Origin of the sequence: Streptomyces sp. NPDC001270, assembly GCF_042896695.1 — a bacterium.
GTDB lineage: Bacteria > Actinomycetota > Actinomycetes > Streptomycetales > Streptomycetaceae > Streptomyces.
This window is the reverse complement of sequence record NZ_JBIAXM010000034.1, coordinates 1-57,671: the sequence shown is the minus strand read 5'-3', so window position 1 is coordinate 57,671 and position 57,671 is coordinate 1. Positions and strand designations below refer to the sequence as shown.

Annotated in this window: 42 protein-coding genes and 7 pseudogenes; 26 read left to right on the top strand and 23 right to left on the bottom strand. The window is 69.8% G+C overall.

Going from position 1 to position 57,671, the window contains the following annotated elements; translation table 11 throughout:
* Positions 1-46: 46 nt before the first annotated feature.
* The 4 genes from ACFY2B_RS37705 (at position 47) to ACFY2B_RS37690 (ending at position 3,161) form a co-directional block, all read left to right on the top strand.
* Positions 47-748 carry a type 1 glutamine amidotransferase domain-containing protein gene (locus ACFY2B_RS37705; protein ID WP_390767561.1) on the top strand — a complete coding sequence of 234 codons (702 nt, stop codon included), beginning with the start codon at positions 47-49 and terminating at the stop codon, positions 746-748.
* Between the two features lie 95 nt (positions 749-843).
* Positions 844-1,050 (top strand): hypothetical protein, encoded by a 207-nt coding sequence (locus ACFY2B_RS37700; protein WP_390767560.1) that lies wholly within the window; start codon positions 844-846, stop codon positions 1,048-1,050.
* Between the two features lie 108 nt (positions 1,051-1,158).
* Entirely contained in the window at positions 1,159-2,064 is a 906-nt protein-coding gene (locus tag ACFY2B_RS37695; protein WP_390767559.1) for a LysR family transcriptional regulator, read from the top strand.
* A gap of 272 nt (positions 2,065-2,336) precedes the next feature.
* The gene (locus tag ACFY2B_RS37690; RefSeq protein ID WP_390767558.1) at positions 2,337-3,161 is read left to right on the top strand and encodes a phosphotransferase; all 825 of its coding nucleotides are present in this window, start codon (positions 2,337-2,339) and stop codon (positions 3,159-3,161) included.
* Between the two features lie 145 nt (positions 3,162-3,306).
* Here ACFY2B_RS37690 and ACFY2B_RS37685 read toward each other — a convergent pair whose 3' ends face one another.
* Together ACFY2B_RS37685 and ACFY2B_RS37680 are read right to left on the bottom strand one after the other, a co-directional pair.
* On the bottom strand, positions 3,307-4,539 hold the full coding sequence (locus ACFY2B_RS37685; protein WP_390767557.1) for an MFS transporter: 1,233 nt from the start codon (positions 4,537-4,539) through the stop codon (positions 3,307-3,309).
* Positions 4,539-5,903, bottom strand: a complete 1,365-nt coding sequence (locus ACFY2B_RS37680) for a peptide ligase PGM1-related protein (protein WP_390767556.1) — start codon at positions 5,901-5,903, stop codon at positions 4,539-4,541. The genes ACFY2B_RS37685 and ACFY2B_RS37680 overlap by 1 nt, the downstream gene beginning before the upstream one ends.
* A 224-nt stretch (positions 5,904-6,127) precedes the next feature.
* Between ACFY2B_RS37680 and ACFY2B_RS37675 the strand changes: the two genes are divergently transcribed.
* The 3 genes from ACFY2B_RS37675 to ACFY2B_RS37665 all read left to right on the top strand — a co-directional run bounded on the left by ACFY2B_RS37675 (position 6,128) and on the right by ACFY2B_RS37665 (position 10,358).
* Entirely contained in the window at positions 6,128-7,363 is a 1,236-nt protein-coding gene (locus ACFY2B_RS37675; RefSeq protein ID WP_390767555.1) for an NADP-dependent malic enzyme, read from the top strand.
* A gap of 35 nt (positions 7,364-7,398) precedes the next feature.
* Positions 7,399-7,647 carry a hypothetical protein gene (locus ACFY2B_RS37670; RefSeq protein ID WP_390767554.1) on the top strand — a complete coding sequence of 83 codons (249 nt, stop codon included), beginning with the start codon at positions 7,399-7,401 and terminating at the stop codon, positions 7,645-7,647.
* A 176-nt stretch (positions 7,648-7,823) separates the two neighbouring features.
* Positions 7,824-10,358: a LuxR C-terminal-related transcriptional regulator gene (locus ACFY2B_RS37665; RefSeq protein ID WP_390767553.1), complete on the top strand. Its 2,535-nt coding sequence runs from the start codon at positions 7,824-7,826 to the stop codon at positions 10,356-10,358.
* A gap of 56 nt (positions 10,359-10,414) precedes the next feature.
* Here ACFY2B_RS37665 and ACFY2B_RS37660 read toward each other — a convergent pair whose 3' ends face one another.
* Genes ACFY2B_RS37660 through ACFY2B_RS37645 form a run of 4 tightly spaced genes read right to left on the bottom strand, consistent with a single transcriptional unit; the run spans position 10,415 to position 14,168 of the window.
* Positions 10,415-11,083 (bottom strand): response regulator, encoded by a 669-nt coding sequence (locus ACFY2B_RS37660; protein ID WP_390767552.1) that lies wholly within the window; start codon positions 11,081-11,083, stop codon positions 10,415-10,417.
* Positions 11,080-12,375 carry a sensor histidine kinase gene (locus tag ACFY2B_RS37655; RefSeq protein WP_390767551.1) on the bottom strand — a complete coding sequence of 432 codons (1,296 nt, stop codon included), beginning with the start codon at positions 12,373-12,375 and terminating at the stop codon, positions 11,080-11,082. Before ACFY2B_RS37655 ends, ACFY2B_RS37660 begins: the two co-directional genes overlap by 4 nt.
* An 18-nt stretch (positions 12,376-12,393) precedes the next feature.
* Complete coding sequence (locus tag ACFY2B_RS37650; RefSeq protein ID WP_390767550.1) at positions 12,394-13,233, bottom strand: ABC transporter permease; 840 nt, start codon at positions 13,231-13,233, stop codon at positions 12,394-12,396.
* Positions 13,230-14,168 (bottom strand): ATP-binding cassette domain-containing protein, encoded by a 939-nt coding sequence (locus tag ACFY2B_RS37645; RefSeq protein WP_390767549.1) that lies wholly within the window; start codon positions 14,166-14,168, stop codon positions 13,230-13,232. Before ACFY2B_RS37645 ends, ACFY2B_RS37650 begins: the two co-directional genes overlap by 4 nt.
* Before the next feature lie 455 nt (positions 14,169-14,623).
* Here ACFY2B_RS37645 and ACFY2B_RS37640 point away from each other — a divergent pair, with 455 nt between their 5' ends.
* From ACFY2B_RS37640 to ACFY2B_RS37630, 3 genes are read left to right on the top strand one after another with little or no spacing between them, the layout of a single operon-like run.
* The gene (locus tag ACFY2B_RS37640) at positions 14,624-15,667 is read left to right on the top strand and encodes an ABC transporter substrate-binding protein (protein ID WP_390767548.1); all 1,044 of its coding nucleotides are present in this window, start codon (positions 14,624-14,626) and stop codon (positions 15,665-15,667) included.
* Between the two features lie 56 nt (positions 15,668-15,723).
* Positions 15,724-16,689 (top strand): FecCD family ABC transporter permease, encoded by a 966-nt coding sequence (locus ACFY2B_RS37635; protein WP_390767547.1) that lies wholly within the window; start codon positions 15,724-15,726, stop codon positions 16,687-16,689.
* A 3-nt stretch (positions 16,690-16,692) separates the two neighbouring features.
* Positions 16,693-17,529: an ABC transporter ATP-binding protein gene (locus ACFY2B_RS37630; protein WP_390767546.1), complete on the top strand. Its 837-nt coding sequence runs from the start codon at positions 16,693-16,695 to the stop codon at positions 17,527-17,529.
* A 44-nt stretch (positions 17,530-17,573) separates the two neighbouring features.
* On the opposite strand, the gene ureG is transcribed toward ACFY2B_RS37630, so the two are convergent.
* The 5 genes and pseudogenes from ureG to ACFY2B_RS37605 all read right to left on the bottom strand — a co-directional run bounded on the left by ureG (position 17,574) and on the right by ACFY2B_RS37605 (position 21,835).
* Positions 17,574-18,269 (bottom strand): urease accessory protein UreG, encoded by a 696-nt coding sequence (gene ureG / locus ACFY2B_RS37625; protein WP_390767545.1) that lies wholly within the window; start codon positions 18,267-18,269, stop codon positions 17,574-17,576.
* A gap of 29 nt (positions 18,270-18,298) precedes the next feature.
* A pseudogene (locus tag ACFY2B_RS37620) lies at positions 18,299-18,739 on the bottom strand (urease accessory protein UreF); the annotation flags it as partial.
* 3 nt (positions 18,740-18,742) lie between these two features.
* On the bottom strand, positions 18,743-19,168 hold the full coding sequence (locus tag ACFY2B_RS37615) for a hypothetical protein (protein WP_390767577.1): 426 nt from the start codon (positions 19,166-19,168) through the stop codon (positions 18,743-18,745).
* Positions 19,169-19,395: 227 nt separating this feature from the next.
* Positions 19,396-19,692: pseudogene (locus ACFY2B_RS37610) on the bottom strand (urease subunit gamma); the annotation flags it as partial.
* 340 nt (positions 19,693-20,032) lie between these two features.
* Complete coding sequence (locus tag ACFY2B_RS37605; protein WP_390767544.1) at positions 20,033-21,835, bottom strand: CocE/NonD family hydrolase C-terminal non-catalytic domain-containing protein; 1,803 nt, start codon at positions 21,833-21,835, stop codon at positions 20,033-20,035.
* Between the two features lie 345 nt (positions 21,836-22,180).
* On the opposite strand from ACFY2B_RS37605, the pseudogene ACFY2B_RS37600 reads away from it, so the two are divergent.
* Both ACFY2B_RS37600 and ACFY2B_RS37595 read left to right on the top strand, forming a co-directional pair.
* Positions 22,181-22,345 (top strand): annotated as a pseudogene (locus tag ACFY2B_RS37600) (nuclear transport factor 2 family protein); the annotation flags it as partial.
* 481 nt (positions 22,346-22,826) lie between these two features.
* Positions 22,827-24,713: an alpha/beta fold hydrolase gene (locus ACFY2B_RS37595; protein ID WP_390767543.1), complete on the top strand. Its 1,887-nt coding sequence runs from the start codon at positions 22,827-22,829 to the stop codon at positions 24,711-24,713.
* 386 nt (positions 24,714-25,099) lie between these two features.
* Here the strand turns inward: ACFY2B_RS37595 and ACFY2B_RS37590 are convergent.
* A pseudogene (locus ACFY2B_RS37590) lies at positions 25,100-25,675 on the bottom strand (monooxygenase); the annotation flags it as partial.
* 21 nt (positions 25,676-25,696) lie between these two features.
* Here ACFY2B_RS37590 and ACFY2B_RS37585 point away from each other — a divergent pair.
* From ACFY2B_RS37585 to ACFY2B_RS37565, 5 genes and pseudogenes are all read left to right on the top strand, one after another.
* A complete protein-coding gene (locus tag ACFY2B_RS37585; protein WP_390767542.1) occupies positions 25,697-26,077 on the top strand; it encodes a TetR/AcrR family transcriptional regulator C-terminal domain-containing protein in 381 nt (126 codons plus the stop codon).
* 1,337 nt (positions 26,078-27,414) lie between these two features.
* Positions 27,415-28,404, top strand: a complete 990-nt coding sequence (locus ACFY2B_RS37580; protein ID WP_390767541.1) for a helix-turn-helix domain-containing protein — start codon at positions 27,415-27,417, stop codon at positions 28,402-28,404.
* A gap of 248 nt (positions 28,405-28,652) precedes the next feature.
* A pseudogene (locus ACFY2B_RS37575) lies at positions 28,653-29,411 on the top strand (ABC transporter ATP-binding protein); the annotation flags it as partial.
* A gap of 58 nt (positions 29,412-29,469) precedes the next feature.
* The gene (locus tag ACFY2B_RS37570; RefSeq protein ID WP_390767540.1) at positions 29,470-29,865 is read left to right on the top strand and encodes a hypothetical protein; all 396 of its coding nucleotides are present in this window, start codon (positions 29,470-29,472) and stop codon (positions 29,863-29,865) included.
* Positions 29,866-29,886: 21 nt separating this feature from the next.
* Positions 29,887-30,867 (top strand): salicylate synthase, encoded by a 981-nt coding sequence (locus ACFY2B_RS37565; RefSeq protein ID WP_390767539.1) that lies wholly within the window; start codon positions 29,887-29,889, stop codon positions 30,865-30,867.
* Here the strand turns inward: ACFY2B_RS37565 and ACFY2B_RS37560 are convergent.
* From ACFY2B_RS37560 to ACFY2B_RS37540, 5 genes are all read right to left on the bottom strand, one after another.
* On the bottom strand, positions 30,783-33,788 hold the full coding sequence (locus ACFY2B_RS37560) for a glycoside hydrolase family 2 TIM barrel-domain containing protein (protein WP_390767538.1): 3,006 nt from the start codon (positions 33,786-33,788) through the stop codon (positions 30,783-30,785). The genes ACFY2B_RS37565 and ACFY2B_RS37560 overlap by 85 nt on opposite strands.
* Positions 33,788-34,651, bottom strand: a complete 864-nt coding sequence (locus ACFY2B_RS37555; RefSeq protein WP_390767537.1) for a carbohydrate ABC transporter permease — start codon at positions 34,649-34,651, stop codon at positions 33,788-33,790. Before ACFY2B_RS37555 ends, ACFY2B_RS37560 begins: the two co-directional genes overlap by 1 nt.
* A 14-nt stretch (positions 34,652-34,665) precedes the next feature.
* Positions 34,666-35,628: a carbohydrate ABC transporter permease gene (locus ACFY2B_RS37550; protein ID WP_390767536.1), complete on the bottom strand. Its 963-nt coding sequence runs from the start codon at positions 35,626-35,628 to the stop codon at positions 34,666-34,668.
* Positions 35,628-36,914: an ABC transporter substrate-binding protein gene (locus ACFY2B_RS37545; protein ID WP_390767535.1), complete on the bottom strand. Its 1,287-nt coding sequence runs from the start codon at positions 36,912-36,914 to the stop codon at positions 35,628-35,630. The genes ACFY2B_RS37550 and ACFY2B_RS37545 overlap by 1 nt, the downstream gene beginning before the upstream one ends.
* A 61-nt stretch (positions 36,915-36,975) precedes the next feature.
* Complete coding sequence (locus ACFY2B_RS37540; protein ID WP_390767534.1) at positions 36,976-37,995, bottom strand: carbohydrate kinase family protein; 1,020 nt, start codon at positions 37,993-37,995, stop codon at positions 36,976-36,978.
* 128 nt (positions 37,996-38,123) lie between these two features.
* On the opposite strand from ACFY2B_RS37540, the gene ACFY2B_RS37535 reads away from it, so the two are divergent.
* From ACFY2B_RS37535 to ACFY2B_RS37520, 4 genes and pseudogenes are all read left to right on the top strand, one after another.
* Entirely contained in the window at positions 38,124-38,888 is a 765-nt protein-coding gene (locus ACFY2B_RS37535) for a DeoR/GlpR family DNA-binding transcription regulator (protein ID WP_390767576.1), read from the top strand.
* Positions 38,885-40,222 carry a 6-phospho-beta-glucosidase gene (locus ACFY2B_RS37530; protein WP_390767533.1) on the top strand — a complete coding sequence of 446 codons (1,338 nt, stop codon included), beginning with the start codon at positions 38,885-38,887 and terminating at the stop codon, positions 40,220-40,222. Before ACFY2B_RS37535 ends, ACFY2B_RS37530 begins: the two co-directional genes overlap by 4 nt.
* Before the next feature lie 30 nt (positions 40,223-40,252).
* Positions 40,253-43,309 (top strand): alpha-mannosidase, encoded by a 3,057-nt coding sequence (locus tag ACFY2B_RS37525; protein WP_390767532.1) that lies wholly within the window; start codon positions 40,253-40,255, stop codon positions 43,307-43,309.
* A gap of 489 nt (positions 43,310-43,798) precedes the next feature.
* Positions 43,799-44,068: pseudogene (locus tag ACFY2B_RS37520) on the top strand (SAM-dependent methyltransferase); the annotation flags it as partial.
* Here ACFY2B_RS37520 and ACFY2B_RS37515 read toward each other — a convergent pair.
* A complete protein-coding gene (locus ACFY2B_RS37515) occupies positions 44,061-45,278 on the bottom strand; it encodes an aminotransferase class V-fold PLP-dependent enzyme (RefSeq protein WP_390767531.1) in 1,218 nt (405 codons plus the stop codon). The pseudogene ACFY2B_RS37520 and the gene ACFY2B_RS37515 overlap by 8 nt on opposite strands.
* A gap of 211 nt (positions 45,279-45,489) precedes the next feature.
* Here ACFY2B_RS37515 and ACFY2B_RS37510 point away from each other — a divergent pair, with 211 nt between their 5' ends.
* Positions 45,490-46,197 carry a FadR/GntR family transcriptional regulator gene (locus tag ACFY2B_RS37510; RefSeq protein WP_390767530.1) on the top strand — a complete coding sequence of 236 codons (708 nt, stop codon included), beginning with the start codon at positions 45,490-45,492 and terminating at the stop codon, positions 46,195-46,197.
* Between the two features lie 603 nt (positions 46,198-46,800).
* Here the strand turns inward: ACFY2B_RS37510 and ACFY2B_RS37505 are convergent.
* From ACFY2B_RS37505 to ACFY2B_RS37495, 3 genes are read right to left on the bottom strand one after another with little or no spacing between them, the layout of a single operon-like run.
* Positions 46,801-48,306, bottom strand: coding sequence for an amino acid permease (locus ACFY2B_RS37505; protein WP_390767529.1), 1,506 nt, complete (start codon positions 48,304-48,306; stop codon positions 46,801-46,803).
* A gap of 34 nt (positions 48,307-48,340) precedes the next feature.
* A complete protein-coding gene (locus ACFY2B_RS37500; protein WP_390767528.1) occupies positions 48,341-48,790 on the bottom strand; it encodes a hypothetical protein in 450 nt (149 codons plus the stop codon).
* Complete coding sequence (locus ACFY2B_RS37495) at positions 48,787-51,816, bottom strand: glycoside hydrolase family 2 TIM barrel-domain containing protein (protein ID WP_390767527.1); 3,030 nt, start codon at positions 51,814-51,816, stop codon at positions 48,787-48,789. Before ACFY2B_RS37495 ends, ACFY2B_RS37500 begins: the two co-directional genes overlap by 4 nt.
* A gap of 176 nt (positions 51,817-51,992) precedes the next feature.
* Here ACFY2B_RS37495 and ACFY2B_RS37490 point away from each other — a divergent pair, with 176 nt between their 5' ends.
* The gene (locus ACFY2B_RS37490) at positions 51,993-53,018 is read left to right on the top strand and encodes a LacI family DNA-binding transcriptional regulator (protein ID WP_390767526.1); all 1,026 of its coding nucleotides are present in this window, start codon (positions 51,993-51,995) and stop codon (positions 53,016-53,018) included.
* Between the two features lie 74 nt (positions 53,019-53,092).
* A pseudogene (locus tag ACFY2B_RS37485) lies at positions 53,093-53,306 on the top strand (ISL3 family transposase); the annotation flags it as partial.
* 611 nt (positions 53,307-53,917) lie between these two features.
* On the opposite strand, the gene ACFY2B_RS37480 reads toward ACFY2B_RS37485, so the two are convergent.
* Positions 53,918-54,373, bottom strand: a complete 456-nt coding sequence (locus ACFY2B_RS37480) for a MarR family winged helix-turn-helix transcriptional regulator (RefSeq protein ID WP_390767525.1) — start codon at positions 54,371-54,373, stop codon at positions 53,918-53,920.
* Between the two features lie 103 nt (positions 54,374-54,476).
* Between ACFY2B_RS37480 and ACFY2B_RS37475 the strand changes: the two genes are divergently transcribed.
* Positions 54,477-54,623 carry a hypothetical protein gene (locus ACFY2B_RS37475; protein ID WP_390767524.1) on the top strand — a complete coding sequence of 49 codons (147 nt, stop codon included), beginning with the start codon at positions 54,477-54,479 and terminating at the stop codon, positions 54,621-54,623.
* 134 nt (positions 54,624-54,757) lie between these two features.
* The gene (locus ACFY2B_RS37470) at positions 54,758-55,879 is read left to right on the top strand and encodes a Gfo/Idh/MocA family protein (RefSeq protein ID WP_390767523.1); all 1,122 of its coding nucleotides are present in this window, start codon (positions 54,758-54,760) and stop codon (positions 55,877-55,879) included.
* A gap of 1,200 nt (positions 55,880-57,079) precedes the next feature.
* Here the strand turns inward: ACFY2B_RS37470 and ACFY2B_RS37465 are convergent.
* Positions 57,080-57,424: a hypothetical protein gene (locus tag ACFY2B_RS37465; RefSeq protein ID WP_390767522.1), complete on the bottom strand. Its 345-nt coding sequence runs from the start codon at positions 57,422-57,424 to the stop codon at positions 57,080-57,082.
* Positions 57,425-57,671 lie beyond the last annotated feature (247 nt).

Genomic DNA, 57,671 nt, shown 5'->3' with positions numbered 1-57,671 from the left:
GAACGCGTGATCCCCCGATTCACTACAGACAAGGCCAGGCATACCCATGTCGAAGATCTTGATGGTCGTCTCCGCCGCCACCAGCCTGAAGCTGGCCGACGGTTCCACCCACCCCACCGGTTACTGGGCGGAGGAAGTCGCCGCCTCGCACAAGGTCCTGAAGGAAGCCGGCGCTCAGGTGGACATCGCCACTCCCGGCGGCGTCCGCCCCACCGTCGACGCCCTCAGCCTCAGCGAGCAGGGTGGTGTCTCCAAGGACGACGCCAGGAAGTACCAGTCCTACCTCGATGAGATCGCCGGGGAGCTTGCCCAGCCGCTCGCGCTTTCCGACGTCAGCATCAGCGACTACGACGCGATCTACATCCCGGGCGGCCACGCGCCGATGACCGACCTCGTTCAGGACGCCGACCTCGGCCGTCTGCTGAACGAGGCCGACGCGCAGGCGAGGATCGTGGCCGCGCTGTGCCACGGCGTCGCCGGCCTGTTCAGTGCCGGCAAGGAAGACGGCACTTTCACCTTCGCCGGTCGGGCCCTGACGTCCTTCACCGACGAGGAGGAGCGCCAGGGCGGACTCGGAGACACCATGCCCTTCTTCGTCGAGACCCGCCTGCGGGACAAGGGCGCGGTGCTGCGGACCGGCGCGGCCTGGAGCGACACCGTCGTCGTCGACGGCAACCTCGTCACCGGCCAGAACCCGCAGTCGAGCGTCGCCACGGCCGAGACCGTCCTGAGGATCCTCGCCGCCTGACCTCACCCTCGTCGGCCGGGCCGGAGGGAGTCTCCGCCCTCGGCCCAGCCGACTGCCCGGCGTCCCGAGTACGCATCACGCAGGAGAAAACCCCTGTGATCATCCCGATCCCCGACCAAGGGCTCGACCACATCGCCATCCGCGTGTACGCCGCTTCCGTTGGTCAGGTGCCGATCACTGTCCGCACCACCCCCGATGGCGACCGCGCCGTCGTCGCCGACCTGCGCCTGGGCACGGTGCACGTCATCGGCCGACCCTCGGGAGCGGTGAGCACGGTCCGGCGCCCTTTCTCCATTTCTTGATCACGCCTCGCGACCGCCGACAGCACCATCGAACGGCGGACTTCGTACACTGGGCTGCCAAGCCTCACGGACCGGGCCGGCCGGGGCCATTGACGGAAGGAAGGCCGCGTGCCGAGCCTGAATCTGCTGGCCACCTTCATGGAGATCTACCGTGCCGGTTCCCTCTCCGCTGCCGCCCAGCGGATGGGGCTGACCCAGCCAGCCGTCACCGGACAGCTCGCCCGACTCGAAGAGCAGATCGGCGAGCTGCTGTTCGTCCGCTCGCGTCAGGGCGTCGCACCCACACCACGTGCCGCCGCCCTCGCCGCGCGGGTCAGCCTGCACTTGGATGCACTGCGGGACGTCCTCGGATCGACAGAGGCCGAACCTGCGCTGCGTGGCACGGTACGCATGGGTGGTGCGGCCGAGGCCATGACCATCAGAGTACTGCCCGCGCTCGCCTCACTCAGTGGCCGTGGCCTGTCCCTGCACATGACGCTCGGCCTGGCCCAGGACCTGCTCGGCGAGCTGGCCGAGGGCCGGCTCGACCTCGTCGTCTCCGCGATCCGACCCAAGCACCGGGCCATTCTCGCCGTCCCCCTTGTGGATGAGGAGTTCCTCCTCGTCGGCGCACCAGCCACCGCCCGCACCATCGACGCGGACAGACTCCGTACCGCCCCGGCAGACGCACTGGCCGCGCTGCCGCTCGTCGCCTATGCGGAGGAGTTGCCCATCGTGCGCCGCTACTGGCGCAGCGAATTCGGCCACCGCCCCACCAACCCTGTCGCCATCCTCGTCCCCGACCTGCGCGCGGTGCTGGCCGCGGTGGCAGCCGGCGCCGGCATCTCCGTGCTTCCGCGCTATCTCGCCGAACCGGCCCTCGCAGCCGGTGACGTCGTGCAGCTCCACCACCCCGAAGTCCCACCGCTCAACACGCTCTACCTTGCCACCCGCCGCGGTACCCCAGCCAACCCCGCCCTCACCGTAGTCCGCGACCGGCTCATCGACGCGGCAACCGAATGGGGCGGACTGTGATGTCGGCGGCCATGCTCGGCTCGCCCCCCCCTGTTCGGAATCTCGAAGTCTGCGGTCGATCGCATCATCAACCGCCTCGTACCCCTGGTCGCACTGCGGCCGCGCCGAAGCTGACCCCCTTCGGGGAGCAGGTGGCCGTGGCAGCAAAGGGGAACGAAATCAGAGAACGTGTTCCGACTGGGCTGACCGATGCGAGGCCGGCAGCGACAATCGCTCCAGTGACTTCTCCACAGCAGAGCTGGGCGCGTGCTGAGCGGCTCGACGCCGCCCGGATGATCGACGCCCTGCACAGGCAGACCGGTGTGCGTTTGACTCTCGACGGCCCCTGCCCAGGCGGCCAGGTCGGCGCGGCCTATGTGCGCTGGCCCGACGAGCACCGATCCGTCCTGAAATGGCGGCCGCACAGCCAGGCTGAAGGCATGCGAGCGGGACCACTCGCTGTTGCGGAGGCGCTACGGCTGGCGGGTTATCCGGCCCCGGCCACCGAGTTGGTCGCCCAAATCGGCCACGCGGTAGTCATGGTGCAAGAACTCCTGCCGGGCACGAAGATCGACCACCTCGACCACCGCGGCCTGGACCAAGCGCTCGAACTCAACCAGATGCAGGCCGATCAGCTTGCCGACCGCCCCGACATTCCGACGGTGGCACTTCACCTGCGGCAGGACGGGTCCGGCTACTGCCTGCACGGGCCCTTGCGCCAACACGACCGCCGCAGTGCCGCACTCGAACGCTGGATCGCTGCCGTCGGCAGCGACTGCCCTCCCGAGTCGGCCGGGCAGGACGCCGTGCATGCGGACTTCCAGCCCGGCAACATGCTCACCACCGACGGCTCGGTCACCGGCGTCGTCGACTGGGACGGTGCCGCCCGCGGCGATCGCCGATTCGACCTCGTCACCCTGCGCTTCGGTATCCACGCGGAGGAAACCGACCCAGGCGTGACACAACGTCTCGACGCTGTCCTCGACTCCCTCCCCGAAGACGTCCTTCGGCCGGCATGGGCTCACATGAGTCTCCGCATGGTCGACTGGGCCATCAGGCACTTCACCCCGGCCGAGGTGGAACACTGGCTGGACCTGGCCGAACAACGCGTGAGCTGACCTCCCCACCGAGGAAATGACACGGCGACGAGACAAACTCGTCCGGTCATGGCCTGGCCGTTCCGGGCCCGCGTGACCGGACCGCTTCCAGGACGACAGCCGGCGCTTCGCGAAGGCACTGTGGCGGTGCGCGGGGCCGCCGCTGTCAGGGCCCGTCGTCCGCGTCCGCAAGAGCGAGGGGCTCGGCGGTGGTGGGCGGGTGCCCGGAGCCGCGTTCGGCGATGGCGCTGACGACGGTGATGAGGAGGGTGATGGTGACACCACCGAGGATCGCGGCCGACGGGCTCGCCAGGTCCAGGGCCACCGCGGTCAGGGTCGCGGTCAGGCTGTAGCCCAGACCCTGGACGGCGTACATGACGGAGTACGCGGCGGCGTGGGCGGGCTCGGGGAGACGTTCCCGGAGGCTGAGGTTGCGGGTGACCATGACGCCGGACTGGAAGACACCCGCGAGGAGCAGGGCGACGGCGATGCCCGGCAGGCCCGGCAGGAGCGTGATCAGGCTGACGCATGTGGCGGTGACGGCGAGGAACACCAGGCTCTGGGTCCGTACCGAGCCGGGCCAGGTCCGCAGGCCGTAGCAGAACGCGCCGACCGCGCTGGCCAGTGCGAAGCCGGCGAGCAGCGGCCCCGACCAGCTGACGGAGAGCTGCCGGTCCTCCAGAAGCGCCGGGAGCACGAGTTCCGCGGTGGCCAGCATCGCCATGGCGGCCGCGCTGGTGAGATAGACGGGCCAGCCCGACAGCAGGGTGCGCGTCGTGGTCGCCGCCGCACGCTCGGTGGGTTCGCGGTGCTGTGGTTCCGGGAGCCTGAACACCAGGAGCGAGGCGGTGGCGGCGAGCAACGCGCCCAGCACCAACGGGGCTCCGGGGTGGACCTGGAGGGCCAGGAGGACCACCAGGCCGGGTGCCGCGGCCCAGACGATCTGGGTGAGGGTGGCCTCGGCGCTCAGCGCGCGGGGCACCATGTCGTCGGCCACCATGCGGGTCAGGACGGAGCGGATGCCGCCGGGGCAGGCGGCCGGGGCGGCGCCCGCCACGAAGGCGAGCACGAGCAGTACGGGGGCCGGGGCCGAGTGGGCGACGGGCAGGGCGCCGAAGGCGAGCGCACCCACCAGCAGCCCGGCGGACAGTTGGCCCCGCAGCCGGCCGCGGCTCAGACGGGTGCCGAGGAGGGGGGCGCCGACCACCTCCCCCAGAACGTACACGGACGCCAGGGTCGCGCCCAGCGTGTAGCCTCCCGGACTCTCCCGGCTGAGGAACACCAGGGCGAGCGGTGTCATGGCGACCGGTGCCTTGCTGGCCAGTGAGACCACGGCCCACAGCAGGAATTCACGGGTCAGCAGCCCCCGGTAACTACTCTTGGTGGCGGACAACACCATCAGCTCTTCGTGCTCAGGGGCGCGAGCAGTTCCGCGACGGCCTGCTCCAGTTCCCGGGCGTGCGCGGCGTCGCGTGCCACCACGCAGTACTCGCCGAAGCCGCCCGAGGCGCTGTTGTCGTCCACGGTGATCAGTACGCCGGTGCGGGATTCGGGGTCGTAGGCCAGGCCGTGGTCGGCGAGGGCCTGGACGGTGGTGGCGAACGGCGGGAAGGTGCAGCGGCGCAGCTCGACCAGGACCCGCTGCTCGAAGTAGTCGTCGCCGACGACGCGTTCGCCGATCCGGTGGATGTGGGTGGAGCCGCCGGTGCGGCAGTTGAACTCGTTGATGAGGATGTTCCGGTCGGGGGTGACGATCGCGTCGATGCTGACGATGCCGCGGTAGCCCATCGCGTGGATCGGTCGGCACAGTCGCCGCACCGCCTCCAGGAAGCCGGGGAAGGCGGGCAGTTCCGCCGACGGGGCGGGCACGATGAGTCCGTTGAGCACGGGCTTCATCCGCATCTCCCCGTGCCCGGTGAATTCAACGCCGTGTTCTTCGATCCGCACCTCGGCGTAGATCGGGGCGGATTCCGGTAGGTACTGCTCGATCACCACCTGGTTGCGCCCGCCGTCGGTGAGCCAGGGCCAGCGCTCCGTCAGATAGCCGCCGAGGTCCGCACGGCTTCCGGCGACCACGGCGCGCTGGGCTCCCAGCGGATCGATGCCGGCGTACGGGCTGACGATCTCGTTGCCGAATCCGGCGACGTGGAAGTCCTGCTTGAGGATGGCGGGCTGGCCCTGGGACAGCAGCCGCTCCCAGAGGAACGCCGCCGCCTCCTTCTGGGCGGAGAACACTCCGCCGGGCGGGACGGGCGCGCCGGTCCCGCCGGCCAAGGCGCGGAAGGTGCTCTTGCTGTTCAGCAGCCGGCCGCCGCCCTGGTCGAGGAAGCCGAAGCCGGGGGTCACCTTGTCCAGGCCGAGTGTGCGGGTGAGTTCGGCCAGTGAGCTGTCGAAGTGGAAGGGCAGGACGTCGTCGACGCCGTGCGCCTGTACGGCCGCCCGCAGCGCCTCGATGAATCCCCCGTCGGTGAGCCGGTCCTGGGACAGCACGCCTTCCCCCAGGCGGCCGGTCGGCGGCACCAGTACCCGCACCGAGTCACGGGGAATTCCCAAAGTGGCGGTGACATAACGCAGGTATTCCTCGTGCACGGGTACGGGAAGGACAAGTACATCGCCTTCCCGTAGGCACCAGGCCATGCGCTGCGCCTGATTTCCCACATAAAGCCGGTATTCCGGGTCCAGTAGTTCGAGGTCACCCACCATTTCCTCGGTCCGCTGATTACTGACGATCAGTGTTGCCATTTCGACGCTCGCTTTCTGCATGGTGTGGCCCTCGGCCCGCAGGCTTGTCAACCGCACCGCGCGGACGACCGGACCTGGACCATCCTTCCGGGCATGGCAGTTGGCAATGGTGTTTCCGTTCCTTCGGAAACGCCACTGCCTGTCCGAGTAGAAACGGCGGTACGGGGGACTACTCGGGCGAGTGGTGCGGCCGGTCCTCGCGTTCGGATAACGTCGTGGCGACTGCCTAGGAAAGGGATTCGACCATGACCGCTGTCGGGGTCAACAGCCCTGCGACGGAAGCCGAGGTGTTCGCTGCTCATGAAGGCGGAAAACTGAGCGTCGGGGTCACCACCGCATTCCATGATTCCCGAGCACTGTCCATCGCCTACACCCCGGGCGTGGCCATGGTCAGCAAGGCGATAGCGAAGGAGCCGGCCCTGGCCCAGCGCTACACCTGGGCCGGCCGGTTGGTCGTCGTGGTCACCGACGGCACCGCGGTGCTCGGCCTGGGGGACGTGGGGCCGACCGCGTCCCTGCCCGTCATGGAGGGCAAGGCCGCGCTGCTCAAGCAGTTCGCCGGACTGGACGCGATACCGCTGGTACTGGGCACCACGGACGTGGACGAGATCGTCGAGACCCTGGTGCGGCTGAGGCCGTCGTTCGGCGCGGTGAGTCTGGAGGATGTCGCCGCGCCACGGTGCTTCGAACTGGAGGACCGGCTGGTTCGGGCGCTGGACTGCCCGGTCATGCACGACGACCAGCACGGCACGGCCATCGCGGTGCTGGCGGCGCTGCGCGGCGCGTGCGCGGTGGTCGGCCGTCCCATGACACAGCAGCGCGTCGTCGTCCACGGCGCCGGCGCGGCCGGTGTCGCCTGCGCCCGCATTCTGCTCGCGGCGGGCCTCACCGACGTCGTCGTGCTCGACTCGCGTGGCATTCTCGTCCCGGGCCGCGCCGGAATGAACCCGGCGAAGGCTGCGCTGGCCGCGGTCACCAATCCGCGCGCGCTGCACGGCGGTCTCGCCCAGGCGCTGCCGGGCGCCGACGTCTTCGTCGGGGTGTCCAGCGCTACGGTGCCGGAGGAACTGATCGCCTCCATGGCGCCCGACGCGATCGTCTTCGCGCTCTCCAATCCGGTACCGGAGATCCATCCGGAGACCGCCGCACGGTACGCCGCGGTGGTGGGCACCGGAGGCAGCGACTTCCCCAACCAGGTCATCAACACCCTGGCCTCGCCGGGTATCTACCGAGGCGCGCTCGACGCGGGCGCCACGCGGATCACCGAGGGGATGAAGCTCGCCGCCGCCGAGGCGATCGCCGAGGTGGCCGCCGCCGACCTGGCCCCGGACCGGGTCGTACCGCATTCGCTGGATCCGAGGGTGATGCCCGCGGTCGCCGCCGCCGTGGCGCGGGCGGCGCTCGGGGACGGCGGCCCACGCGGCTGTGAGGACCGTTCCGGCGCGGACGCCGTGTCACCGGGGACCGCGACGACCGGCTGACGCCCCGCTGCGACGGCGTCCAGCGGGCGAGCGACTTGTTCGGGCGCAAGGAACGCGTCGGCTTCCACGACGCCTTCGCCGCCCGCGGCGGCCACGGCACGTTCGGCCACTCCCGGCCGGCCACCGTGGAGTTCCGCCGGGACAGCGACGCGGGCGGGATCCACGGTCTGCGCGGTCAGGGCTCCGCCTCTTTGCAGCTCCATCCCGAATCGGTACGCACGGAGGACGGCCTGAGCCGGGCCGGCGGACTCCTGACGGAGGTGCCGGCCACATGGGTGAGCTGACGGCGAGGCCATGCCTCCAGGACTGGCCACCGTAGCGCTTCAAGACAATCTGGCAGGGATGTGACGGGCATCACCGTGCCGGGCCGCTGTATGAGGAATGTTGATTCCTGGTTCAACGGCCTGGCCGAACCCCGGGCCGACGGCTCATGGGTCATGAACGTCACAACGAGGGAAGCATGCCCGAGGTCAGACTGCACGGACGTGAGGACGAACAACGGCACCTCGCGGGCTTCCTCGGCCGGGCCGGGCACGGCCCGCCCGGCACCCTGATCGTCAGTGGCCAGACCGGCATCGGCAAGACCAGGCTGTTGCGCGAAGCGGCACAGCACGCCCGGCAGCGCGGCCTGACAGTCCATCACCACTCCGCGGCGCATCTCAGGGCCCTGGTATCGACGGGCCCGGCGCGGGGTTCGCGCCCCCCCGGCGACCGCGCGCTGCTGGTCCTGGACGATGTGGAGGCGGTGACCGCCGCGGAGATCCACCATCTCATCCACACGGCCCGCCAGGTCTCTGCCCCGGCACCGGCACTGCTGCTCGCCCGCGCTGCCAAGGCGCCGGGCACACCGTTCGGACAGCCGGTCCGGGCGGCCCCCGGCGCTCCGGTGGACCGGCTGGAGCTGGCGCCGCTGACGAGCGTGGCGGTGCGCGACCTGGTCCGTGATCTGATCGGCGTACCGCCGAAGGCCGGGCTGCTGGACGTGGTGAACTGCGCCAACGGCAACCCCCGGCTGATCGTGGAGCTGGTCGAGGGCCTGGCCGAGGAGGGACGCATCGGGCCCGCCGGAGACCTGATCCGTCTCACGCCACGACAACTCCCGTTGCGGGTACGGGTCTTGACCGACGACCATCTGCGGCAGCTGTCCAAGGAGTCGGTCCAGCTGCTGCGCGTGGGCACGATCCTGGGCCGCACCTTCCCGCTGTCACAGGCCGCGGCCATGCTGAGCACCAGCACCGCCGTGCTGTTGACGGCCCTCGACGAAACCATGGCCACCGGGCTGCTGACCCTCGCCGACGACGAGGTGAGCTTTCAGCATCCGCTGATCTGGCGCGCCGTGTACGAGTCGATTCCCCAGGGGGTACGTGCCGCCCTGCACCGCGAGGCGCGGCAGCACGCGCGCGGGCCCGCGACTCCCGCTCATGATCCCGTCGCACCGGGACGCCGGGCGAGGACGCAAGAGCCGTACACCGGGACGCCGAGTGGAGTGAGCACGACCGGAGCGGTCCGCACGCTGCTGCGGACCGGCCATGTCGAGTCGGCCGTCCTCCTCGTCCGCGGCGCCCTCGACCGGCCGCGCCCGGCCCGCGAGGAGCTGATGCTCCGGCGCCTGCTGACCGACATCCTCCTGGCCGGCGGACACGCGGACGCCGTGTTCTCGGGTTCCGTGTTCGCGGCCGACGGGAAAACCGGGCCCCTCCCACCGGCCGACCCGGTCCCGCTCACGGACGCCTGGGCCGACACCGTGATCGACCAGCTGGCGCGGACCGGCGCCGAGTCCGCGCGGACAGCCGCGGTGGCCCTGTCCGGCCTGGAGTGGGCCGAAGGCCGAACGGCACAGGCCCTCCACTGGGGCCGCAGGGCCGTCGACCACCCCGAGACCCCCGACACACCGGCCGACCGCGCACACCCACGGCTGGCCCTGGCGGCCAAACTCGTCGCGCTGGGCGACCTCCAGGAGGCGGCGGATCTCCTCCGGCAGGCCCTGCCGGACCAGCCGGCCGAGGGTGACACCGTCCTGCGGTCCGCCGCGACCCTCGTCCACGCGACGGCACACCTGCGGGCGGGAGACACCGACGCCGCCCGGCAGCAGGCGCGGAGCGTGCTCTCGGCCGCGACGGGCGCCGCACTGCCCGTGCTCGCGGCCTGGGCGGCCGCCACCCTGTGCCGTACGGAAATACTCGCGGGCGACCTCGACGCGGCGGCCGGGCACCTGGCCCGCTGCCGGGAGCACGGGGGCACGCTCCGGACGGTTCCGTATCCGGCTCCCTGCCACCACTGGCTCGGCGTGGTGCTGCACGTCGCCCGGAACGACATCCCCGAGGCCGCCGCCCTGCTCGCTTCCTCTCCCGTTCCCCTGCCGTCGCTGCAATCGCTGCTGCTGGCCGAGCCGGGCGCGGCGGCCTGGTTCGTACGCCTCTCCCGTCGTATCACCGACACCCCGCTCGCCGATACGGCCCTCAGGGCCGTGGAGCGGCTGGCCGCCGACAACCCGGACGTCCCCGCTGTCCAACTGGCCGCCCAGCACGCCCGCAGCCTCTACGAATGCGACCCGGACGGAATCGCACGGGCCGCGGCGGAACACCGGGACGCATGGGCGCGGGCCTGCGCGGCCGAGGACCTGAAGGCACTGCTGAACGAACGGCAGGTGACCTCTCGGGCCGCACCCCGGACACCCGCATCCCGGCACCGCACATGGCCGACCCGGGACCACGTGGGCTGGATGGCTCTCGTCGACGCCGTACCCCATCACGGGCAGCCCACCCCCGAGCCGGCCACGGACCCGCTCAGGGACATCGAACGCACCATCGCCGCCCTCGTCGCAACGGGCCTGACCAACCGCCAGGTCGCCCAGCGCGTCCACCTGTCCCCGCACACCGTGAACTACTACCTCCGGCGCATCTACCGGAAGCTCGGCATCCGCTCCCGCATCGAACTCGCCCGCCGCATCGCGGACCAGGATCCCGGGTTCTGGTCCGGGCCGGTGGTGGAGTAGGCCACCGCTTGCGGTGGCCGGGCAGCCGGAGCACACCGCGACAGCCGCGCGTCGGCTCAGTCCGCGTTGGGGCGGGCAAGACCGTGGTCGTAGGCGAAGATCACGGCCTGGACGCGGTCACGGGCGCCGATCTTGGCCAGGACGCGGCCGACGTGGGTCTTGACGGTGGACTCGGACACGACGAATCGGGCGGCGATCTCACCGTTGCTCCAGCCCTTGCCGACGGCGACGAGGATCTCGCGCTCCCGGTCGGTGAGGGAGCCGAGTCTCGGGTCCTCGGCACGGTCTCCGCGGTGGGCGGGGACGTACCGGGTGAACTCTTCCAGGATGCGGCGGGTGGGAGCCGGAGCGATGACGGCGTCCCCGGCGGCGACGGCCCGGATGCCCGCGAGAAGTTCCTCGGCGCGTACGTCCTTGAGGAGGAAGCCGCTGGCGCCGGCGCGGAGAGCGGCGTGGACGTACTCGTCGAGGTCGAAGGTGGTGAGCACGAGGACACGCGAACGCTCGCCCGCGGCGACGATGCGGCGGGTGGCCTCGATGCCGTCCATGCCGGGCATGCGGACGTCCATCAGGACGACGTCCGGGCGTAGTTCGGCGGCCTTGCGGACGGCCTCGGCGCCGTGCGCGGCCTCGCCCACGACCTCGGTCTCCGGGACGGAGTCCAGCAGCATGCGGAAGCCGTAGCGCTGCAACGGCTGGTCGTCCGCGATGAGCACGGTGGTCATCCGGCACCGCCCCGGGGCGCGAGGTCGAGGACGGCCTCGACGCTCCAACCTCCGCCGCGCGCCGGACCCGCGCTGACCGTGCCGCCGTACAGAGCCGCTCGTTCCCTCATGCCCACCAGTCCGTGTCCTTCCTCGTTCGGCACTCCCGCCGGTGCGGCCCGGCCCGTGTCCTGGACCCGGATGGTCAGCCGGCCGTCCTCGACGAGGATCGCCAGGTGGACCCGGGTGTCGGTGTCCGTGCCGGCGTGCTTCAGTGTGTTGGTGAGCGCTTCCTGGACGATGCGGTACACGGTCAGTTGTACCCCGCCGTCCAGGGCGTCCACGTCGCCGGAGGTGCGGTAGACGACGTCCAGTCCGGCGGCCTGCACGTTCGCGCACAGCGCGTCGAGGTCCGCGATGCCGGGCTGTGGGCTGAGTTCGGGCCCGCCCGCGGAGCCGTCCGCCGTCTCCCGCAGCACGCCGAGCACGCGCCGCAGCTCGCCCAGGGCCTGTCGACCCGTGTCGCCGATGAGCCGCAGGGCCTCCTTGCCCCGTTCGGGGGCGATGTCGGTGGCGTAGGCGCCGGCGTCGGCGAGCGTGATGATCACGGAGAGGTTGTGGCCGACGATGTCGTGCATCTCGCGGGCGACCCGGGTGCGTTCGGTGGCTGCGGCCAGTCGGCTGCGCTGGTCGCGCTCGACCTCCAACTGGGCGGTCCGCTCCCGCAGCCCGGCGAGCTGGGCCCGGCGGATCCGTACCATCAGGCCGAGCGCGAGGGCCGCCGTGGCCGTGCTCAGCAGGAAGAACAGCGCGTCCCAGACCGACACGACCGGGGAGACGCGCACCGCCACCAGCGCCATGGCGCCCGCCATGACCCCACATGCCCACGGCAGCTTCCGCAACCGTCCGTGCAGGGTCAGGCTGTACAGGGTGACGAAGAGCGCGACGTCCGCACGCAGCGCCGCGCCCAAGGCCCACTGGACGACGAACACCGCGGCCACGACGCCGAAGGCCGCCTCGGGCCTGCGCCGCCGCCACAGCAGGGGCAGCACGAGGCCGGCCTGTACCGCCAGCATTCCCGCTACGGACAGCTGGGTGAAGGCGAACCGGAAGCGGAGCGGGCCGTCACCGTCGCCAGCACCGTGGTGGAACAGGTCGGGCAGGCAGAACATCAGGAAGACCAGGACCACGACGGCGGCGTCCAGTACCCACGGATGCCTCCGGTCGGCCTGCCGCAACCGCTGGCCGCCCCGGGAGAGCCGGGCGACCAGCGGTACCGTCCCGCTGATGTCATCTATGGTCACGAACGCCACACTGCCATGGTGCGGGTATCAGACGTCGCTGCGCACGAGCCGGTACGCCGCGCCGGCCAGCGCCAGCGCCGTCCAGCAGAGGAAGACCAGCAGTCCGGCGCCCGGCGACAGGGTCGTGGAGTCGTGGGTCAGGGCGAATATCGCCCCGCCCGCATTGGATGGCAAGTAGGGGCTGATGTTGTCCTGCCAGGAGCTGGGCAGCAGGGAGATCAGGCCCGGGATCAGCATCAGGGCCGCCACCAGTACCGAGATCCCGCCGGCCACCGACCGCAGCAGCGCGCCCAGGGCGACGCCGATCACCCCGACCAGGCCGAGGTAGAGCCCGGCGCCCAGCAGACCGCGCAGGACGCCCGGGTGGGAGAGGCCCATGGCCGCGGGCGTGCCGGAGACGATCCCGCTGCCGAACAGGAAGGCGACGAACGCGCCCAGCGTTCCCACCGCCAGCGCGACCAGCCCGAACACAGCCGCCTTGGACCACAGCACGGGCAGCCTGCGGGGCACCGCGGCGAGTGTCGAGCGGATCATGCCGGTCGAGTATTCCCCCGCCATGACCAGGACACCGAGCACACCCAGAGCCAGTTGGGCGAAGTTCGTGCCGAAGAGGGACAGGCTGACGGCCGTGGACGTGGCGAAGTCACGGTCCAGGTGTCCGGAGTCGATCCCCGACTTGTAGCGGCTCGCGGCAATCAGTCCGAAGGCCACCAGAAAGAGCAGCCCGAGGCCCAGGGTGATCCAGGTCGAGCGCAGGGACCACAGCTTGGCCCACTCCGAGGACAGCACCCGCCGCCCGGTCACCCGGTAGCCGGGACGGGCGGGGGCGGTCCGGGGTTCCTCGGCGGTTGCGGTGAGGGTGCTCATGCCGGCCTCCCGAGGGTCTCGATCCCGGTCGTGGAGCCGTGGTACTCCACGGCATCCCTGGTCAGGTCCATGAACGCCTCCTCCAGCGACACGGTCCGCGACGTCAGCTCGAACAGCGCGATGCCGTGCTCGGCCGCCTGCAACCCGATCTCGCGTGCGGTGAGCCCGGTCACCTGCAACTCCTCGGAGCCGATCCGGCCGGTGACGTCGACACCCGGCCCGGCCAGTACGTCCCGCAGCCGCGCCGGATCCTGCGTGACCACCGTCACCGTGTCCCCGCCCGCCTCGCGGATCAGGTCGCCCACGGTGGTGTCGGCCAGCAGCCGCCCACGGCCCACGATGATCAGGTGGTCTGCCACCAGGGCCATCTCGCTCATCAGGTGTGAGGAGACGAACACCGTCCGGCCCTCGTCGGCGAGCGCCTTGAGCAGGTTGCGGATCCAGAGCACGCCCTCCGGGTCCAGACCATTGACCGGCTCGTCCAGCATCACCGTCTGCGGATCACCCAGCAGCGCCGCCGCGATGCCCAGCCGCTGCCCCATTCCGAGGGAGAAGGCGCCGGCCCGCTTCCTCGCCACGCTCCCCAGCCCGGCCAGCTCGATGACCTCCTCGACCCGGCGGCGCGGAATGCCGTGGGTCAGCGCGAGGGCCCTGAGGTGGTTGTACGCCGAGCGGCCCGGGTGGATCGACTTCGCCTCCAGGAGAGCGCCGACCTCCTGGAGGGGCGCCTGGTGGCGGGCGTAGTGGCGGCCGTTCACGGTGACGGCGCCGCTCGTCGGGGCGTCAAGCCCGACGATCATGCGCATGGTCGTGGACTTTCCCGCGCCGTTGGGTCCGAGAAAGCCGGTCACGGTGCCCGGCTTGACGACGAAGTCCAGGCTGTCGACGGCCGTCTTCTCGCCGTACCTCTTGGTCAACTGCCGTGCGTCGATCATGCGTGTGTCTTTCTGTCGGCCTCGGGCGCCACTCGTCTCCGACGCCCCACAGCAACGCTAGGCACCGGATCACCCCGATCCCGTGGTACCGGGAGCCTGACCTACGCCGGGCGCGTGGTACCCCGGTACTACGCGTCCACCTGCGGCTCCTTCCGCTCCACAGCCGCAGCGGGCATCCGGCCGCCGCGGGGCATCCGGGCACGCGGGCGGCCGGGCACCCAGGAGGCCGGGAGGACGCGACGGCCGCGGGGCCGGTCTTCAACCGCGCCACCCTGCCCCGTGTACGGCTCGCGGACGTCTGTCGGCGTGCTGCCCGCCCCACCCGTCGGTCCGGGCCCCACCTCCGGCTGCCCGCGAAATAGGCGGCACCTTCCGGGAACTCACCACGTCTTCGGCCCGACTACTTGCATCAGAGCCTTCAATTCGTCAGCACACCCCGCACGCAAGGAGCCCGCATGCCGATGAATCGGCCGACCGCTACAGCCGCCCTGGCCGCAGCCCTCTGTCTGCTCACGGCTGCCTGCGGCGGCTCCTCGTCGGACGACAGGGCGAGCACGAGATCCACCGGGGACACAGCCGCCGGGGGCGACTACCCGGTGACCCTGGACAACTGTGGCCAGAAGCAGACCTTCGAGAAGGCCCCCAGCCGGGTCGTCGTCATGAACGGCGCGTCCGTCGCCGAGGTCTCCACGCTGCTTGCCCTCGGCCTGGGCGACAAGATCGTCGCCAACGAGCAGAGCTACGGCATGTCCGAGGTCCCGGGCCGCGCCGCGGCCATCAAGAAGCTGCCCACCGGCGGTGTCAAACTCAACGAGGCTTACGACATCCCGCGCGAGGCGATGTTCGGCCTGCGCCCCGATCTCGTCCTGTCCGTCACCACGTACGGCTTCGACCAGAAGAACGGCTTCGCCACCCGCGACCAGCTCAAGGAGGTCGGCGCCCGCACCTACGTCTCCCCGCAGGGCTGCGACGACGACCCTGCCAGGATGACCATCGCCGACAGCTACCGGCTGCTGCGCGACATGGGAAAGATCTTCGACGTCAGTGACAGGGCCGAGAAGCTGATCGCCGCCTCCGAGAAGAACATCGCGGCGGTCTCCAAGAAGGTCGAGGGGGAGAAGAAGCCGAAGGTCATGGTGGTCTTCTCCAACATGTCCATGGGCAGCAACGACTTCAGCTCGGTCCTCGCCCAGGGCATCGTCAACGACATCCTCGCCAAGGCCGGCGGCACCAACGCCTTCGAGAACACGGCCAAGACCACCTTCGCCGACCTGAGCAAGGAGAAGGTGGCCGCCACCGACGTCGACGCCCTCGTCGTCATCTCCTACAACGACCCGAACCCGGCGGCCTACGCCAGGAAACTACTCAAGGAGTTCCCCCAGTGGCCGGCCGCCAAGAACAACGCGTACGTGACGGTGTCCGACTCGATGTACCTCGGCCCCAGCAACGACCTGGCCGTGGAGAAGGTCGCGAAGATGCTGCACCCCGACGCGTTCTGAGCCGGATCAGGTTCCCGCTGGCATGCACGCTCCTCAGCGTTGCGCTGATCGTCGCCATGATCGTGGCGATCGGCATCGGCTCCGTCGACATCCCGGTCGGTGACGTGTGGGAAGTGGTCCTCCACCATGTCACCGGAGCGGGAACGGCGCCCTCCGACCCCGCGCTCGACCAGATCGTCTGGAACTTCCGCACCCCGCGGGTGGTCCTGGCCGCCCTGGTCGGCGCGGGCCTGGCCGTGACCGGCGCCGTCCTGCAGACCGTGGTGTCCAACCCACTGGCCGACCCCACCGTGCTGGGCTTCTCCTACGGCGCCACACTCGGCGCGGTCCTCGTCATCACGCTGGGCGGCGGCGCCGCGCTCGCCGGCCTCGGGGTGTCCGCCGCGGCCTTCCTCGGCGCGGTCGCCGCGGGCGCGCTGGTCTTCGCACTCGGTCAGCGGCGGGGACGGCTGGCCCCGGTACGGCTGGTGCTGGCAGGCGTCGCCATCGGCTACATCTTCCTCTCGGCGACCAGCTACATCCAGCTCCAGGCGACGCCGAACGAGTTGCGCACCGTCATGTTCTGGATGCTGGGCAGCGTCGCAGGAGCCGACTGGGACCAGATTCCCACGGTCACCGTGGTCGTCCTCGCCACCACCACGCTGCTCACCCTGTTCGGCCGGCGCCTCAACGTCCTGCTGGCCGGTGACGAGTCCGCCACCGCGCTCGGCGCCGACGTCAACCGGCTGCGCGCCGTCCTGCTGGTCCTCAGCGCGCTGCTGACCGGCACCGTCATCGCGGTCGCCGGCAGCATCGGCTTCGTCGGCCTGATGATCCCGCACCTGGTGCGGCTGACCAACGGCGCCGACCACCGCCGGCTGCTGCCTCTGACGGCCCTGCTGGGCGCCCTCTACCTGGTCCTCGTCGACCTGCTCTCCCGCACCCTCGACCGCCCCAACGAACTGCCCCTGGGCATCCTCACCGCCCTCCTCGGCGCTCCCTTCTTCCTGTGGCTGCTGCGCCGCAACAAGGGCCTGGACTGAAGCATGAAACTCAAAGTCGACCGGCTCCACGTCGTTCTGGACCGCACCCCGATCCTGCGCGACGTGAGCCTTGAGGCCCGCAAGGGCGACATCGTCGGCCTCGTCGGCCCCAACGGCAGCGGCAAGTCCACCCTGCTGCGCACCGTCTACCGTTCCCTGCGTCCGGCGGACGGGGTGATCCGGGTCGGTGACGACAACGTGTGGGAACTGTCCCCCCGATCGGCGGCCCGCCGGACCGCGGCCGTCCTTCAGGACGCCGGCGGCAACACCACCGGCCTGACCGTCACCGAGATCGTGGCCCTCGGCCGCACCCCGCACCACGGCCTGCTCGGCCGTGACGGCGCCGAGGACCACGAGGCCGTGTCCGACGCCATCGACCGCTGCGGCGTACGGCCCTTCGCGGACCGCGATTACACCTCCCTCTCCGGCGGCGAACGCCAACGCGTCCTGCTGGCCCGAGCGCTGGCCCAGAACCCCAGACTCCTCGTGCTGGACGAACTCACCAATCACCTGGACATCCGGGCCCGGTTCGAGCTCCTGGACCTGATCCGCGCCACCGGCGTCACCACGCTCGCCGTCCTCCACGACCTCGACCTCGCGGCCCGTCTCTGCGACCACCTGGTCGTGCTGCGCGAGGGAGCCGTGGCCGCGGCGGGACCGGTCCTGGAGGTGCTCACCCCGCACCTCCTCGCCGAGGTCTTCGGTGTCCGCGCGAGCACCGAACGGCACGCCGACGGTGTCATCCGCATCACCTACGCGTCCCGTCCGCTCGCGAAGGACGCGGGTGCGGAGGACGAGGGTGTGGAGGACGACGGCGACCGCCTCACCGCCGACCGGTGACCCGGCGGTGAACCAGTCGGGCCGGGCGAGTTGGGTGCCGGTGCTCATGCGGCTGCCTGCGTGCGCCACCGGGTGAGGTGGCCGGTGACCCAGTCGGCGACCTCGCGGATGTCGTCGTCCGAGGTGAGACTCGTGAAGATGACGGGCAGGTCGCCGCGTTGCCGTTTGGCGTCGGCGGCCATGGTGGCGAGGTTGGCGCCGACGTGCGGGGCGAGGTCGGTCTTGTTGACGACGAGGAGGTCGGCGGTGGTGATGCCGGGGCCGCCCTTGCGGGGAATGTCGTCGCCGCTGGCGACGTCGATGACGAAGACCTGCACGTCGACGAGGCCCTTGGAGAAGGTGGCGGTGAGGTTGTCACCACCGGACTCGACGAGTACGAGGTCGAGGGGGTGGAGGGTCTCTTCGAGGTGTTCGACGGCCTCCAGGTTGGCGGAGATGTCGTCGCGGATCGCGGTGTGCGGGCACGCGCCGGTCTCCACCGCGGTGATCCGCTCGGGCGGCAGCACGGCCTCCCGCCGCAGGTACTCGGCGTCCTCGCGGGTGTAGATGTCGTTGGTGACGACGGCGATGGACCAACGGTCACGCAGGGTGCGGCAGAGTGCGGCGGCGCTGGCTGTCTTGCCGGAGCCGACGGGGCCGCCCAGCCCGACACGGAGGGCTCGGCGGCTGCCGTCGGAGCGGATCGGCTCGGCGCTGTGGGTGTGGTGCTGCGGCACGGTCATGGGATGGTCAAGGTGCACGAGGTACTCCAGAAGGGGGGGAGAAGGTTTCAGGAGGCGAAGAGCCGGACGGTCCAGGCGGCATGTTGTGCACCGGTGATGTCCAGTAGCGGCGAGGACGCCGACGGCAGGGCGTCGATGCCTTCGGCCATGACACGGTCCGCGGCCTGGGCGGCAGCCGTGGCGACGGCGTCGGTATCGGAGCTGAGGCGGGCCAGCAGCCCTGAGACGTCGAGCGGGTCGAGGCTGAGCAGGCGCACTGCCGCGGTGGCCGGGCCGCCGGTGATCTCGTACGCGACGGCGTAGGCGGCGTCCAGTGGGGTGAGCCCGGCGGCTCGGGCGGCGAGGCCCAGCACGAGCGGCTGGTGGGCGCCCCCGGGACGTTCGGTGGCCAGCAGTTCCAGGTCTTGGGACGGGAAGGTGGCACGGGCCGCGCGCATCATCTGCCGGCCGAGCCGACGGGCGACGGCGCGTAGCGCGGGGCAGGTGGTGGTTCAGAAGAGGAAGTACCGCTGCGCCAGGGGTACTTCGTTGACGTAGGAGCGCGGCACGGTCGCCCCGTTGAGTTCGGTGCGGGCGTCGCTCGTGGTCGCCCCGCCGAGGGTGACCTCGAAGCTGTTGTGGTCGACTTCGAGGCTGTCGGGCACTGTGTGGTTCAGTTTCATGTCGGCCTTCGTGACGTGCCGGGGGCTGGTGATGTCCACGAAGTCCTTGTCGAGGCCGAGTCCCGGGTTACTGCTGGTGCCGTCTCCGTTCAGGTCGCCGGCCACGCCCGGAGCCACGAAGTTCACCGAGTTGCGTCCTGGGGAGCGGCCGGTGGAGCCCCAGACCGGGCGTGGCAGATAGGGCTGCGGCGTGGTGATCGACGCGTTGGCGTCGCCGACCTGCGCGTAGGCGAGTTGACCGCCCTTGAGGAGCATGTGCGGTTTGACCCCGAAGAACTTCGGCTGACGCCCTGTGTGTCCCCGTCGAGATGCTCGTTGAAGTAGATCGCGTCGTACCGGCAGGCAGTCTCGTCGTCCTTGTCGCAGCCCGCGGACGAGTTGCCGGTGTCACCGCAGCCGACCGGACAGCTCGGCTTGCGGGGCGGCTGAGGGTGCTCCACCTTGCCCGGGTGGACCCCGGGTCCCTCTGCTGCGGCCTCCGGAACGGGGTCGTGAATGGTGACCAGTTTGGTGCCGTCCGGGAAGGTGGCCTCCACCTGAACGTTCTTGATCATCTCCGGGACGCCGTCCATCACCTCGTCCCGGGTGAGCAGATGCCGACCTGAGTCCATGACGTCGCTGACCGTCCTGCCGGCGCGCGCCTGCTCGAAGACGTGCACCGTCAACAGCGCCATGGCCTCGGGGTAGTTGAGAAGCAGCCCGGAGTCGCGACGCCGCTGCGCCACGTCGGCAGCCACATGGATCAGCAGCCGCTCCTGCTCATGCGGAGTCACATGCACAGTGCGTCATTTCCCTTGATCGGACAGTACGCGCGATCGGGCATGCCGAAGGCCGCGGAAGGCGTCCTACGGATGACTCCAAACGCTCTTCGAGCATTACGCGGAGATGTCGACGACCTTCCTGGAACACCGATCATGTACTCGATCAGGTGAATCCGATGCGCAGCTGTGCATATCCCGCTGCTGCCTGGTCACAAGCCCGCCTGGTTCGGTGACGCCCAGACCCCTGCCAGTGCGGGGCCGGCCGGAAACGGCTGTACCGATACATCCCAAGCAGGACGAAGGGCCGTACCTCCGCGAAGCGCTGCGGGGGAACGGCCCTTGTCTGATGGGGCTTCGCTCAGCCGAGTGGCAGTTCCAGGACGGCTGCTTCCCCGTTCAGGGAGGTGATGGTGGTGGTGCTGTCCTTCTTGCCGGTGAACGCGTACAGCTTGTCGTGGCTGTTGACGACCAGGGCGAGGCGGTGGCCGTCGTGCAGGTCGTAGGCGGTGGGCTGGAGCGTCCACCTGACGGTGCGGTCCGTACCCGGGCGCAGGCCGGTGGCGGTGAAGGGTTCGTGGGTGATGATCCGGGCGCTGTTGTCCGGGGCGACGTCGAAGAGGTAGGCGACCAGGGTCGCGGCGTCGGCCTCGTCGGATCGGACCGAGAGCCGGACCGTGGCGGCGCCGCGGATCCGGCGGCCGCCTGTCAGCGCCTCGGTGGACCAGAGCAGCAACCGGGTCCGCTCGAAGTCGGCCGGCTTGTAGTTCTTGGGGTTGCCGAACCACTCCTTCTGCCCGGTGGTCATGATCTCGTCCATGGCGGTGGCGGCGGTCTCGTGCCCGGCGGTGAAGGCGCGGCTCCAGCCCGTGGAGGGCTTGTCGGACAGGGTGCCGTCACCGTTGCCGCCGTTGCCGCTCAGGTACCAGGCTTCGCTGTCGGTGGTGGCCTCGGCCCAGGAACGGAGCGGTTCGCGCCGGGCCGGGACGGTGATCCGCCGGCCGATGACGGCCGGGACGGTCTTGTAGGTGAACATGACCTGGCTGTTGACCACCGGCCACTCCGGGACCTCGTTGGCCGTCTCGAGCAGGTAGTGGTCCAGCCAGGCGTATGCCTCCTGCATCGGTGTCAGCAGGCCGGGGAAGGGCGTGCCGGTCGCCAGACCGGTGATGCCGGCGCCTTCCGGGGCGCCATGGTCGCCGATCCACAGGTTCAGGTGCTTGGGCGCGGTGATCTGCTCGAAGGCGGCGATCGCCTCACCGACCGGGAACAGGCTCTCGTGCCAGGTGTTCGAGTAGAAGGTCGGGATGTCCCGCGTGTTGGTGATGTCGACGTAGGTCTCGGGGGAGCGTTCGGTGCCCCAGGCCACCACGTTCTCCAGGTTCCGGCCGTCCCGGAAGTCCTGGAGGATCCGCCGCGTCTCCTCGTCGAACTTCTCCTCTTCCGTTCCGCCGGTGAAGTCGATCAGCGTCTGCACGGCCTCCAGGTGCCGGGTGCCGTTGTCGTAGAGGCTGGTGGCCAGGTTGCCCCAGGTGCTCAGAGCGGCCACCGCGGCGACTCGGTTCTTCCGGTCGTGCGCGGCGACCAGCTGGCTGATCCCGGAACCGTAGGACAGGCCCATGAACCCGACCTTGCTCGGCGCGAACAGCTCCTGCGCGTGGTCGATCATGCGCGATCCGTCCGCCCAGTCGTCCGACCCGGCGACGTTGATGAACCCCTCGGAGGTGTACGGCAGGTCCGGCTTGCCGATCCCCCTCGGGGTGTACGCCAGCACGTGGTAGCCGCGTGCCGCCAGCGAGAGGTAGCCGACCATGAACGGCAGCCAGCCGTACGGGTTCCAGCCGGCGGGCACGATCACCACGGGGCGCGGCTCCGAGGCATTCTGCTTGATCGCGAACGCGGAGAGGCTGATCTCCTCCGGCACAGAAACGCGCGGGAAGGTGATCCCGGCCTGCCGCAGGACACGGGCCACCAGCTCCTGCAGTTCCTCGGGGAGCGTACCGGCCGGCGCGGTGCCCTGAACCGCCGCGAGCAGGGCCCTGGCGACGGCGAGAACCGACGGGTTGATGTCCAGGCCGCCGCCGCGCCAGATGCCGTTGGCGGCGATGTCGGCGAGTGTCGCGTCGGTGACCGACGCGATCGGCTCTCCATCTGCTGTGGTCATGCGAACCGCCCTTTCCTGGCAGGCCACGACGCCCGAGGGGACGCCATCCAGGCGGATCATGGTCCGGAGCGACAGTGTCAAAACGAATCGTCAGCCAGCTGAACCCGAATGAATGAACGGGTCTGGCGTTCGGCCGGATGATGCCGAGCCTGCCGTACGCCGACGCCGACGCCGACGCCGACGCCGTCCCGGCCGACGGCGGTCTGCGGGTCCGGCTGACGGCCGCCCGCGGACACGACCCGTGACGGCAGATCCGGTTGGGATTGCCCCGGCGCGGTACAGGGGCAATCTCACACCAGAGGCTGACAACCGCGAAGTTGGCGGCTGAAAGAGCCCTCACACGCCGACGGTGAGCGCGTGGTGGTGCTGGCCCGCTACAGCGCCCGTAACAGGGCAACCGGCAAGACGATGGAGGCTCGCGTCGCGCACTCCTTCGTCGTCCGGGGCGGGCTCATCGTGCGGATGGAACAGATCGTCGACTCCGCTGCCGTCCGCGCCGCGATGATCTGAGTCCCCCTGGCGGGAAGCAGGACTGATGGCCCGTGGGACTCGGTTGCTGCCCGTCCCACGGGCCCACCTGTGCGATGTCAAGTTGGCGGAGGCTCACTGTCCGGCGCGGATTCGTTGCCGCCGCGCAGTGCACCGTCGGGGTGGCAAAGGTGCAGCTTGACCTTGTCGTAACGACAACGTTTCTACTGGGCCCATGCGAATCGGAGCGCTCGTCGGCATCGTCGGCATCACCACTCGCGCCGTGCGGCACCGCCACCGCACGGAACGCGTCAGGTGCAGGCGCTGAGAGACACCGGGCTCCGGATCTCGGCCGTGTTCACACCCCATGCGGTACGGAGTGGTTCAGGGGCGGGCCCGGACACCTCGGTGCGGCTTGGCGCCCCGCCACCGATCCGGGCACGGCACTGACCCCGCCCCCGCGGCGCGTCAGCCGGCCCCCAGACCAGACGCGGCCCCACCCGGCTGCGAGTAAGGAAGCACGATGGCACTGCCAGAGCTGATCACGGTCGAGGCGCTTTTCGGCTCGCCCGAGCACACCACGGCCACAATATCGCCGGACGGAACCCGGATCGCCTACCTCGCGCCGTGGAAGAACCGGCTCAACGTGTGGGTGAGCGGCGTCGACGGCGACACCGACGCACGGTGCGTGACCTCTGACGAAGTCCGCAGTGTGAGCACGTACTACTGGACCGACGACCCACGCTGGCTGCTCTACACCCAGGACACCGGCGGTGACGAGAATTGGCACGTCCACCGGGTCGATCTCGACGATCCGGACGCCCCCGTGGTCGACCTCACGCCCTTCCCCGGGGTGAAGGTCCTGGACGTGCAGCTGCCCATCGAACGTCCGGGCAAGGCGATCGTGCAGCTCAACGCCAGGAAGCTCGAAGAGTTCGACCTGGCGGAGATCGATATCGCGACCGGTGAACTCACCGTTCTCGCCGAGAACCCCGGCTATGTGTACGACTGGATGTGGGGTGCCGCCGGCGAGCTGTTCGCCCGCACCCTCACCGCGGAGGGCGACATCGCGCTGTCGCGCTGGAACGCGGTGGCGGGCGAACTCGAACTGATCGCCACCTTCGACGGCGCCGACTACCCGATGGGTATCCACCCGTTCGAGATGGCCGCCGACGGAGGGGGTGTCTGGATCGGATCCATGCAGGGCACCGACCTCACTCGCCTGGTCCGGGTCGACCTGACCACCGGAGTGGAGACCGAGGTCGACAGCCATCCGACCCTGGACATCGACGGGGCCCGCCGCGCCGTCGCCGCTCTGTCGTCGCCGCTGATCCGCAACCGGCGTACCGGCGCGCTGCTCGGCGTGCGCTACCTCGGAGAACGACAAGAGATCCGCCCGGTGGACCCGGAATTCGCCGCGGTACTCCAGAACCTGCGGGCACTGTCCGATGGGGACGTCGACGAGTTGTCGTCCGACGACAGCGGGCAGCGGTGGGTCGCGAGCTTCGTCGACGACCGCAACCCCGAGGTCACTTACTTCTACGACCACACCACCGGCGAGAGCCGGCTGCTGTTCCGCTCCCGTCCGCGCCTCGACCCGGACGCGATGGCCCCGATGAAGCCGGTGACGATCACCGCGCGGGACGGGCTGGCCCTGCCGTCGTACCTGACGCTGCCGGTGGGGATCGAGCCGTCCGCGCTGCCGATGGTGCTGCTGGTCCACGGTGGCCCGTGGTTCCGGAACAGCTGGGGATTCGACCCCGAGGCACAACTGCTGGCCAACCGCGGCTATGCGGTGCTCCAGGTCAACTTCCGCGGCTCCACCGGCTACGGCAAGGCCCACATGCAGGCCGCGATCGGGGAGTTCGCCGGCGCGATGCAGGACGACCTGCTGGACGCCGTCGACTGGGCGGTCGCCCAGGGCTGTGCCGACCCCGACCGGATCGGGATCTTCGGCGGTTCCTACGGCGGTTATGCCGCGCTCGTCGGCGTCGCGTTCACCCCGGACCGCTTCGCCGCCGCCATCGACTACGTCGGCGTCTCGAACCTGGCGAACGTCATGCGCTCGATGCCCCCGTTCCTCCAGCCCGGGCTGGTCGCCAACTGGTACCGCTACGTCGGCGACCCCGCCGATCCCGAGCAGGAGGCCGACATGCTGGCCCGCTCACCGATCAGCCGGGTGGACCAGATCAAGGCACCGTTGATGGTGGTGCAGGGCGCCAACGACCCCCGCGTCGTGCAGGCCGAGTCGGACACCATCGTCGCCGCGCTGCGGGACCGTGGGGTCGATGTCGAGTACATGGTCAAGGATGACGAAGGGCACGGATTCCTGAACCCGGACAACCAGATCGACATGTACCGAGCCGCCGACCGATTCCTGCACCGGCACCTGGGCGGGCGGAACCGCTGACCGCCCCGTGGCGCTGGGCGCACGCAGCACGTCGAGCCCGGTGCTCGCGCAGCCCGTCGTACAGGCCCATGGCGACCCCCGCGGCGACGCAACGATCGACGGCCCGCCCCACGAGCGATGGCCTGATGCGGGTCTGGTCCTGGGAGGCACGCGACGCCATCCAGCCGGTTCGCAATCGGCTGGATGAACAACTGGCACTACGCGGCGCCCCTCACGCTCGGTCTCACCGCCACCGCGTGTGGAAGTACCGGCAGCACCGACTCCTCGAACGTCGCCCCCACGGGTCAGCTCACACCGCGAGATGTCTCGTGGCTGCTGTCAGCACTCCCTCCCCCGCGCACGACGGACGCTTGCAGGGCTACCGTCAGGCACTGTCTGCCGCACTGGGCGGGCGGTCCGGCCCGGGCTGTCAGCGCATCACGTCGCTCGGCGGAGCGGTGCGCCGTGTCGGTGGTCCGCGTCGCCCAGGCGACATGCCCGTCGGGGCGTACCAGGATCTCGTTGACTCCGCTCAGGTCCGGGTGGTCGTCGTGGGCGGTGACGGTCACCGCGGTGACCCGTGGACCCCAGCCCTCGGTGACGGCCGTTGCGGTGTCGGGGGCGCCCACGAGGTCGAGGTGGACGAATCGGGCTGCGGGCAGCAGGTCGTACACCCGTGCCGCGGGCCCGGCGGCCTTGATGCCGATGTCGGGCATGCGCCGTCCCACCAGCGGGTCGGCCCCCGGGTTCACCGGCCGGTAGACGGTTCCGAGGGCGGAGACCTGCGGGGCGAGGGCCCGGTTGACCTCGTCCATGCGGAGGAGGTCGTCGAAGAGGCGGCGCAGGGCGCCCGCGGGACGCTCGTACCGCGGGACGAGGGTGAGTTCGGCGAGCAGGGTCTGGACCTCGGTGTTCTCCGTGACTGCCCGGCCGACCGGGCGCCGTTCGGCGTCATAGCTGTCCAGCAGGCCGGGCAGCGCCCACGGCTCGCCGCGCTCGCGCGCGTGCTGCGCGACGCTCTGCTCGCCCACCGCGACGGTGCGCGCGTGTTCGCCGGTACGCACTCCACGGGTGCCGGCATCCTCGGCTTCTCCGACACGTTCATCGGAGTGCTGCGTGAAGCAGGCTTCTCCGACGACGATGCGGCCCGAGTCCTCTACACGGTGGCCAACTTCACCGTCGGCCACACCCTTGAGGAACAGGCGGCCGCCGCCCCGGAGAACGGCGGACTGGCCGGCGTGGAGAAGCTGCGGGACGCGGTGACGTCGGGGAGCGACTACCCTCACCTGACCAGAGCCCTGCCGGCCCTCGCCGACATGGACTTCGGCCGCAACTTCGAGTTCGGGCTCTGCCTGCTCATCGACGGGCTGAAGGCACGCCGCTGACCCGGGAGTTCACAGTGGCACGCACGTGCAGCCCGGCGAACGCGTCGCCGTGACTGCTCCGAGTGATCACGCCGGCGACCGGCCCGCTCCGGCTCCGAAGGCAACGGCTCGATCCACGCCAACAAACACCACTTCACCTACCGGCGGATACCTTCTCGCTCCTGCACCTCTTCAAGTGCCTGGCCGTCCGCCGGGAACGACGCCTCGACCTGCACGACGGCCTCGTCTCTCTGGCCCGCGGCCCCATCTGCTGGAGACGCCTCAAGAGAAACCCGACTATGATCGTGTCACGAGTTCTTGATTGAGGGCGATGACGGTTCGGATCCTGGAGCGGCAGGCAGAATCGGCGGCGCGGGGCTGTCAGGCTGCGTCCAGTGGTGTCACTACCGGTGGGTGGCCTTCGTCCAGTGGTGTTACTACTGGCGGGTGGCCTTCGTCCAGTGGTGTCACTACCGGCGTGTGGCCCTCATCCAGTGGTGTCGCCACGGGCATGACTTCGTCCAATGGGGCAGCCACCGGCATGGCTTCGTCCAGCGGAGTCGCGACGGGAGCGTGGTCTTCCGCTGCCGCAGGTGATGCGGCCCCGCCACCTGCGATGGCGATGGCGACACCGATGGAGTACAGGAGTTTCTTTGCGCGTGTCATGATCACCCTTCTTTGGTACGCCGGCAAGATTCGGCTTCACGGCCGAGCGTCGAAAGTGCATACCGAGGTATTGGCGTGCGGCCCTTCATATACTGACGAGTGACCTTCGGTGTACATCCAGTAGTGCGGATTACTGGCTGCCTGCACAGGACTCGGCGCGAGCGTCCATGAAGTCAGACAAGCCAATACTGATGTGGTTGCTCCCAAAAATCGCCGCCCCACCAATTCTTCCTCCTGCGGTCGGATTCATTACGGTACGACTCGGCGTCATGATCGGAGTGGCCGAGAGCCCGTATCGAAGTCACCAACAGGCTGCCGCACGAATCGCGGGGGTGTCGTTAGCGCTGAGTCTTCGGTGGCTTGGAGATGCGTCTACTCAAGCTGAAGAGACAGCGCGGTCGCGGCAGTTGCCGGGCGGTGTGCCACAGCAGTCGCGGGCTGCATCCGCGCAAAATGAGCGCGGCCACTGGTCGATGGCGGAGCCCGCGGCGACGCCGACTGCCGGACGGGCGGCGGTCTCACGGCTGGCCGTATCCGGCGCCTGTGGGCCGGCACCCGTTGACACGGTTGCTCGGGTGAATTTAGCCTCCGCCCCAGGGATTGACCTTCGATTTTAGCTGAATAGTTAGTGACCAGAGACGTTTGACCAGCGTCCCTCGTCCCTGCACGGCCGCATCCAAACGGGGTTTTTGATGATCGAGAAGGTGTTCCGGAGCAACGACGTGCCCTCGGCCGATCGCTTCGATGCGTGGCGCAAACGACTGGGCAGGGATGTCTCCCCTCTCGGCTCCAGCAGTAACCAAGGGGACGGTTTCCGGGCGGAGACACGCTTGCTCAGGCTCGGTGGCTCACGTGTGTGGTCCACAGTCGTGGACCCCGCGACCATCCGGCGTACACCGGACCTCGTCCGTCAGTCCGATCCTGGGGTCTACACGCTGATCCTGCCGCTCAGTGGCGGAAACGAAGTGGCCCAGGCCGGCCGGGAAGCCGTCCACGGTCCCTTCGACATGCACGTCCTGGACTCATCCCGGCCCGTTCACCTTCGTCTCCTCGGCAGCCCATCGGTTTCCTTGATCGGAGCCGACGTGCCCAAGGCCGGATTTCCGCTGCCCGCTCCTTGGATGGACCGCCTCCTTACTCAACGGTTACCGGGCCGGGAAGGCGTCGGGGCCCTGCTGTCGGGATTCCTCCTGCAACTGACCCAGGACACCGGCTCCTACCGCTCGTCCGACGGTCCGCGGCTGGAGGCGGTACTCCTCGAACTGCTGACCGCGCTGTTCGCCCATCACCTCGACGCGGACGACAGCAGTGCGCCCCGCAGCGCCCGGCGCGCTCTGGTCCTGCAGATCCAGGCATTCATCCGCCAGCACCTGCAAGATCCCCAACTAGCCCCGCCGGCCATTGCCGCCGCGCACCACATCTCCGTCAGCTACCTGCACCGTGTCTTCCAGGGAGAGGGCGTCACCGTCTCATCGTGGATCCGTGAGCAACGTCTGGCGAACGCCCGCCGGGACATGGCCGACCCCACATTACGCAGCACCCCCATCCACGTAATTGCCTCTCGCTGGGGTTTTCCGCGAGCCGCGGACTTCAGCCGTGTGTTCCGCAACGCCTATGGCATAACGCCAAGGGACTACCGGGACCACACTTCAACCCAGCTCCCACCGCCTCCCGCTCCGTGACACCCGCCAGGTGGGTCCAATCCACCGCCCACTGGCCTCAGTTGCCCTGGAGTTTGCGGCCGTGTGATGTGGCAGGACTCGTCCGAGAGATGTGCGACGCCCAGCACCGAAGCACGCCGGCTGGGGAAGCAGGGAGAGCATCAGGGGGCTGATGGTGATGGGACAGCAGAGGGTCGACCAGTTCGCGTCCTGAGGCGTCGCCGCTGTGGAGTGCCCTTCCTGACCGAATCGACAGCCAGGCTGCGGGTGGGGCCGGCTTCCGCTACGACAGCGGGTCGGCGCAGGGAGCGGCGGCACGGCCGGTCCTGAACGACGTGACCTTCCGCCTGCCCGAGCGCAGCATGACGGCCCTGGTCGGGCCCTCCGGCGCGGGCAAGACCACGATCGCCGGCCTGCTGGCCCGTTTCCGGGACACCACCGAGGGCACCGTCCGCGTCGGGGGCGCCGACGTCCGCGAGATCGCCCCCGACGACCTGGCAGCCCACGTCGCCCTCGTGTTCCAGGACGTCTACCTCTTCGACGGCACCATCGAGGAGAACGTCCGGATCGCCGCCCCCGACGCGAGCCCTGGCGAACTGGACACGGCGGCGGCCCTGTCCGGGCTCGACCGCGTGATCGAGGAGATGCCCGACTGCTGGGCCACGAAGGTGGGGGAGGGCGGCGCGCGACTGTCCGGCGGACAGCGCCAGCGCGTGTCCATCGCCCGCGCTCTGCTCAAGGACGCCTCGATCCTCGTCCTCGACGAGGCCACCGCTGCCCTCGACCAGGAGAACGAGGCGCTGTTCGCCGAGGCCGTGCGCACGCTGGCGGAGCGAAAGACCCTCCTGGTCATCGCGCACCGGCTGAGCACCGTCGCGAGTGCCGACCAGATCCTCGTTCTGGAGGACGGCGAGATCAGCGAACGGGGCACCCACGAGGAACTGGTCGCGGCAGGCGGCACGTACGCGGCCTTCTGGGAGCGGCGGGCCCAGGCCCACGGCTGGCGACTGGAGGCGACGCCGTCGTGACCCCACACCCGGCACCAGCGATCGACCGGACACAGCGGCAAAGGAAAGGCAGGGCACGATGACCACCGGAGTCCGGAGCACCTGGCAGACGTGGGCGAGTTCCGTACCCCCGCTCACCCGCACGAGCATCCGAGAGTCCTGCCCCCACCCGGCGGCGACCGCCACCCGCCTCGCACAGGCGGGACTCGCCGACCAATACATGGTGTACGAGGGGGAGGGCGGCGTCTGGCACTTCGCGGCGGGGTCGGCCGTGAGCATCACCGCCGACGCCGGCGCCCGCACCGCGCGGTCCGCCGGACGGACCTGGACTTCGCGCACCGACCGGAAACCACTGACGACGTTCGCCACCGCCCTGTCCGTCCTGCACGACGCCGGCGACGAAGGACGCCACTTCTACGGCTGGGCGGCCTTCGAACTCGCCCACCTCCTCCACGCGGACCCGGCAACCGCCTAAGACCAGCCCCTGCTGCACGCGATGATCCCGTCCGTCGACGTGACCCTCACCGTCGACCGGACGGTGGTCCGCGCGGTGGACGAAGCATGGGCACGCAAGGTCGCCGACCTCCTCGCGGAGTCCCCGCGAGGACGGACCGCTCACGGCGAAACAACGCCGGAGAGCACCGAGGGCGTCATCGCCGCCGGCACCGCCGCCTACGGCCGTACCGTGTCCCGGACGGTCGCGGACATTCATGCGGGGCTCCTGGAGAGGGCAGTGGTCTCCAGGAAGGTCCCGCTGCCCGCCGAGCCCCGCCCGGACTTCCCCGCCACTTACCTCGCGGGCCGCCGGCCCAACACACCGGCACGCTCCTGCCTCATGGATCTCGGCGGTTACCGGGCGGCCGGGTTCAGCCCCGAGACCGTTCTGGAGGTCGGGGAGGACGGACGCGTCAGCACCCAGCCGCTCGCGGGCACCCGCGCGCTCGGCGCCGACCCGGCCAAGAACGAGCGCCTGCGCGCGGAACTGCTCAGTGACCCCAAGGAGATACATGAACACGCCGTGTCCGTCCGTCTCGGCTGGGACGAGATGGCGGCCGTGTGCCGATCCGGCTCCGTCGCGGTCGAGGAGTTCATGGCCGTCAGGACACGCGGATCGGTGCAGCACCTCGCCACACGGGTGAGGGGCCGACTGCGGCCGGACGCCGGACCGTGGGACGCCTGCGCCTCCCTCTTCCCCGCGATCACCGCCACCGGCGTCTCCAGACGCGCCGCGCTCCAGGCCCTGGTCCGCCACGAGCAGGGACCACGGGGGCTGTACGGCGGCGCCGTGTTCCGGGGGAGTACCGGGGGCACCCTGGACGCCGCCCTCGTACTGCGTACCCTCATCGGTGCGGGGAACGAGGCGTGGCTGCGGGCCGGCGCCGGGGTCACCGGTCAGTCCAGCCCCGAGCGGGAGATCGAGGAGACCTGCGAAAAACTGCGCAGCGTGGCTCCGTTTCTCAGGTTCGCCGAGAGCTGAGTGGCACGCAGGGTCCAGCTCCAGCGGTGGACACCCGGCGGGACGAGATACGGCGCGGATGTGTCGGGGCCGCACGAGGCGGTGCCCAGACCCCGGTGAGCGGCGTCGATGTGCACCACGCACCCCGCGCGTGGCGCCAGTTCGTCGTGGTGCCGGGCGCGGGTCAGGTCCTCGGCGCGGTAGCGGGTCACCGACACCTGCCGGGGCTCGTCCAGCCGGACCGTGAGACCGGTGGCGTCCGGAGCGGACAGCGTGAAGTGCCGTACGCCGTGCCGGCCGCCGCTCTCCTGCGGACGCAGATACGGGGTGAACAGCTCGTCCACGGTCCCGGAGTGGTGGCCGACGGGCGCCCCCGTACTGCGGTCCGGATACGACTCCCAGGGGCCCGGCCCGTACCACTCCATCAGGTCGAGTCCCGCGACCGTCTCGAAGACGGAGCCGACCCGTGCCACATCGCCCAGGGCGTCCGGCAACTCGGCCGACTCCTCGACGCGGATGCCGTCCTCGCCCGGTGTGAACACCTGCATATGACGGACGACGCCCACCTCGGTGGCGTACTCGGCGAGCACGGTCACGCTCCCGCCCGATCTGCGCACCTCGACGACCTTGCGCTCCAGCACGTCGAGCCCCCAGGCCCGCCAGCGCGGCCCCATGCCGCCCAGCTCGTCGTTGTCCGTGGGCGCCCGCCACAGCGACAGCATGGGCGCGGCCGTGAGCAGGGGATGGACGAGCAGCCCGTCCTCGTCGACCTCGACGCCGCGGTCCGCGACCGGGACGGGCTCGCTCTCGGGCGCTGTCCGCAGCCGCACCTGAGGCAGGCACACCACCGTGCCGCGCGGCGCCCACGGCTCGTCCCGCGCGGTCGTCACCCGCAGGGTCAGCCATGCCTCGCCCCCGTCCGCCGGCAGCTCGAACGGCAGCGGCACCGCCGCCGTCCCGCCCGGACGCAGGTCGGGCAGCTCGGCCGGGGCCGTCAGGGTGCCGCCGTCGGCGAGCGACAGTTCCCACTCGGCGGCCAGCCAGTCAAGGTCACGGAAGTGCTGGTGGTTACCGATGACGATGCCCTCGTGCTCGATGTGCTGGAGGCGCACGGGCGCCGCGATCTCCCGATGCTCGTACATCGCGGGCTTGGGCGTGCGGTCCGGGAACACCATCCCGTCCGCGCAGAACACGCCGTCGTTCGGCTCGTCCCCGAAGTCGCCGCCGTACGCCCAGCGGTGGCCGGGCGCGGTGGCACCGTTCTCGTACAGTCCGGCACCACCCCGTCCGGCCGGTTTTCCGTCGCTCACGCGTTGGAGGATGCCGTGATCCCAGAACTCCCAGATGAAGCCGCCTTGCAGGCCCGGGGTGGACTCGATGGTGGCCCAGTGGTCGGCGAGCGTGCCGTTGCTGTTGCCCATGGCGTGCGAGTACTCGCACTGGATCAGCGGCTTGGTCTGCTCGCCGGACAGGGCGTGCGCGACGCAGTCCTCGATCGGCGCGTACATGGGGCAGGCGATGTCCGAGGCGAGCGTGGGGTCACCCCAGCCGAGCTTGGCCGCGCCCTCGTACTGCACCGGCCGCGTCGGATCGTGGCGGCGCAGCCAGCCCGCCGCCGCGTCGTGGTTGGCGCCGTAGTCGGACTCGTTGCCCAACGACCAGATGATCACCGACGGATGGTTCTTGTCGCGCAGCACCATGCGCGAGACGCGGTCCACGAAGGCGTTCAGGTACCGGGGGTCGTCGGCGATCTCGTGGGCGTGGTCGTGCGACTCGATGTCCGCCTCGTCCACGACGTAGAAGCCCAGCTCGTCGGCGAGGTCGTACAGGGACGGGTCGTTCGGGTAGTGGGAGGTGCGGATCGCGTTGAAGCCGAACCGCTTCAGCGTCACCAGATCCGCGCGCATCTCCTCATGCGTCACCGTACGTCCGGTCAGCGGATGGAAGTCATGGCGGTTGACGCCGCGTATGTAGATCCGTTCGCCGTTGAGCAGGAGGTCCCGGCCGCGGATCTCCACCTCGCGGAAGCCGATCCGGTGGTGGGAGGTGTCGGCGACCGAGCCGTCGGCCCGGTGCAGCCGCACGGTCAGGTCGTACAACTCGGGGGTCTCGGCGGTCCACACCCGCACCTCGGGTACGGTCGCCGCCAGGCGGACCTCGCCGAGGAAGTCGGAGACCCGTTCGTCCTCCGCGTTGGCGCGGTCGAACTCCGTGTCCTGGGCGATGAGCCGACCGTCCAGTTCGCCGGTGACGTGCCAGCCCTCGGGCAGCGCGCCGCCCGCGTCCCGCACCCGGCAGTCCACGCGCAGTTCGCCGTCGACCCGGGCCCGCACGGTCACGTCCGCGAGGTGCAGCGGATCCGTCGCGTACAGCAGGACCGAGCGCGTGACGCCCCCGTGCCACCACTGGTCCTGGTCCTCGATGTGCGAGGCGTCCGACCACTTCACGACGGTCAGGCGTACGGTGGCGCGCTCTCCGGGGCGTACGACGCCGGACAGATCGAACTCGGCCGCGAGGTGGGAGTCCTTGGAGACGCCGACCGGCCGCCCGTCGACATGGACGAGCAGTACGCTCTCGGCGGCGCCGACCTGCAACACGATCCGGCGGCCGGCCCACTCGCCGGGCACATCCACCTCACGCTCGTGGACGCCGGTCGGGTTGGCCGCGGGAGATCCGGGCGGGAACTCGGGAAACGGCATACGGACGTTGGTGTACTGCGGCAGGTCGTCCGTGCCCTGAAGGGTCCAGGCGCCGGGGACGTGCTGGGACGACCAGTCTCCGGTGACGGGGGAGTCGGGGGAGGGCAGCAGTTGGAAGCGCCACTCGCCGTCCAGCGAGAGTGCTCCGGAACGACGGTCGACCGCGCACATCGGCAGCCGCCCCCAGGAGGTCACCTCGGGTGCCTCCCAGGGACGGAGGGCGAAAAGGGGATCGCGGCTCATCAACGGATGGCCCCCTTGCTCAGGTCACCGATGATCTGCTTGGCGCCGATCGCGAACACGATCAGCAGCGGGATGAGAGCGAGCAGGGCTCCGGTCATGACCATTCCGTAGTCGGTGGTGCCGTGGCTGCCGTTGAGCTGGGACAGCGCGACCTGGAGGGTGACGTTGTCCGGGTTGGTGAGGGCGATCAGGGGCCAGGCGTAGTCGTTCCACTGGCCCATGAAGGTGAAGATGCCGAGGAAGGCGAGGCCGGGGCGGACGACCGGGAGGGCCACGGACCACCACTGGCGCAGGAATCCGGCACCGTCGATCCGCGAGGCGTCGAGCAGTTCGTCGTGGATGGCGCCCCGCATGTACTGGCGCATCCAGAAGATGCCGAACGCGTTGGCCGCGGCCGGGACGATGAGCGAGGTCATCGAGCCGATCCAGCCGATCTTCGCCATGATCACGAACTGCGGGATGGCCGCCAGCTGCCCCGGCACCATGAAGATGACCATGAGCAGGGCGAACAGCACCTTGCGACCGGGGAAGTCGAACTTGGCGAAGACGAAGGCCGCCAGCGAGTCGAACAGCAGGACCAGGAACGTCACGGAGGTCGCCACCAGCAGCGAGTTGAACATCGAGCCGAAGAAGTCGACGTTCTCGAAGAGGTGGCGCACGTTCTGCAGGAACTGGGAACCCGGAAGCAGCTTCGGCGGGTACGAGAAGATCTCCGTCGACGAGCGCGTCGACATGATCACGGCCCAGTAGAACGGGAAGGCCGACAGCAGGAGCCCGACGATCAGGACGGCATGCAGGGCGATGCCCCGGCTCCGGGTGCCCCGGATGCCCTTCGGCTGCCGTGTGCCTTGGATGGATGCCATGGTGACCGGCCTCACTAGTCTTCGCCCCGGCGCTGCACCAGGCGCCAGTTGATGATCGAGAAGAGGATGACGACGAGGAAGATGCCCCAGGCCACGGCGGCGCCGTAGCCGAAGTCGTTGTTGTCGAAGGTCTGCTGGAAGAAGTAGAGGACCATGGTCCGGCCGCCGTGGCCGGGACCGCCCGAGAACGTCGACTCGTTGGAGGCGTTCTGGAGCAGCACCTGCGGTTCGGAGAAGCTCTGCAGGCCGGTGACGGTCGAGACGACCATCACGAACAGCAGCGTCGGCCGCATCATCGGCAGCGTGATCCGGAAGAAGGTCTGCACGGGCCCGGCGCCATCCACCCGCGCCGCCTCGTACACCTCGCCCGGGATGGTCTGCAGACCGGCGAGGAAGATCAGCGCGTTGTAGCCGACCCACTGCCAGGTCATCAGTGCCGCGATGGCGACCTTGATGCCCCACGGGGTGTTCAGCCATGCCACCTGGTCCAGTCCCACCGCCCGCAACAGGGCGTTGACCAGACCGAAGTTGGTGGAGAACACCGAGCCGAAGATGATCGCGACGGCCACGACCGAGGTGACGCTCGGCAGGAAGTAGGCGAAGCGGTAGACGTTCTTGAAGCGGACCGCCGAGTTGAGCATCACGGCCGTCACCATCGCCAGGAAGATCATGGGGAAGGTGGCCAGGGCCCAGATGAGGAGTGTGTTCCCGACCGACTGCCAGAAGTCGCTGTCGCCCAGCAGGTACTGGTACTGCGACAGGCCCGCCCACTCCATCGACCCGAGGCCGTCCCAGCGGTGCAGGGAGACGTAGAGCGAGAAGCCGACGGGGATCAGGCCGAAGGCGAGGAAGAGGAGGTAGAAGGGGGAGATCGCGGCGTACAGGTGCCAGTACTTGCGGAAGCCCTTCTTGGGCCGCACGGCGGGTGCGTCCGCCAGGACCGCCGGGGGCTCGTCCAGCGTGGAGGCAGTGGCCATCAGCGGCTCACCCCCAGGTGATCAGCGATGCGCCGGCACTTGCTCATGGCGTCACTCCATGCCTTCTTCGGGTCCTTGCCGAGGACGCCGACGTTCTTGATCTCGTCGAGGATGGGCTGCGAGAGCGCCACGTCGTACGGGCTGTTGTAGGCGACGGCGATCCTCTGCGCGGCGGGTCCGAAGACATCGGTGGTGACCTGACCGCCGAAGAAGGGGTTCGACTCTCGCAGTTGTCCCAGCTGGTACGAGGCGGGGGTGGAGGGGAAGAGACCCGCGTCGGCGTAACCCTGGCCCTGGTTGGCCGCGTTGAGCATCCAGGTGATGATCTCGAACGCCTTCTCCGGCTCGCGGCACGCCTTGGTGATCGCCAGGAACGAGCCGCCGATGTTGGAGGGCCGCACCGGCATCTGCGCCACACGCCACTTGCCCTCGGTCTTCGGTACACCGCTCTTGAGGTCGTACATCGCCCAGGAGGCGTTCAGATTGCTCGGCAGCTTGCCGTCCTCGACGGCCGACAACCAGTCCGGCGTGCCGCTGACGAGATTTGAGACGATCTTGCGCTGCCTGGCCTCCACGGCCAGCGCCCAGGCGTCGCGGACATGCTGCTGGTCACCGATGAAGTTGCGGTCCTTGTCGACGTACCGCTTGCTGCCCTGCTGCACCACGTTCACGAAGACACTGTTGATGTCGGTGAGCAGAAAGGTGCCCGGGACCCGCTTCTTCAGCTGCTCGCCCGCTGTGAAGAACTTCTCCCAGGTGTTCAGCTCCCGGGAGACGTCCGCAGGTTCGTACGGCAGGCCCGCCTGCTGGAACACGGCGTACTGGTAGTAGTGCGCCACCGGACCGCAGTCGATCGGAAAGCCGACCATGGTGCCGTCGTCGGCGATGCCCTGCTGCCACTTCCACGGCAGGTACTGGCTCCGGTACTTCTCCGCGCCGAGGGTGCGCAGGTCGATGAACTGGTCGGCGTCGGGCAGGTAGGACGCCATGTCCTCGCCCTTGAGGCCCGCGATGTCGGGTATGCGGGCCCGGCCTGTCAGCGTGGTGAGCAGCTTCGACCGGTAGTAGCCGCCGATCTTGATGGCCTGGAGGTCCACCGTGGAGTCGTAGCGGGTCTTGGCGTTCTTGACGACCGTGTCGCCGAGGCCGCCGTCCCAGTACCACAGGACCATGTTCCGGCCGGTGGAACCGGTCGGAACGGCACAGGCGGACGCCAGGCCGCCGAGCGCCGTGGCAGCCGTACCGGCCAGGCCTGCGCGCAGCATGCCTCTTCGTGAGAGCTGCACTGCTCCCACCGCCTTTCGGATCTGTTCAGAACTACGCAAAATGCACGAATGTGTACGAAGGTCAGTACTGCCTTGCGGGAGGTGTGACGGGGGCGTGGGTGATCGCAGGACCCGGATCCTTCGGCAGCCGCTCCGCCAGGAAGGCGTACGCCCGCTTCAGCTCGGGGTCGGTCAGTGAGCGCCACCAGCGGTCGACGCCGTACCAGCCGGGGGCCGCCAGCGCTCCGGCGTGGTGCTGCACGGACAGTCCGGCGGCGAGCACCGCGAACCGCAGCCGCTCCGAGAGTGACCAGCCGCCGAGCGACGCTGTGACAAAGCTCGCACCGAAGACGTCCCCGGCTCCGGTCGCATCCAGGACGTCGACGTCGAGGGCCGGGACCTCCGCGTACTCGCCGGTCGTCTGGTCGACGGCGATCGCGCCGTCGCCGCCGCGGGTGACCACGGCCACCGGCACCAGCTCCGAGAGCTTGCCGAGCGCCGCGCCCGCGCTGTCGGTTCGGGTGTACGCCATCGCCTCGGTCTCGTTGGGGAGGAAGGCGTGGCACAGGGAGAGCTGGTCCAGGAGGTCCGAGGACCACTGCTGGGAGGGGTCCCAGCCGACGTCGGCGTAGATCTCCGTGCCGTTCGCGGCCGCCTTGGCGAGCCATGCGCGCGGCTCGGCCTCGATGTGCACGAGGGCGGTGCGCGCCTCGGGCGGGTCGCCGATCAGCGCGTCCTGCGAGTACGGGGGCTCCTGGCCGTGGGTGAGAAGGGCCCGGTCGTGCCCGTACGCGAGCGAGACGGTGACCGGGGTGTGCCAGCCGTGCGCCGTACGGGAGAGCGAGAGGTCGACGCCTTCCTGGCCGGCGAGGACGTCCCGGCAGTACGTTCCGTAGAAGTCGTCCCCGAAGACCGTGGCCAGGGAGGTTCTGAGTCCGAACCGGGAAGCGGCCACCGCCAGGTTGGCGATGCCGCCGGGGCTGCTGCCCATCCCGGCCGTCCAGATCTCCTCGCCGGGCGTCGGAGGCTTGCCCAGCCCCGTGAGGACGAGGTCGTAGAAGAGCAGCCCGGTCAGCAGCACATCGGGCCGGTCGTCGTCCACGTGAACGTCCTCTCGTCAAAACTTTTCATTTCGGTGACCGGAATGGTGCGCTACTCGGCCGAGATTGGTCAATGCCCGAGCAGAAGTGAGCGTAGAAATGATTGAAGATGACGAGTAGTGTTCAGCACGTGCTGGCCGAACGTAGACACCAACTCATCCTGCGAGCCCTGCGCTCCGGCGGCCCCGCGGCCGTGACCGATCTCTCCGAACAACTCGGTGTGAGCCCTGCCACCATCCGGCGTGACCTGGTCAAGCTGGAGGAGGACGGCTTGCTCACGCGGGTGCACGGCGGCGCTGTCGTCGACGAGGGCGACCAGCCCTTCGCCGAGGTCGCCGAGATGCGCGTCCCCGAGAAGGACGCCATAGCCGTGCGCGCCGCGGAACTGATCAAAGATGGTCAGTCGGTGCTGCTGGACATCGGCACCACCGCCTACCGGCTGGCCCGGCAGCTGCACGGCCGCCGGCTCACCGTGATCACCAGCAACCTGGTGGTCTACGAGGAGCTGGCCGACGACGAGAGCATCGAGCTGGTCCTGCTCGGCGGCATGGTCCGCCGTGAGTACCGCTCCCTGGTCGGATTCCTCACCGAGGACAACCTGCGCCAGCTGCACGCCGACTGGCTTTTCCTCGGCACCAGCGGGGTGCGGCCGGGCGGACAGGTGATGGACACGACGGTCGTCGAGGTGCCGGTGAAGCGGGCCATGATCAAGACCGGTGACAAGGTCGCTCTGCTCGCCGACTCGGCGAAGTTTCCGGGTACCGGGATGGCGAAGGTCTGTGATCCCGGGGAACTGGACGTGGTGGTGACGGACGCACCGGTGAACGCGGCGACGCGCTCCTCGCTGGAGGAGGCGGACGTCGAGGTGATCGTGGCAGGAAAGGTACAGACGTGAAGCTGACGATTCTGGGCGGTGGCGGGTTCCGGGTGCCGCTCGTGTACGGGGCGCTCCTGACGGACCACGGGGAGGGCAGGGTCACCCGTGTCGTGCTGCACGACCTGGACGCCGGGCGGCTGTCGGCCGTGACCCGGGTGCTGGCCGAGCAGGCGGCGGGCGTGCCCGACGCGCCCGAGGTGATCGCCACCACCGACCTCGACGAGGCCCTGCGCGGCACCGACTTCGTCTTCTCCGCGATCCGGGTCGGTGGCCTGGAGGGCCGGGCGAACGACGAGCGGGTGGCACTGACGGAGGGCGTGCTGGGCCAGGAGACGGTCGGGGCGGGAGGCATCGCCTACGGCCTGCGGACCGTGCCCGTCGCGGTCGACATCGCGCGGCGGGTGGCCCGCCTGGCCCCGGACGCCTGGGTCATCAACTTCACCAACCCGGCCGGCCTGGTCACCGAGGCCATGTCCCGCCACCTCGGCGACCGCGTCATCGGCATCTGTGACTCCCCGGTCGGTCTGGGCCGCCGTATCGCCCGCGTACTCGGCGCCGACCCGCAGCAGGCGTGGATCGACTACGTCGGCCTCAACCACCTCGGCTGGGTGCGCGGCCTGCGCGTCGCCGGCCGTGACGAGCTGCCGCGCCTGCTCGCCGACCGCGACCTGCTCGGCTCCTTCGAGGAGGGCAAGCTCTTCGGCGTCGAGTGGCTGCAGTCCCTCGGTGCGATCCCGAACGAGTACCTGCACTACTACTACTTCAACCGGGAGACCGTTCGCTCCTACCAGCAGGCGGAGAAGACCCGTGGCGCCTTCCTGCGCGACCAGCAGGCGCACTTCTACGAGGAGATGAAGCGCCCGGACGCCGAGGCCCTGGCGACCTGGGACCATACCCGCGCCGAGCGCGAGGCGACGTACATGGCGGAGAACCGGGAGACGGCGGGCGCGGGCGAACGCGACGCCGACGACCTCTCCGGCGGCTACGAGAGGGTGGCCCTGGCCCTGATGCGGGCCATCGCCCGTGACGAGCGCGCCACCCTGATCCTCAACGTGCGCAACCGCAGCACCCTGTCGGTACTGGATGCCGAGGCCGTCATCGAGGTCCCCTGCCTGGTCGACGCCAACGGTGCGCACCCGGTCACCGTCGCCCCGCTGCCCGGCCACGCCACCGGCCTGGTCTGCGCGGTGAAGGCGGTCGAGCGGGAGGTCATGTCCGCGGCGGAGTCGGGCTCGCGCACGACCGCCGTGAAGGCGTTCGCACAGCACCCGCTCGTCGACTCCGTCAACGTGGCCCGCCGGCTGGTCGACGGCTACACCGCCGTCCACCCCGGTCTGGCCTACCTCAAGTAGACGCTTTCTGGCCCTCTCTGGAGACATTTCATGCATGACGAACGCCGCCGGATCGAGGAGCGCGTAGCGCGTCTCCACAACCAGCGCATCAAGCCCGCGATCTACGCGGCCACCGCCCCCCTCGCGGTCGAGGCATGGCAGGCCCCGGGCGAGCCGGTCCCGTTCGACGAGGCCGCGGCGGCCCCGTACGAGCCGTTCGCGATGGACACCCCCTGGGGACCGCCCTGGGGCACGACCTGGTTCCGGATGAGCGGACAGGTGCCCGCCGAGTGGGCCGGCAAGCGCGTCGAGACGGTCATCGACCTCGGCTTCGTGGGCGACTGGCCGGGCAACCAGGCCGAGGCCCTGGTCCACCTGCACGACGGCACCCCGCTGAAGGCGGTCAACCCGCTCAACCAGTACGTGCCGATCGCCAACCCCGCGGCGGGCGGTGAGGAGATCCACTACCTCGTCGAGGCCGCCTCCAACCCGGACATCCTCGCAGGCGACTTCGCGGGCCCGACCCCGCTGGGTGACGTCCTCACCGCCGGCGACAAGCCCCTGTACACCTTCAAGCGCGCCGACCTCGCCGTCCTGGACGAAAACGTCTGGCACCTGGACCTCGACATCGAGGTGCTGTACGAACTGATGCTGGAACTCGCCGAGCACGACCCGCGCCGGCACGAGATCATGCACGCCCTGGACCGGGCGATGGACCTGCTCGACCTGGACGACATCTCCGGCTCGGCGGCCCACGTCCGCGCCGCGCTCGCGCCGGTGCTGTCCAAGCCCGCGCACGCCAGTGCCCACACCGTCTCCGGTGTCGGCCACGCGCACATCGACTCGGCCTGGCTGTGGCCGATCCGCGAGACCAAGCGGAAGACCTCCCGCACCTTCTCGAACGTCACCTCACTGGCCGACGAGTACGAGGAGTTCGTCTTCGCCTGCTCGCAGGCCCAGCAGTACGAGTGGGTGCGCGACAACTACCCGCAGGTGTGGGCCCGCATCCAGGAGTCGGTGAAGAAGGGCCAGTGGGCGCCGGTCGGCGGCATGTGGGTCGAGGCCGACGGCAACCTGCCCGGCGGTGAGGCCGTCGCCCGCCAGCTCATCCACGGCAAGCGGTTCTTCATCGAGCACTTCGGCATCGAGACCAAGGGCGTGTGGCTGCCGGACTCCTTCGGCTACAACGCGGCATACCCGCAGCTCGCCAAGCTCGCCGGCAACGAGTGGTTCCTCACCCAGAAGATCTCCTGGAACCAGACCAACAAGTTCCCGCACCACACCTTCTGGTGGGAGGGCATCGACGGCACCCGGATCTTCACCCACTTCCCGCCGGTCGACACCTACAACGCCCGTTTCAGCGGCGAGGAGATGTCCCGTGCGGTGCGCAACTACCAGGAGAAGGGCGGTGCGACGCGCTCGCTCGCTCCCTTCGGCTGGGGTGACGGCGGCGGCGGCCCCACCCGCGAGGTCATGGAGCGGGCCCGGCGCCTGAAGGACCTGGAGGGCTCCGCGAAGGTCGAGGTCGAACACCCCGACGCGTTCTTCGCCAAGGCCCGCGAGGAGTACCCGGACGCCCCGGTCTGGTTCGGTGAGCTCTACCTGGAACTGCACCGTGCCACCTACACCTCCCAGGCCCGCACCAAGCAGGGCAACCGGCGCAGCGAACACAAGCTCCGCGAGGCCGAGTTGTGGGCCACGACGGCAGCGTTGCACGCGCCGGGCTACTCCTACCCGTACGAGAAGCTGGACCGGCTGTGGAAGACGGTGCTGCTGCACCAGTTCCACGACATCCTGCCGGGATCGTCGATCGCCTGGGTGCACCGCGAGGCGGAGGCCGAATACGCGCGTGTCGCTCAGGAACTGGAGGAGATGACGGCCGAGGCCGTCGCCGCGCTGGGCGGTGGCGCGGCCCGTGTCTTCAACACGAGCCCGTACGACCGCGCCGAGGTGGTCCGTACGGCCGAGGGCGCACCGGCGTACGTGGAGGTCCCGGCGAGCGGCAGCGCACCCGTCGGGGCCGCCGGGCCCGCGCGGCCCGTGACGGTCGACGGACGCGTCCTCGACAACGGGCTGGTGCGGGTCGAGGTCGCCGAGGACGGGACCCTGTCCTCCGTACGCGACCTGCGGGCGAACCGCGAAGTCCTCGCGGACAAGGGCAACCTGCTCCGTCTGCACACCGACCTCCCGAACTACTGGGACGCCTGGGACATCGACAAGCACTACAAGAACCGGTACACGGACCTCCTGGACGCCGAGTCCGTCACGGTCGTCGAGGAGGACCCGCTCATCGCCGCGATCCGTGTCGAGCGTGCCTTCGGCAAGGGCTCGCGCATCACGCAGACGATCACCGTCCGGGCCGGCAGCCCCCGTATCGACATCGAGACCGACATCGACTGGCACGAGGCGGAGAAGATCCTCAAGGCGGGCTTCCCGGTGGACATCCGGGCGCCGCACTCCTCCGCGGAGATCCAGTTCGGCCACGTCCAGCGGCCCACCCACACCAACACCAGTTGGGAGGCAGCCCGCTTCGAGGTCTCCGGCCACCGCTGGGTGCACATCGGCGAGCCTGGCTACGGCGTCGCGGTCATCAACGACTCGACGTACGGGCACGACGTCTCCCGCACGGTCCGCGAGGACGGCGGTACGACCACCACGGTCCGCCTCAGCCTGGTGCGTGCCCCGCGCGTCCCCGACCCGGGGGCGGACCAGGGACGACACCGCTTCACGTACTCCCTGCTGCCCGGCGCGAGCATCGGGGACGCGGTCGCGGAGGGCTACGCGCTCAACCTGCCGCTGCGGGTGGCGGACGCGGCGGGCGCCCCGGAGCCGGTCGTCTCCGTCGACGGCGAGGGCGTGACCGTCGAGGCCGTGAAGCTCGCCGACGACGAGTCGGGCGACGTGGTGGTGCGGCTCTACGAGTCGCGCGGCGGGCGTGCCACCGGCACGCTGCGCACGGGCTTCCCGCTCGCGGGCGCCCACGTCACCGACCTGCTGGAGCGACCGCTGACCCAGGCGGACGTCGACGGGAACGGCGGGGTCACCGTGGAACTGCGCCCCTTCCAGATCCTGACGCTCCGTCTGGAGCGCACCGCAACCGGCCGATAGGTCCGATCCGCTGAGGGCGGGCGCGGCAGCCACTGCCGCGCCCGCCCTTTCTTTCCCTGAAGTCCCTTGCTCTGCCCGCTTGACCGGCACTGAGTACGCCGATCCCCCAACCAGGGTGCGGATCCCCCCAACCCTGCCTGTGCCGGTGGCGGCCGGGAAAGGGCGGATCAGGAAAGCGGCGCCGTCGTGGCCGCGAAAAGGGCTCAACCGCAGGATGTGTCGGCTACCGGCGGCGACGGCGTCCCTGACGCCGGTTCCTCGTGATCGACCATGACGGGGTGATGAAGCGGAAGCAGCCGACCGTGGGGCACGCGCGACAACAGGGCGAAGCGCCGCGCGATGCGCCTGCTGCGGCAGCGTGCCGTTCGGCCGAGGAGCTGCCGGTGGCACGGCGTACGGCCCGTCCAGTGCCGTGGCTGTGGGGCCGTGGTGCGGCCGGGACGGCGGCGGTGACAGCGCCTTCGTGGCCAGTACGGCTGGTGACGGCACCGTTCACCGCACGAGCGATACGTGAACCTCTCATGTGCGCCTGGGGCGGGGCCCTCGGTTTGCTGGGTCTGGATAGGACGTCCCAAGGCCGTGGACCTGCCGGACGGCTCGTACGTGGTCCAGCGGGACGTCGTCCTCGACAGTTGGCGCAGGCTGCGTACTGACGGGACGCTGGTGCGGGGCACATCGGCGCGCACGGCGTCCCTGACGTCGTACCTCTACAGCGCCGCCGAACTGCACGACCCGTTCGTGAGGGCCGGATTCACGGACGGGACCACTCGCCCAGCACGGGGACGCACCGCTCGGCGAAGTACTCGTAATCGGCGGCGGTGTTGTACACGTGCGTGGACAGCCGGAGGTAGCCGACGCCGTCGAAGCTGGTGAACGCCGCGGCGACGCCCAGCTCACGGGCGACCCGGTCGCGTAGCCCGTCGGCCTCCAGACGGGTGGTGGCGAGCCCGTCCGGCAGCCGGATCAGCCGCAGCGCATCAACTGGCATGCCGACGTCCACCGGCTCGTCCTGGCCGGTCAGTTCAGCGAGCGCGTTGCCGACGACGTGCTGCGCGTAGTCGGCGAGATCACGGATGTAGCTCCGCGCGGTCCGCCAGCCCCAGGTGTCCTCGATGAAGTCGAGCGCCGCGGGCGTCGCGAGGTAGCTGGTGGCGTCCAGGGTGCCCTGGCTGTCGAACCGGTCGGGGAACGGCTCCTCGGCGCCCCAGGAGTCGATCAGCGGGTAGAGCTCGTCGCGCAGGGGCGAGCGGGCCACCAGCACCGAGGATCCGCGCGGAGCACAGCCGAACTTGTGGATGTTGCCGATCCAGAAGTCGCAGTCCAGGCCGTGCAGCGGATCTTCCAGCAGACCGGGTACGTGCGCCCCGTCGACCAGGAGCGGGATGCCGCGGCGCCGAGCCTCGGCCCCGATCCGCTCCACCGGCATGCGGCGGGCCGTGGCGGAGGTGATGTGGTCCACCACGATCAGCCCGGTCAGATCGCCTGCCTGGCTCATCACGGCTTCGTAGGCATCGTCCTCGCCGGCATTCAGCGGCACATGCACCGACCGTACGCTGCCGCCCCAGCGGCGGGCGAGCCGCTCGGCGCCCATGCTCACGGCACCGTAGCCATGATCGGTGACCAGGATCTCTCCGCCGGGCCGGGTGGGCACGCTGCTGTAGACGACACTCGCGCCGCCGCTCGCGTTCGGCACGAGGGCCAGGTCCGTCGCCGCGACCCGCAGGAACCCGGCGATCGCGCTGCGGGCCTCGGCGATCCGTGCGGCGAGGTGCGGGAACCATACGCCGGGATTGCTGTCCATCTCCCTGCGCAGTTCGTCCTGCATGTTCTGGGCCGCGATCGGGACGGCACCGAAAGACCCGTGGTTGAGGTGTCTGATCCGCGGGTCCAGAGACCAGGCGGCCGCCGCGGGTCTGCCGTCCGCGAGGAGAAGCGGACGGGGCGCGGTGATGAGATCGGTCTTGCTCACGTTGCTCCAGGAGACATGTCATCGGACACATATGGAAATAGATCTGATGTCTTGCGGCATGATGGCAGGGGATTCGCGAGAAGACAAGGATACTTAGGGCAGGTTGTCTGATGACTCTCAGATGTGCCGCGAAGAGGTCAGACAATGAACCGGGGTGGCCGATAGGATGGACACGGCTCGGCGGTGCCGTCGGGCCATGAAGGAGGACGGTATGTCCGCAGTCGACAGGGCGGTCGACGGTCTACGGCGCATGATCTCCAGTGGCCGCCTCAGCGCCGGGGATCGCCTTCCGCCGGAGAGCGAGCTGTGTGAGGAACTCGGCGTCTCGCGCAGCTCACTGCGTGAGGCTGTCCGCATGCTCGCCGCGCTCGGGGTGGTCGAGTCCCGGCACGGATCGGGCACGTTCGTCTCGCAACTGCGGCCCGCCGAGATGATCGGCAGCCTGTCGCTGACGGTCGAACTCCTGCCGTTGGACGGGGTTCTGGAACTGTTCGAGGCCCGGCGCGTCCTGGAGGCGCACGCCGCGGCGCAGGCGGCGGCGAGGATCACCCCCGAAGAGCTGAAGGCGCTCATCGCGATCATGGAGGCGTTGGAGGCCACGGACGATCCGGACGAGGGGAGCGAACTCAATCACCGGTTCCACTCTGAGATCGCCCGCATCGCGGGCAACCCCTCCATCGAGTCACTGCTGGCGGTCCTCAGTCATCGTTCGCGCGCCTACCAGGTGTACCTGCTTCCGGAAGGCCCAGCGATGAAACGCGAGAGCGACGCAGGCCACCGGGCCATCGCCGAGTCACTCACCCAACGTGACCCGGCCGCAGCCGCAGCCGCCGCCGCCGCTCACCTCGCCTGCTCGGCGCGCTGGCTGGAAGCCTGCCGGCCACCGGTGACCGATCAGGGTTCATCGACCGCGGTGTAGCGCGGTACCGGCTCTTTCACCGGCTGTACCGTCGCAGGTCCGCAGGTCCGCAGGTCCGCAGGTCCGCAGGTCCGCAGGTCCGCAGGTCCGCAGGTCCGCCGGGCGCCGGGCGACGGGACTTGCCGGCTGTCCCGTCGATGACTGTCAGGCGCGCCGTTCCATCAGCGCCGTCGGTGCCGCTCCCGGACCCCGCGCTCCCAGCCGGCTGTCACGATCCGCGTTCAAGGTGCGGACCGCTGAGCCGGTCAGCTCGGTCACTGGGGCTCGCTCCTGCCGGGAGAGGGCTTCCCGCCATGAACTGGTGGTCTCCCGCGATTCGCCGAGAACGGGGCGCGTCGATTCTGGCCCGCGAATATCACTCCGCATGCCGTCGTCGACGTTGTCGGGCTGGATCACAACCCGTCGGAGTGAGCAGCGGCGTTGTGCGCCGATGAGAGGCGCCGGACCGATCGCAGCCGGTGCTGCCGATGATGCGCGGCGTGCCCGAGCGGCGTACTTCATGCCGCATCCGTGCCACCCGTACCGGCTCCGGTGGGGTATGGGTGGCGCTCGTCGGCGGATGGCAGAGAGGTGCGGGCCTGCCGGTGCGAGGCGATCGCCACGCTACGCCGAGGTGACTGGATCCTCCGCGCGCAGCGCCTCGGCGTTCTCGTCCGAGTGCAGCGGGGCTGTCGGCGCGAGTTCGGCCGCGGCCTCCTCCGGGGAGGCCGCGCGGAGTCGGCGCAGGTAGCGCTCGTACCACAGCAGCGCGGCGCCGAGGAAGATGACAACGCCGCCGACGTTGTATGCCAGCGTGAGCCACAGGGCCTGCCCCTCGGGGAACGTCGATGCCACGAAGGCGACCGCGAAGACGGCCAGGAGGAACACGGACATCGCGAGGCCCGTGGTACGGGAGCCGAACCGGAACTCGCGCACGGCGCTGTCGAACCGGGCCCGCAGTACCAGGTAGGCCACGAGGATGAGCGCCGGCGGGAGCAGGGCCGTGGCAGCCGTCATGTTGGTGACGATCCGCAGCAGGTCGTCGATCGAGCTGCCCGCGCCCAGGGTCGGGACGAGCAGCAGCGGCACGACGATCGCGAACTGGATCCAGGCCCCGACGACGGGCACGCCCTGGTCGTTGAGCGCCACGACGCGCTTGCCGAAGACGCCGTCGGGGATCTCGGAGAAGAAGATCTTCACTGGTGCCGAGGTCCAGATCAGCAGGCCGCCCAGAGTCGCGATCAGCATGATGAGGCCGACGCTCCGCACGACCACGCCGCTCGGCAGGCCGAAGTGCCCTGCGGCCGCCTGCATGGTCACGAAGATTCCGTTGCTGAGCGACACACTGTCGTTCTTCACGAAGACGCCCATGAGCCAGGTGCCGAGCGAGTAGAGCAGGCCGATCGCGATCCCGGACACGATGATCGTGCGTACGAAGGCCCGCACACCGCCCTTGAGATCGTTCAGGTATACGCCGATCGACTCGGCGCCGCCGACGCCCTGGATGATCCACGCCAGGGTGCCCAGGAACGCCCACGCGGTAATGCCGGCACCCGGGTCGAGGCGCATTCCGGCAGGAGAGAGGTCATTGGCCGGCGTGATGCCGCCGAGGAGCGCGCCGACCCCTGCGACGATGAACAGCAGCGCCATGACCAGCATGAGGGTGGACCCGAACGACGTGACGCCACCGATCCAGCGGGCGCCCTTCGTCGAGACCCACGTGGCGGCGAGGAAGATGACCGCGGACAGCACGGCGATGAGCCAGGGCTGGATGGCCCACTCAGTGCCCAGGATCATGTAGCCCGCATACACCAGGACTATCGGCAGCAGTGAGATGAAGTAGAAGAGGTTCACGAACCAGTAGCAGAATGCCGTGAAGAACGCCCACCGGCCGCCGAGAGACGACTTCACCCACTGGTAGACGCCGGACTCCGAGCGGCGGTTGAGGCTCACCATCTCGGCGATCACGAGGGTGAACGGTACGAAGTAGAGGATGGTGGCGAGCAGAAAGATCGGGGCGGCGAGCGTTCCTATCAACACGTAGTTGTTGACTACGTTACGGAAATTGAAGACCGCCGCGATGACCATGCTGAACAGGATCACCGCACCGATCGACCGGCGATTCGTCATTGAATGCTCCGTTACTGTGGGGCGGGGGATTCGGCTACTTGTTGTGGAACGTGGCACCCTCGACGGTCACGTAGGCGACGACCACCGTCGTGTCGGGAATGGGCAGGATGCGGACCGCTTCGTCCGGGTCGGCCACGAGGACAGCCCCGCGGGGGACCGTGTGGCGCTCGCCGTCGCCGCGCAGGTGCTGGCGGTCGGTGAGGTCGCTGTAGGTGTCGGCCGCGTCGAGCGTGGCTACGGGAGCGACATCGACCTCGGCGTCCCCGTCCACGGGGGACAGCACGCACTGGTAGCGCCGTCGTGCGAGGAGGCCGTCCGTGGCGAGCGCGACGGTACGGGCCCGCATGGCCGTGAGCGAGTCGCCGACGCTGTACATGACGCCTGGGAGCCGTCCGTCGGCGCGAAGCGCCTGGAGCGTCCGGTCCCACTTGGTCGCGCCGCCGAGGACCTCCTCAAGGTGGGCGTGGTCGCGAAAGATCCTCACGATCCGGTCCCTTCGGTGTGGTGGGGTGCGGCCGCGGACACAGACCGCAGGTCGAGTTCGAAGTGGAACGGCTCGAAGCGGACCCGGTAGGTGTCCAGCACCTCGCTGCCCCACGAGTTCGACCCGAGGCCGAGCACGCGGTGGTTGACGTTGACCGTCACGCGGTCCTCCGGCACGAGGTCGGTGCGGTGCCGCGCGGCGTCGATCGCCTCCGCGGAGCAGGGCCAGGCCGAGAACGCGAAGGGGCCCGAGCCCGCCGCGCGCACGGCGAGGCCGTCGCCGTGCGGGTCGGTCAGGGCCACCCAGCGCACGTCCCCGCGGTTGGCGCAGTCCTGGGGCACGACGTACGGCGTGAACATCTCGTCGACCGTGCTGTGCCAGCAGCCGACCGTGGCGGCCGAGCGGGAGTCCGGGTAGTTCTCGCCCGGCCCCAGCCCGTACCAGTCGACGGAACGCAACTCGCCCGGCACCGCGAAGGACAGCCCGGCCCGGGGCACGATGTCGCGGTAGCCGCCGACAGGCTCGCCGGTGACGGCGAGACGCACGCCGTCGGTGGTGAGGGTCCAGGTGAGCTCGACCGTCATGCCTATGTCGAGGGCGGGTGGCGCGACGCGGGCACAGACCTTCACGACGACGGTACCGTCCTGCTCCCGCCATGACACGTGTCGCGTCGAGGTCTGCATGAGCGACAGGTACCGCGGCGCCCAGAGTTCCTCGTCCTCCTGCCGGTGGTTGTCCACGCGGGGCTTCCAGAATCCGACCCGGGGCGGCGCCTCGAGCAGCTCGCGCTCGCGGCTGCGCCACGACAGGTCCCCGGTGAGCAGGTCGACGGTGAACCGGTCGGACGCCGGGGTCGTGACGACGAGCGAGGTGCCCTCGGTCTGGGCGGTGACGGCCCCGCGGGGTGCGGTGCTCACGGGCCGGCGCGGACGGTCGGCGACCGCGACCTGGAACCGGCCGAGCTCGTGCACCGGCGCCGCCCACTCGTGCGCGGCGGTGGACAGGACGCGGGCGGTCAGGTGCGTCTCTCCGTGCGCCGCGACGTCCAGGTGCACAGTCTCGTTCCACGACCTGCCGGGCGGCACGGGGCCTGGGGTGAGTGTGCGGGAGGCGGCGACTCGTCCGTCGTGCAGCGTTTCGAGGACGACGACGACGTCGCCGAGGTCGGTGAACCACCGCCGGTTCGTCACGGTGCACACGCCGTCTGCGTAGTCGACGCGTACCGGGCAGATGACCTGCTTGTACTCGAGGAGGCCGGGGCTCGGCTCCTGCCACGGGAAGACCAGGCCGTCGATGCAGAAGCTGCCGTTGTTCGGGACATCGCCGTGGTCGCCACCGTAGGAGTGGTACTCGCGGCCGTCCTCCGTGGTCGCGACGAGGCCGTGGTCGCACCACTCCCACACGAAGTGCCCCTGGATGCTGTCCCATGCCTCGAACACCTGCTGGTACTCCGCGAGGCCGCCGGGCCCGTTGCCCATCGCGTGCCCGTACTCGCAGATGATGCGCGGCTTGGGGTGGGGGTGCTCGCCCAGGTCGTTCATCTGCGAGACACGGGAGTACATCGTGGAGATGACGTCGACGACCTCGGCGTCCCGGTCCTCCTCGTAGTGCACCGGGCGGGAGGGATCGAGTTCGGTGCAGCGGCGGTACATGGCGGGGATGTTGCGCCCGTACCCCGACTCGTTACCGAGGGACCACATGACGATCGACGCGTGGTTGCGCTGAGCCAGCACATGCCGCTCGATCCGGTCGACGTACGCCGTCTGCCACGCCTCGTCGTCCGTGAGCCGGGACAGATCGCCGACGTTCGTGAATCCGTGCGTCTCCAGGTCCGTCTCGGCAACGACGAGCAGGCCGATCCGGTCGCACAGCTCGTAGAAGCGCGGGTCGTTCGGATAGTGCGCGGTGCGCACGGCGTTGATGTTGTGCTGTTTCATCAGGTGCAGGTCGCGCTCGACACGAGCCATGCCCACGGCGCGTCCGCGGCGGTCGTCGTGGTCGTGCCGGTTGACGCCATGCATCATGAACGGCGTGCCGTTGAGCAGGAGGCGGCCGTCCACGATCGTCACCTCGGCCAGGCCGAGGCGGTGGGGCACGTGCTCGACGGTCCCGTCAGGGCCGCGCACTACGAGACGCATGTCGTACAGATACGGATCCTCGGGGTTCCAAAAGCGCACACCCTCGACGACCACCGTGGCGTCGGTGCCCGGCGTGACCGCCCGCTCCGCGAGGAGGGACGCGCCGTCGTACACCTCCCAGGTGATGTCAGCCTGTCCGACGGCGCTCACGGACAGGGTGACCTCGGCGCGGTCGCCGGCGAGGCGGTGCGTACGGACCCGGAAGTCGGCGAGGTGCACCTTGGGCCGGGTCAGCAGATAGCAGTCGCGGAAGATCCCGGATGCCCACCACATGTCCTGGTCCTCGAGGTAGGTGCCGTCCGAGTACTGCAGCACCTTGACGACCAGATGGTTCGCACCGGCATGGGCCACGTCCGTGACGTCGAACTCGGCACTGAGACGGGACCCTTTGGTCATCCCTGCGTAGGCGCCGTCCCAGTACACCTCGGCGTAGCTCTCGACCCCGTCGAACCGCAGCACGATACGTTCACCGGGCGGGGCCTCGGGCAGGACGACGGTGCGCTGGTACACACCGGTCGGAGTGTCGGCGGGCACGCGTGGCGGGTCGACCGGGAACGGGTAGCCCTCGTCGGTGTACTGCAGCTGTCCGTACCCGTCGACCTGCCACAGGTGCGGCACGCGGACGACGTCCCATCCGCCGGCAGGGGACACCAGCGCCTCCGCGGGGACGCGCGCGGGATGGTCGAAGAGCCGGAACCGCCACTCGCCGGTGAGATCGACGAACCCGCGCGAGAGCCGACGGTCCATGGTCCCGGCAACCTCGGCCGAGTCGTAGCCGAAGAAGTAGGCCCGCGCGGGCAACCGGTGACGTCCGGTGAGGGCGGGGTTCTCCCAGTCATGTGCGCCGGAGGCGCCGACGGTCGATGAATCCGCGAATTGGAGAGGCATGCTCCAGAATGTAACCGGTTTCATTGATGGGAGCAACGTCGTGGAGACGTGACGGTGCTCCCGCACCGTCCCGTGCGACGGCGACCTCGCGTCAGGCCGCCTGCGCGATACTGATCTCCGTACAGCTCAGTCCGTCCTGGGACACGGGCGTCCCCGCCCGTGCGGAAAGGTCACCGATGCCACAAGGCAGGCGCGGCGCCCCGCGCGCCGTGACGATCACCGACGTCGCTCGCGAAGCGGGCGTGTCCCGCGCGACCGTCTCGCGCGCGATCAACGACTCGGACCTCGTCACGGCCGAGACGAAGCGCACCGTGCAGGAGGCGATCACGCGGACCGGCTTCGTGATGAACGCGCGCGGCCGTGCCCTCGCCACCGGGCGCGCGGAGACGGTCGGCGTCCTGATCACCGAACCGCTGGACGAACTCTTCGACGACCCGACCTACGGCAGGATGCTGCGCGGTATCGCAGAAGGACTGACGGGCAGCGGCTTCCTGCTGGTCATCGTCCAGGCGTCCAGTGAGTCGGAGCGCGCCCTGGCGCTGCGGAGCTTCGGCCGCCGGTCGGTCGATGCGGTCATCCACCTCACGCCCTACCGGGGCAGTAACCTGCTGGGCTCCTTGGCGGGCACCGGGCTGCCCGTGGTCCTGTGCGGGCAGCTCGTCGACTCGCCGTACGAGGGGATCTTCTCAACGGTCTACTCCGACGACGTGCGCGGGGCCCGCCTCGCCGCAGAGCGGGTGGTCGCGGCTGGCCGCCGGCGGGTGGCTGCCGTCCTGGGACCCGCGGACAACCCGGCGACCGGCGACCGGCGGCGAGGGTATGAGGAGGTGCTAGGGTCCCGGCTGGACACAGCACGCATCGTGCACACCCGCTGGGACACCGCGGGCGGGCTCACAGCGACGGCCCGCCTGCTGGAGTCACACCCCGACGTCGACGCGATCCTCGCCGGGTCGGACCGCATCGCCCTCGGGGCACTCGCCGCCCTCCACGCCGCGGGACGGCGCGTGCCCGAGGACGTCGTCGTAGTCGGCTTCGACGACCACGCCATCGCCGCGAGCGCATCCCCGCCCCTGACCACGATCGCGCAACCCCTCGTCGAGGAGGGGCAGATCGCCGCCCAGTTGGCGCTTGAGATGATCAGCGGCGCCGGCCCGCGCACCGAAGTGCTCAAGATGCACCTGGTGCCCCGCGTGTCCGCCTGAGAGGTCGTGCCGCCGCCTCGTCTCGGTCATCCTCGTGGTGCGGGGGGTGGGGTCCCAGGGGGAGGGGGCGGCCGACGGGACGGGTGCATGGCTTCCACGGGCGGATGGTCGCGGACGTGCCGGTGGACGGACGGCAGACCGTGGCGTCAGTGCGGGTCCGGCGCATGGTCTGCCGTGCCCGGCTGCCCGCGGCAGACGTTCCGCGAGCAGGTTCCCGGTGTCGTGGAGCGCCACCTGCGTCGTACCAGCCGCCAGACTGACACACTCGGCTGTGTGGTCAAGGAGCTACTGATTTTGTTGGTGTGATGTCGTGGCTGACAGGCGGTGGTTGTCGCGGTAGGCCGGTTGCGTGAGGTAGCCGCAAGGGGGCGGGCTGACTTCGGAACGTCGTGTGTTTCGTGAGCACATCCGCATGCAGGCAGCCGGGTTGTTCGCCCTGGGACACGACAATGCCGAGGTTGCGGGGCAGTTACGTGTCAGCGTGTGTTCGGTGCAGCGTCGGCGCGTGACATGGGGGCGCGGTGGCCTGTCAGCCTTGGAATCGAAGGGGCCGGCGTCCGGTCGCAGGCTGAGTGAGGAAATGTTCGCAGTGCTGGAGCGGGAGCCGGCCAGGGGGCCGGTGGCGCATGGGTGGCCGGAGCTGGGAGTAGACGAACGCCTCCAGTGCAAGGACGTCATCGCGTGTGATGTCGTCCACATGGTGCAGGCTGCTGTGCGACTCGGAGCTCACCGGGCGAACTCTCCCTCGAACCGAGACGGCTTGACAACGAGACCCGCATATGAGGGGGGTTCCGGCCCGGCAGATCCGCTACGACAACCTCACCCCGGCGGTCCGCAAGGTCATCTTCCGCAGCCGGCTGCGGGGGCGCCCCTGGCTTGTCGGCTTCGTGTTCCGGTGCCTACAGCCGGCGGAGCACGGAGTTCAGTGTTTCGATCTCCTGCTCGGAGAGCTTGTCGGTGAAGTGACGGCGTACCGCGGCGTCCAGGCCGGGGTGCACGGCGGTGATGGCCTGGCGTCCGGTGTCGGTGAGAGTGATGGTGACACCGCTGGTGCGTTCGCGGGTGACGAGTCCGCGCTTGTCCATGCGGGTGAGCTGGTGGGAGATGCGTGTGCGGTCCCAGCCGAGCGACGCGGCGAGCTTGCTCTGGCGCAGGGCGCCTCCCGCCTTGCTGAGGTTGACGAGGATCGTCAGGTCCGGCTCGGACAGCCCCGCTGCTTCGGCGGTGTCCGCGATCACGCGGGCTCGGACGACCTCGTGTGCGCGCTTGAAGGCGGACCAGAGGTCGACGGGCTCCGGAGCGGCGTCGCTCACGGGCTCGTCCGGCGCGGTAGCTCCGCCACCTGGCGTTGACATATCAACGCACCTTTTTAGTGTTGAAATATCAACGCTAGCAGGTGGCTGCGCTTTCGGCGGCCCCGTCGGCCGCGCCTGCCTGTCTCGCCCCACAGAAGGATCCATGCACACCCGACCCCTTGGAACCGGCGGCCCGCAGGTCGCCCCTCTCGCACTGCGCTGCGCCGGCATGTCCGACCACACGGCCCCCGCTGACGAGGCTGACGCCATCGCCACCATCCGAACGGCCCGCGACGCCCACCGGGCGTGAACCCCCTGCGCCGGCGCCTGCTCGACACGTGACCCTGCCTCCCGCGGGCCCCCGTGATTGGTCACGTCCTCATCTGGTCCATGGCCACAGCGAGTGACGTCGGTGCCATCTACACAAAGAACAGGCTGCGAATCATGAACACAACTGAGTCACTGCTCGCCGGGCTGGCCGGGTCCGAGAAGCCGATCGGAGTAGGGATCATCGGACTCGGGGCGCACGGGAGCTGGGCCGAGCGCTCTCACCTGCCGGCGCTGCGCGCCGTCCCGGGCTACGAGCTGCGGGCCCTGAGCGCGAGTTCGAAACAGTCAGCGGAGCGCTCCGGACAGAAGCACGGCGTATCCCGCACCTTCGGAACGGCGGCCGAACTGGCTGCCTGCGACGAGGTGGACCTCGTGGTCGTGGCCGTGAAGGTGCCGCACCACCGGGAACTGGTGGAGACGGCCCTGAGCGCCGGCAAGAGCGTGCTGTGCGAGTGGCCGCTGGGCAACGGGCTCGCGGAGGCCGAGGACATGGCGCAGCGAGCGCGCAGCCGCGCTGTGCCGACCGTCGTGGGACTCCAGGCGCGGTCGCATCCGGCTCTCGCCTACGCACGGGATCTCGTGGCCGACGGCTACGTGGGAGAGGTGCTGTCCACGACGGTCTTCGGCTCCGGCGGTGCCTGGGGAGCCACCGTCGGCCCCGGTGATCACTATGTGCTCGACGCCGCCAACGGCGCGACACTGCTGACCATTCCCTTCAGTCACACCCTCGACGGACTCGCGTCCGTCCTGGGAGAGCCCGAGGAACTGCGGATCCAACTGGCGTCGCGGCGTACGTCGGCCGTGGACACCGCGAGCGGGCAGCCCGTGCCCATGACCGCCGCGGACCAGGTGGTGGCCTCGGGACGGCTGCCGGGCGGCGCGGTAGCCACCTTCCACTACCGCGGAGGCATGTCCCGGGGCACCAACTTCCGCTGGGAGATCAACGGCACCGAGGGCGACCTCGTCCTCACCGCCCCCGTCGGCCATCTTCAGCTCAGCCCGGTCACCCTGGAAGGCGGCCGCGGAACGTCCACCGGACTCGCTCCCCTGACGGTGCCGGAATCGTACGTTCGCGTCCCGCAACTGGAGTCCCGAGCCGATGCGCCTGCCTACGCGGTGGCTCATGCCTACCGTCAGTTCCTGGACGACCTGCGCGAGGGCACGTCAGGCGTACCCGATTTCGCGCACGGCGCCGCCCGCCACCGCAGCATCGAAGCCGCTGTCACGACTGCCTGAGCGGACGTGCGGGCCTGGGCCCACCTACCAGTCGACTGCCGCACGAAACCGAAGCATCGCGCAGGTGGCGGTTCGGTGGCCGGACCTCTTCAACCGCCTCAGCAGAGACAGTTACGTCGCTCATCAGGTGCCACTTCCTGCTTCAAACCTCGCAGCGCGACCCGTGGGGTCCAAAGGGCTGGTTCCCTGTGTCCTCGCACGTCGAGGCAGAAAATGTCGCCGTCATGAAAGAGCGGGGAATAAAGAATCGGCATGTTGTCCCGGTGCCGGAATCCCGGTCGCCCCCGTGCTCTCTGGCACGAGACCCGCGGCACGGGCGTCCGGGTGGTGGCGGTCAGCCCGGGTGCGGTCGAGACCCCGATGAATCCCGGTTCCGCTCGCGGCAAGCGCCGTCCGGAGCAGGTCGCCGATACCGTTGATGGCAGCCCTACGCGGCCGCGCTCCCGCGGTCGTCGACGGCCGGGCCTACATGTTCCAGGCTTTCGTGTTCAGTCGTGTGCTCCCGTCGCGAACCGCAGCCAAGATCACGGGAAGCTTCTTCCGTAAGGCGGCCGAGGGCGAGTAAACGCAGGGTTGCGCACTTCGGTCACGGCCCGAACGGTTCGGACGGCACCGACGACCGGACAGCCCGGGCGCCTCGAACGTGCGCTTGCCGGTGAGGATGATCGGGTCGGGTCGGGCGCGATCTGCACGACGGACTCGCCGCCCGCGCGGCGCCGCAGCACGCTGTGGAGCATGTGATCGGTGATGACCGGCGGGCCTGCCGCCGTGCGTGCCCTTGCGGGCCGCGGTGCCGAGCCCCTCCGATCGGAGCCGGGGCGGGGCGGCCGGCCGTCACGGCGGGCCCAGGCCGAGGTCGGCACCCGCGGCGACTTCTTCGGCCGGGGCACTTTCGTGCAGCGGTGGGTGTGGTAGGTGAGCGGTACGGCGAGCCCGGCTTGCAGCACACTTTGGATACGCGTGCTGTTCGACGTCATTGGCGTCCGACTGGTCGGTTGGAGAAGAAAGCTGCTGAGGGTCCGTCAGGGGCGCGGACCTCACCTTGCACGTCTCAGAAGGACGTCAGTCCCGCTTTTGAAGTGAGAACGGGTTCCTGGAACGAATCGGGGATCGGCCGGCTCTCTGCGGCCCGTTTCTGATCTTGCTCGCGCAGCTGCTGCTCCGAGTACACCAGTTCGTCACGGGTGGCCCGCTTGGCTGTCAGGTTGCCCTCGTCCTTGCCCTGCCGCTCGGGGCCTCCGAGAGGGTCTTCGTCAGGTGCCGCAGCAGCGCCCTGCCCAGTTCGGCCACGGTGAAGTGCTGGAGGGAGCCGGTCAGGCCGTCCAGGTGGAAGCGGACGAACTGTTCGCCGTCGTCCTCGCGGTAGGCCACGCGGACCAGTTGGCGGCCGCGGAGCTGCCCCAGGGGCAGCTCCCGGGTCACCGCGCGGTCGTCCGGCAGTGCCTGCACGACGCCGGCGAGTGCCTCCGTGAGGGGTACGGCGGCGTCCTTGCGCTTGGTGTAGGTGGCGCCGCCCAAGGTGATCTGGAAGTCGTCGCCGAGCACGGGCCGCGGGGACGGCAGGACGGTTGTACCCGAACCAAGTGGGCCGCAGGTCGGTGATGATCCCCGAACACCCCCTCACGCTGGAGGACCGCGCCGCTCCGCGCAGGTTCACGCCGGTCGGCACGTACTTCGCTGGGCAGCCGCGCTCCGGACCTGGGGTTTTCCCCAGTACGGAGGGGATGGGGGCCATAGGATCGGCTGGCCTGTTTCCCGGATGGTCTGGCCGGCATGGAAACGACGAGGCTGA

Excerpts from the sequence above, each read along its gene's own strand:
- ACFY2B_RS37605 (WP_390767544.1), bottom strand. The coding sequence starts at position 21,835 with ATGACCACAGCAGATGGAGAGCCGATCGCGTCGGTCACCGACGCGACA.
- ACFY2B_RS37645 (WP_390767549.1), bottom strand. The coding sequence starts at position 14,168 with ATGATCGACGCACGGCAGTTGACCAAGAGGTACGGCGAGAAGACGGCC.
- ACFY2B_RS37470 (WP_390767523.1), top strand. The coding sequence starts at position 54,758 with ATGAACACAACTGAGTCACTGCTCGCCGGGCTGGCCGGGTCCGAGAAG.
- ACFY2B_RS37675 (WP_390767555.1), top strand. The coding sequence starts at position 6,128 with ATGACCGCTGTCGGGGTCAACAGCCCTGCGACGGAAGCCGAGGTGTTC.
- ACFY2B_RS37510 (WP_390767530.1), top strand. The coding sequence starts at position 45,490 with ATGTCCGCAGTCGACAGGGCGGTCGACGGTCTACGGCGCATGATCTCC.
- ACFY2B_RS37490 (WP_390767526.1), top strand. The coding sequence starts at position 51,993 with ATGCCACAAGGCAGGCGCGGCGCCCCGCGCGCCGTGACGATCACCGAC.
- ACFY2B_RS37550 (WP_390767536.1), bottom strand. The coding sequence starts at position 35,628 with ATGGCCACTGCCTCCACGCTGGACGAGCCCCCGGCGGTCCTGGCGGAC.
- ACFY2B_RS37475 (WP_390767524.1), top strand. The coding sequence starts at position 54,477 with ATGCACACCCGACCCCTTGGAACCGGCGGCCCGCAGGTCGCCCCTCTC.
- ACFY2B_RS37570 (WP_390767540.1), top strand. The coding sequence starts at position 29,470 with ATGACCACCGGAGTCCGGAGCACCTGGCAGACGTGGGCGAGTTCCGTA.
- ACFY2B_RS37495 (WP_390767527.1), bottom strand. The coding sequence starts at position 51,816 with ATGCCTCTCCAATTCGCGGATTCATCGACCGTCGGCGCCTCCGGCGCA.
- ACFY2B_RS37705 (WP_390767561.1), top strand. The coding sequence starts at position 47 with ATGTCGAAGATCTTGATGGTCGTCTCCGCCGCCACCAGCCTGAAGCTG.
- ACFY2B_RS37640 (WP_390767548.1), top strand. The coding sequence starts at position 14,624 with ATGCCGATGAATCGGCCGACCGCTACAGCCGCCCTGGCCGCAGCCCTC.
- ACFY2B_RS37565 (WP_390767539.1), top strand. The coding sequence starts at position 29,887 with ATGATCCCGTCCGTCGACGTGACCCTCACCGTCGACCGGACGGTGGTC.
- ACFY2B_RS37685 (WP_390767557.1), bottom strand. The coding sequence starts at position 4,539 with ATGGTGTTGTCCGCCACCAAGAGTAGTTACCGGGGGCTGCTGACCCGT.
- ACFY2B_RS37650 (WP_390767550.1), bottom strand. The coding sequence starts at position 13,233 with ATGAGCACCCTCACCGCAACCGCCGAGGAACCCCGGACCGCCCCCGCC.
- ACFY2B_RS37480 (WP_390767525.1), bottom strand. The coding sequence starts at position 54,373 with ATGTCAACGCCAGGTGGCGGAGCTACCGCGCCGGACGAGCCCGTGAGC.
- ACFY2B_RS37580 (WP_390767541.1), top strand. The coding sequence starts at position 27,415 with ATGATCGAGAAGGTGTTCCGGAGCAACGACGTGCCCTCGGCCGATCGC.
- ACFY2B_RS37595 (WP_390767543.1), top strand. The coding sequence starts at position 22,827 with ATGGCACTGCCAGAGCTGATCACGGTCGAGGCGCTTTTCGGCTCGCCC.
- ACFY2B_RS37665 (WP_390767553.1), top strand. The coding sequence starts at position 7,824 with ATGCCCGAGGTCAGACTGCACGGACGTGAGGACGAACAACGGCACCTC.
- ACFY2B_RS37660 (WP_390767552.1), bottom strand. The coding sequence starts at position 11,083 with ATGACCACCGTGCTCATCGCGGACGACCAGCCGTTGCAGCGCTACGGC.
- ACFY2B_RS37555 (WP_390767537.1), bottom strand. The coding sequence starts at position 34,651 with ATGGCATCCATCCAAGGCACACGGCAGCCGAAGGGCATCCGGGGCACC.
- ACFY2B_RS37505 (WP_390767529.1), bottom strand. The coding sequence starts at position 48,306 with ATGACGAATCGCCGGTCGATCGGTGCGGTGATCCTGTTCAGCATGGTC.
- ACFY2B_RS37635 (WP_390767547.1), top strand. The coding sequence starts at position 15,724 with ATGATCGTGGCGATCGGCATCGGCTCCGTCGACATCCCGGTCGGTGAC.
- ACFY2B_RS37680 (WP_390767556.1), bottom strand. The coding sequence starts at position 5,903 with ATGCAGAAAGCGAGCGTCGAAATGGCAACACTGATCGTCAGTAATCAG.
- ACFY2B_RS37630 (WP_390767546.1), top strand. The coding sequence starts at position 16,693 with ATGAAACTCAAAGTCGACCGGCTCCACGTCGTTCTGGACCGCACCCCG.
- ACFY2B_RS37690 (WP_390767558.1), top strand. The coding sequence starts at position 2,337 with ATGATCGACGCCCTGCACAGGCAGACCGGTGTGCGTTTGACTCTCGAC.
- ACFY2B_RS37615 (WP_390767577.1), bottom strand. The coding sequence starts at position 19,168 with ATGCTCCTCAAGGGCGGTCAACTCGCCTACGCGCAGGTCGGCGACGCC.
- ACFY2B_RS37560 (WP_390767538.1), bottom strand. The coding sequence starts at position 33,788 with ATGAGCCGCGATCCCCTTTTCGCCCTCCGTCCCTGGGAGGCACCCGAG.
- ACFY2B_RS37525 (WP_390767532.1), top strand. The coding sequence starts at position 40,253 with ATGCATGACGAACGCCGCCGGATCGAGGAGCGCGTAGCGCGTCTCCAC.